The organism is Vibrio sp. S234-5, assembly GCF_000960595.1.
In the GTDB taxonomy this organism is placed as follows: domain Bacteria; phylum Pseudomonadota; class Gammaproteobacteria; order Enterobacterales; family Vibrionaceae; genus Vibrio.
In genome coordinates this window covers 1-53,984 of record NZ_JZAM01000142.1, presented here as the reverse complement: position 1 = coordinate 53,984, position 53,984 = coordinate 1, and the positions used below count along the sequence as shown (strand labels likewise).

General features: G+C 49.7%; 50 protein-coding genes, 2 pseudogenes and 1 CRISPR repeat array. Of the genes and pseudogenes, 17 read left to right on the top strand and 35 right to left on the bottom strand.

Features of this window, described 5'->3' with window-relative positions:
- The 8 genes and pseudogenes from UF06_RS23800 to UF06_RS06125 all read right to left on the bottom strand — a co-directional run.
- A pseudogene (locus UF06_RS23800) lies at positions 1 to 929 on the bottom strand (IS66-like element ISVch7 family transposase); the annotation flags it as partial.
- 107 nt (positions 930 to 1,036) lie between these two features.
- Positions 1,037 to 1,604: direct repeats of the CRISPR family, unit length 28 nt; unit sequence TTTCTAAGCTGCCTGTGCGGCAGTGAAC.
- Positions 1,605 to 1,759: 155 nt separating this feature from the next.
- The gene (gene cas6f / locus UF06_RS06155; protein WP_045569660.1) at positions 1,760 to 2,398 is read right to left on the bottom strand and encodes a type I-F CRISPR-associated endoribonuclease Cas6/Csy4; all 639 of its coding nucleotides are present in this window, start codon (positions 2,396 to 2,398) and stop codon (positions 1,760 to 1,762) included.
- Positions 2,399 to 2,407: 9 nt separating this feature from the next.
- Positions 2,408 to 3,451, bottom strand: a complete 1,044-nt coding sequence (csy3, locus tag UF06_RS06150) for a type I-F CRISPR-associated protein Csy3 (protein WP_045569659.1) — start codon at positions 3,449 to 3,451, stop codon at positions 2,408 to 2,410.
- Between the two features lie 11 nt (positions 3,452 to 3,462).
- Complete coding sequence (gene csy2 / locus UF06_RS06145) at positions 3,463 to 4,350, bottom strand: type I-F CRISPR-associated protein Csy2 (RefSeq protein ID WP_045569658.1); 888 nt, start codon at positions 4,348 to 4,350, stop codon at positions 3,463 to 3,465.
- Positions 4,347 to 5,897, bottom strand: a complete 1,551-nt coding sequence (locus tag UF06_RS06140; protein WP_242401992.1) for a type I-F CRISPR-associated protein Csy1 — start codon at positions 5,895 to 5,897, stop codon at positions 4,347 to 4,349. Before UF06_RS06140 ends, csy2 begins: the two co-directional genes overlap by 4 nt.
- Entirely contained in the window at positions 5,897 to 9,271 is a 3,375-nt protein-coding gene (cas3f, locus tag UF06_RS06135; protein WP_045569657.1) for a type I-F CRISPR-associated helicase Cas3f, read from the bottom strand. The genes UF06_RS06140 and cas3f overlap by 1 nt, the downstream gene beginning before the upstream one ends.
- Positions 9,268 to 10,257, bottom strand: a complete 990-nt coding sequence (gene cas1f, locus UF06_RS06130) for a type I-F CRISPR-associated endonuclease Cas1f (protein WP_045569666.1) — start codon at positions 10,255 to 10,257, stop codon at positions 9,268 to 9,270. The genes cas3f and cas1f overlap by 4 nt, the downstream gene beginning before the upstream one ends.
- A gap of 114 nt (positions 10,258 to 10,371) precedes the next feature.
- Positions 10,372 to 11,166: a WYL domain-containing protein gene (locus UF06_RS06125; RefSeq protein ID WP_045569656.1), complete on the bottom strand. Its 795-nt coding sequence runs from the start codon at positions 11,164 to 11,166 to the stop codon at positions 10,372 to 10,374.
- 290 nt (positions 11,167 to 11,456) lie between these two features.
- Between UF06_RS06125 and UF06_RS06120 the strand changes: the two genes are divergently transcribed.
- Positions 11,457 to 12,260: a MetQ/NlpA family ABC transporter substrate-binding protein gene (locus UF06_RS06120; protein WP_045569665.1), complete on the top strand. Its 804-nt coding sequence runs from the start codon at positions 11,457 to 11,459 to the stop codon at positions 12,258 to 12,260.
- Between the two features lie 89 nt (positions 12,261 to 12,349).
- Here UF06_RS06120 and UF06_RS06115 read toward each other — a convergent pair whose 3' ends face one another.
- The gene (locus UF06_RS06115; RefSeq protein ID WP_045569655.1) at positions 12,350 to 12,721 is read right to left on the bottom strand and encodes a YijD family membrane protein; all 372 of its coding nucleotides are present in this window, start codon (positions 12,719 to 12,721) and stop codon (positions 12,350 to 12,352) included.
- Entirely contained in the window at positions 12,721 to 13,362 is a 642-nt protein-coding gene (gene fabR / locus UF06_RS06110) for an HTH-type transcriptional repressor FabR (protein WP_045569654.1), read from the bottom strand. The genes UF06_RS06115 and fabR overlap by 1 nt, the downstream gene beginning before the upstream one ends.
- A gap of 254 nt (positions 13,363 to 13,616) precedes the next feature.
- Between fabR and sthA the strand changes: the two genes are divergently transcribed.
- Positions 13,617 to 15,047 carry a Si-specific NAD(P)(+) transhydrogenase gene (gene sthA, locus UF06_RS06105; RefSeq protein WP_082069589.1) on the top strand — a complete coding sequence of 477 codons (1,431 nt, stop codon included), beginning with the start codon at positions 13,617 to 13,619 and terminating at the stop codon, positions 15,045 to 15,047.
- A gap of 68 nt (positions 15,048 to 15,115) precedes the next feature.
- On the opposite strand, the gene UF06_RS06100 is transcribed toward sthA, so the two are convergent.
- Together UF06_RS06100 and lexA are read right to left on the bottom strand one after the other, a co-directional pair.
- On the bottom strand, positions 15,116 to 15,928 hold the full coding sequence (locus UF06_RS06100; RefSeq protein ID WP_045569652.1) for a class I SAM-dependent methyltransferase: 813 nt from the start codon (positions 15,926 to 15,928) through the stop codon (positions 15,116 to 15,118).
- A 190-nt stretch (positions 15,929 to 16,118) separates the two neighbouring features.
- A complete protein-coding gene (gene lexA, locus UF06_RS06095) occupies positions 16,119 to 16,742 on the bottom strand; it encodes a transcriptional repressor LexA (RefSeq protein ID WP_045569651.1) in 624 nt (207 codons plus the stop codon).
- Positions 16,743 to 17,080: 338 nt separating this feature from the next.
- On the opposite strand from lexA, the gene plsB reads away from it, so the two are divergent.
- Positions 17,081 to 19,510 carry a glycerol-3-phosphate 1-O-acyltransferase PlsB gene (gene plsB, locus UF06_RS06090; protein WP_045569650.1) on the top strand — a complete coding sequence of 810 codons (2,430 nt, stop codon included), beginning with the start codon at positions 17,081 to 17,083 and terminating at the stop codon, positions 19,508 to 19,510.
- A 57-nt stretch (positions 19,511 to 19,567) separates the two neighbouring features.
- Here plsB and ubiA read toward each other — a convergent pair whose 3' ends face one another.
- Both ubiA and UF06_RS06080 read right to left on the bottom strand, forming a co-directional pair.
- Entirely contained in the window at positions 19,568 to 20,422 is an 855-nt protein-coding gene (gene ubiA, locus UF06_RS06085; protein ID WP_045569649.1) for a 4-hydroxybenzoate octaprenyltransferase, read from the bottom strand.
- Complete coding sequence (locus UF06_RS06080; RefSeq protein ID WP_139046279.1) at positions 20,423 to 20,962, bottom strand: chorismate lyase; 540 nt, start codon at positions 20,960 to 20,962, stop codon at positions 20,423 to 20,425.
- Positions 20,963 to 21,123: 161 nt separating this feature from the next.
- Here UF06_RS06080 and UF06_RS06075 point away from each other — a divergent pair, with 161 nt between their 5' ends.
- On the top strand, positions 21,124 to 21,534 hold the full coding sequence (locus UF06_RS06075) for a flagellar basal body-associated protein FliL (RefSeq protein WP_045569647.1): 411 nt from the start codon (positions 21,124 to 21,126) through the stop codon (positions 21,532 to 21,534).
- A gap of 33 nt (positions 21,535 to 21,567) precedes the next feature.
- Here UF06_RS06075 and glpG read toward each other — a convergent pair whose 3' ends face one another.
- From glpG to ftsY, 6 genes are all read right to left on the bottom strand, one after another.
- Positions 21,568 to 22,410, bottom strand: a complete 843-nt coding sequence (gene glpG, locus UF06_RS06070) for a rhomboid family intramembrane serine protease GlpG (RefSeq protein ID WP_045569646.1) — start codon at positions 22,408 to 22,410, stop codon at positions 21,568 to 21,570.
- A gap of 32 nt (positions 22,411 to 22,442) precedes the next feature.
- On the bottom strand, positions 22,443 to 22,763 hold the full coding sequence (glpE, locus tag UF06_RS06065) for a thiosulfate sulfurtransferase GlpE (protein WP_039462054.1): 321 nt from the start codon (positions 22,761 to 22,763) through the stop codon (positions 22,443 to 22,445).
- 401 nt (positions 22,764 to 23,164) lie between these two features.
- Positions 23,165 to 24,022, bottom strand: coding sequence for an RNA polymerase sigma factor RpoH (gene rpoH / locus UF06_RS06060; RefSeq protein WP_039422105.1), 858 nt, complete (start codon positions 24,020 to 24,022; stop codon positions 23,165 to 23,167).
- A gap of 176 nt (positions 24,023 to 24,198) precedes the next feature.
- A complete protein-coding gene (gene ftsX, locus UF06_RS06055) occupies positions 24,199 to 25,167 on the bottom strand; it encodes a permease-like cell division protein FtsX (protein ID WP_045569645.1) in 969 nt (322 codons plus the stop codon).
- Positions 25,154 to 25,831 (bottom strand): cell division ATP-binding protein FtsE, encoded by a 678-nt coding sequence (gene ftsE, locus UF06_RS06050; protein WP_045569664.1) that lies wholly within the window; start codon positions 25,829 to 25,831, stop codon positions 25,154 to 25,156. The genes ftsX and ftsE overlap by 14 nt, the downstream gene beginning before the upstream one ends.
- Positions 25,832 to 25,851: 20 nt before the next feature.
- Positions 25,852 to 27,057, bottom strand: a complete 1,206-nt coding sequence (gene ftsY / locus UF06_RS06045; RefSeq protein WP_045569644.1) for a signal recognition particle-docking protein FtsY — start codon at positions 27,055 to 27,057, stop codon at positions 25,852 to 25,854.
- A 210-nt stretch (positions 27,058 to 27,267) separates the two neighbouring features.
- Between ftsY and rsmD the strand changes: the two genes are divergently transcribed.
- Both rsmD and UF06_RS06035 read left to right on the top strand, forming a co-directional pair.
- Positions 27,268 to 27,867: a 16S rRNA (guanine(966)-N(2))-methyltransferase RsmD gene (gene rsmD / locus UF06_RS06040; protein WP_039422112.1), complete on the top strand. Its 600-nt coding sequence runs from the start codon at positions 27,268 to 27,270 to the stop codon at positions 27,865 to 27,867.
- Between the two features lie 12 nt (positions 27,868 to 27,879).
- Positions 27,880 to 28,146 (top strand): DUF1145 domain-containing protein, encoded by a 267-nt coding sequence (locus tag UF06_RS06035; protein ID WP_039422115.1) that lies wholly within the window; start codon positions 27,880 to 27,882, stop codon positions 28,144 to 28,146.
- Between the two features lie 39 nt (positions 28,147 to 28,185).
- Here the strand turns inward: UF06_RS06035 and UF06_RS06030 are convergent, their stop codons facing one another.
- The 3 genes from UF06_RS06030 to UF06_RS06020 form a co-directional block, all read right to left on the bottom strand.
- Positions 28,186 to 28,773, bottom strand: coding sequence for a YhgN family NAAT transporter (locus tag UF06_RS06030; RefSeq protein ID WP_039422117.1), 588 nt, complete (start codon positions 28,771 to 28,773; stop codon positions 28,186 to 28,188).
- Between the two features lie 81 nt (positions 28,774 to 28,854).
- Positions 28,855 to 29,475, bottom strand: a complete 621-nt coding sequence (locus UF06_RS06025) for a lysoplasmalogenase (RefSeq protein WP_045569663.1) — start codon at positions 29,473 to 29,475, stop codon at positions 28,855 to 28,857.
- 938 nt (positions 29,476 to 30,413) lie between these two features.
- A complete protein-coding gene (locus UF06_RS06020; protein WP_045569643.1) occupies positions 30,414 to 30,782 on the bottom strand; it encodes a hypothetical protein in 369 nt (122 codons plus the stop codon).
- A gap of 232 nt (positions 30,783 to 31,014) precedes the next feature.
- Here UF06_RS06020 and UF06_RS06015 point away from each other — a divergent pair, with 232 nt between their 5' ends.
- Positions 31,015 to 31,353, top strand: coding sequence for a DUF2500 domain-containing protein (locus UF06_RS06015; RefSeq protein ID WP_045569642.1), 339 nt, complete (start codon positions 31,015 to 31,017; stop codon positions 31,351 to 31,353).
- Here the strand turns inward: UF06_RS06015 and UF06_RS06010 are convergent.
- The 3 genes from UF06_RS06010 to rhtB all read right to left on the bottom strand — a co-directional run bounded on the left by UF06_RS06010 (position 31,350) and on the right by rhtB (position 34,348).
- Positions 31,350 to 32,363, bottom strand: coding sequence for an acyltransferase family protein (locus tag UF06_RS06010; RefSeq protein ID WP_045569641.1), 1,014 nt, complete (start codon positions 32,361 to 32,363; stop codon positions 31,350 to 31,352). The genes UF06_RS06015 and UF06_RS06010 overlap by 4 nt on opposite strands.
- A 104-nt stretch (positions 32,364 to 32,467) precedes the next feature.
- Positions 32,468 to 33,691 carry an EAL and HDOD domain-containing protein gene (locus UF06_RS06005; protein ID WP_045569640.1) on the bottom strand — a complete coding sequence of 408 codons (1,224 nt, stop codon included), beginning with the start codon at positions 33,689 to 33,691 and terminating at the stop codon, positions 32,468 to 32,470.
- A 39-nt stretch (positions 33,692 to 33,730) separates the two neighbouring features.
- Complete coding sequence (rhtB, locus tag UF06_RS06000; RefSeq protein WP_045569639.1) at positions 33,731 to 34,348, bottom strand: homoserine/homoserine lactone efflux protein; 618 nt, start codon at positions 34,346 to 34,348, stop codon at positions 33,731 to 33,733.
- Positions 34,349 to 34,412: 64 nt separating this feature from the next.
- On the opposite strand from rhtB, the gene UF06_RS05995 reads away from it, so the two are divergent.
- Together UF06_RS05995 and UF06_RS05990 are read left to right on the top strand one after the other, a co-directional pair.
- On the top strand, positions 34,413 to 35,390 hold the full coding sequence (locus tag UF06_RS05995) for an alpha/beta fold hydrolase (RefSeq protein ID WP_045569638.1): 978 nt from the start codon (positions 34,413 to 34,415) through the stop codon (positions 35,388 to 35,390).
- 228 nt (positions 35,391 to 35,618) lie between these two features.
- The gene (locus tag UF06_RS05990; RefSeq protein WP_045569637.1) at positions 35,619 to 36,449 is read left to right on the top strand and encodes a Cof-type HAD-IIB family hydrolase; all 831 of its coding nucleotides are present in this window, start codon (positions 35,619 to 35,621) and stop codon (positions 36,447 to 36,449) included.
- 56 nt (positions 36,450 to 36,505) lie between these two features.
- Here the strand turns inward: UF06_RS05990 and UF06_RS23785 are convergent.
- Positions 36,506 to 36,613, bottom strand: a pseudogene (locus UF06_RS23785) (EVE domain-containing protein); the annotation flags it as partial.
- A 41-nt stretch (positions 36,614 to 36,654) separates the two neighbouring features.
- On the opposite strand from UF06_RS23785, the gene UF06_RS05985 reads away from it, so the two are divergent.
- Together UF06_RS05985 and UF06_RS05980 are read left to right on the top strand one after the other, a co-directional pair.
- A complete protein-coding gene (locus UF06_RS05985; protein WP_045569636.1) occupies positions 36,655 to 38,202 on the top strand; it encodes a membrane protein in 1,548 nt (515 codons plus the stop codon).
- Entirely contained in the window at positions 38,202 to 38,795 is a 594-nt protein-coding gene (locus tag UF06_RS05980; RefSeq protein ID WP_045569635.1) for a tRNA-uridine aminocarboxypropyltransferase, read from the top strand. The genes UF06_RS05985 and UF06_RS05980 overlap by 1 nt, the downstream gene beginning before the upstream one ends.
- A gap of 45 nt (positions 38,796 to 38,840) precedes the next feature.
- Here the strand turns inward: UF06_RS05980 and UF06_RS05975 are convergent, their stop codons facing one another.
- The 7 genes from UF06_RS05975 to UF06_RS23780 form a co-directional block, all read right to left on the bottom strand.
- Entirely contained in the window at positions 38,841 to 41,333 is a 2,493-nt protein-coding gene (locus tag UF06_RS05975) for an EAL domain-containing protein (RefSeq protein WP_045569634.1), read from the bottom strand.
- Between the two features lie 118 nt (positions 41,334 to 41,451).
- Positions 41,452 to 42,186: a 5-amino-6-(5-phospho-D-ribitylamino)uracil phosphatase YigB gene (gene yigB, locus UF06_RS05970; RefSeq protein ID WP_045569633.1), complete on the bottom strand. Its 735-nt coding sequence runs from the start codon at positions 42,184 to 42,186 to the stop codon at positions 41,452 to 41,454.
- The gene (xerC, locus tag UF06_RS05965) at positions 42,183 to 43,133 is read right to left on the bottom strand and encodes a tyrosine recombinase XerC (protein WP_045569632.1); all 951 of its coding nucleotides are present in this window, start codon (positions 43,131 to 43,133) and stop codon (positions 42,183 to 42,185) included. Before xerC ends, yigB begins: the two co-directional genes overlap by 4 nt.
- Positions 43,099 to 43,803: a DUF484 family protein gene (locus tag UF06_RS05960; protein WP_045569631.1), complete on the bottom strand. Its 705-nt coding sequence runs from the start codon at positions 43,801 to 43,803 to the stop codon at positions 43,099 to 43,101. Before UF06_RS05960 ends, xerC begins: the two co-directional genes overlap by 35 nt.
- A gap of 19 nt (positions 43,804 to 43,822) precedes the next feature.
- Positions 43,823 to 44,653 carry a diaminopimelate epimerase gene (gene dapF, locus UF06_RS05955; RefSeq protein ID WP_045569630.1) on the bottom strand — a complete coding sequence of 277 codons (831 nt, stop codon included), beginning with the start codon at positions 44,651 to 44,653 and terminating at the stop codon, positions 43,823 to 43,825.
- A 9-nt stretch (positions 44,654 to 44,662) separates the two neighbouring features.
- The gene (lysA, locus tag UF06_RS05950) at positions 44,663 to 45,916 is read right to left on the bottom strand and encodes a diaminopimelate decarboxylase (RefSeq protein WP_045569629.1); all 1,254 of its coding nucleotides are present in this window, start codon (positions 45,914 to 45,916) and stop codon (positions 44,663 to 44,665) included.
- Positions 45,917 to 45,963: 47 nt separating this feature from the next.
- Positions 45,964 to 46,176 (bottom strand): lipoprotein, encoded by a 213-nt coding sequence (locus tag UF06_RS23780; RefSeq protein ID WP_170320322.1) that lies wholly within the window; start codon positions 46,174 to 46,176, stop codon positions 45,964 to 45,966.
- Here UF06_RS23780 and cyaY point away from each other — a divergent pair.
- The gene (gene cyaY / locus UF06_RS05945) at positions 46,156 to 46,473 is read left to right on the top strand and encodes an iron donor protein CyaY (protein ID WP_039437826.1); all 318 of its coding nucleotides are present in this window, start codon (positions 46,156 to 46,158) and stop codon (positions 46,471 to 46,473) included. The genes UF06_RS23780 and cyaY overlap by 21 nt on opposite strands.
- A 74-nt stretch (positions 46,474 to 46,547) precedes the next feature.
- Here cyaY and UF06_RS05940 read toward each other — a convergent pair whose 3' ends face one another.
- Positions 46,548 to 49,082 carry a class I adenylate cyclase gene (locus UF06_RS05940; protein WP_045569628.1) on the bottom strand — a complete coding sequence of 845 codons (2,535 nt, stop codon included), beginning with the start codon at positions 49,080 to 49,082 and terminating at the stop codon, positions 46,548 to 46,550.
- A gap of 346 nt (positions 49,083 to 49,428) precedes the next feature.
- Here UF06_RS05940 and hemC point away from each other — a divergent pair, with 346 nt between their 5' ends.
- The 5 genes from hemC to UF06_RS05915 all read left to right on the top strand — a co-directional run.
- Positions 49,429 to 50,367, top strand: a complete 939-nt coding sequence (gene hemC, locus UF06_RS05935; protein ID WP_045569627.1) for a hydroxymethylbilane synthase — start codon at positions 49,429 to 49,431, stop codon at positions 50,365 to 50,367.
- A gap of 1 nt (position 50,368) precedes the next feature.
- Complete coding sequence (locus UF06_RS05930; protein ID WP_045569626.1) at positions 50,369 to 51,100, top strand: uroporphyrinogen-III synthase; 732 nt, start codon at positions 50,369 to 50,371, stop codon at positions 51,098 to 51,100.
- 14 nt (positions 51,101 to 51,114) lie between these two features.
- A complete protein-coding gene (locus UF06_RS05925) occupies positions 51,115 to 52,320 on the top strand; it encodes a uroporphyrinogen-III C-methyltransferase (protein WP_045569625.1) in 1,206 nt (401 codons plus the stop codon).
- Positions 52,317 to 53,498 carry a heme biosynthesis HemY N-terminal domain-containing protein gene (locus tag UF06_RS05920; RefSeq protein ID WP_045569624.1) on the top strand — a complete coding sequence of 394 codons (1,182 nt, stop codon included), beginning with the start codon at positions 52,317 to 52,319 and terminating at the stop codon, positions 53,496 to 53,498. Before UF06_RS05925 ends, UF06_RS05920 begins: the two co-directional genes overlap by 4 nt.
- Before the next feature lie 84 nt (positions 53,499 to 53,582).
- On the top strand, positions 53,583 to 53,984 hold a 402-nt coding region (locus UF06_RS05915; RefSeq protein ID WP_045569662.1), incomplete at its 3' end, for an IS630 family transposase.

The following is a 53,984-nucleotide window of genomic DNA, read 5'->3' as shown; positions in this document are numbered from 1 at the left end:
TAGATTGCGAATGACATGCGCCCAACAGAGTTGGTGTCTGTCCGGAGAAAGCCAGTTGTAACCGCTATATTGGTCACTGACCACAATGCCACAATAGTCTGAGTCCAATACCGTTTTTGCTGAATGCATTGAACGAGAGTAAAGGATTTTTTCATAGACTAAATCCTCGCTTGCCACTAGCCAGCACCAACGCAAACGCTTCTCATCATTTCTAGAGTGCGACGTTTCATCTACATGGACCAGTGGCGCAGATTGTATGTTGGTTTTGATAGCTTGATGCAGTGGCGTCAGCATAGAAGCAATGCGGCTTTGCGCTTCACTTATGGCACCCACTGAGAAAGTGGTACCAAACTGCTCTTGCAGTAGTGAGCGTATTTTTCGGACACTGAGATGATATTGACCAGCCAGTATGGCGATTTGGCTCATTAGGTTTGGCCCCATTATCCCTTGAGGGATATCGCTAGGTTTCTGGGCTTTCACGGCCTCCCCACATTGCACGCATTTACCTGAATAGAGCCGATATTCGGTAATGTCGATACGTGGCGCTGGGATTTCATGAACTTGGTGGCGATAAAATGGTTTGTCACTCATTTTGAGGTCAGCGTCACCGCAGCAAGGGCATGTGCTTTCGGGGTAACAATCAACAACCGTATCGGATCCTTTTAGTTCTGAGAGTTGTCGTTTATGCCCTTCGTGACCCTGTTTAGCTCCTCTCGGATGGCGACCACTAGAGCTTTGAGCTTTTTTCGTTCAGCCCGCTCTTTGGGTCCATCGGATGATGGTGATTTAGAGGAATTAGCGCTGCTGGTTTTTAGCCTATCTTCGTAATGGCGCAACTGTTCCCATAACTCGGATATCAACGCATTCGCTTCGTTAATGTCTGAGGCAATAGGTGGTGAGGATGAGAATTTTGATTTTTTCTTAGTCATGCAGTCAGCATGAACGCTAGGAATGATCACTCAATAGGCAAAATGGGATCCAGTGCTAATGATCACACTTTTTTTGCTGTCAATGCGGTGCTGGTGAAAGTTTACAATTTCTAAGCTGCCTGTGCGGCAGTGAACGACTTTCCTAGCCCGTTTGTCAGGATGTAGTTTTTCTAAGCTGCCTGTGCGGCAGTGAACCAAGCGAGGGGTTTGTTTTTTATTCTTCTGAATTTCTAAGCTGCCTGTGCGGCAGTGAACACGGCCACGCGCTGCTAGTGAGTCATCACAATTTTCTAAGCTGCCTGTGCGGCAGTGAACCTCATACTTGTCTGTTTCAGGGTTCATCAAAATTTCTAAGCTGCCTGTGCGGCAGTGAACGTTTGGCCTGAGTGCAAAGAGCTAATCCCAGATTTCTAAGCTGCCTGTGCGGCAGTGAACTGAACAAAGTCACAAATCTGGTATTTAGTATGTTTCTAAGCTGCCTGTGCGGCAGTGAACCAAGAATGGCTTCAAGCTGCTGAACTAACTCTTTTCTAAGCTGCCTGTGCGGCAGTGAACGTTAATTCGGTCGGGTATGTCTGCGGTAGTGATTTCTAAGCTGCCTGTGCGGCAGTGAACGCCAACGTAACTCTTGGCCCCTTATTTTAAAATTTCTAAGCTGCCTGTGCGGCAGTGAACAATAGAATAAACCGATAAAAATAAGCTGCAACAGAATGTTAGGATAAAAATCATCTTTTTACCTTGTTAAAACCCACCTATTGCAACTATTTGTATTTAAAGCACATTTTTAAAGAGCAAAAATAAAGGGTAAAAACTACCCTTTTTCGTTCAATTTAAAAGTGCGGTACGGTCGCCAATATTGACTGCCCATTCGCTTTGCTACTTAAACCATAGCAATCGAAGCTCCCATCTTGTGATGTGCTTTGCGGCTGCATCTGAATAAACAGCGGGAACTTGCTGTTTTTTTCTGGTGAACGTTGCTTGGTTTGCTGGCTATGCAAGTAAATAAACGGCAAGGTGCACAACGCTGTCGGCTTGCTTTGTTGCAAATCCACTAAACATTCCACCAGCGGTTTGCCAGATTTTGCTGCCCATAGTGCGGCTTTTTGCTGCATATCCCGCTCTATTCGCTCGGGCGATTTCACCTGCTTGCGTACAAAGCTTACGTAAGTTACATCGTTTGGTACGGGCTTGAACCCTTTGATATGCACATAGTCTTCTAGCCGAGTTAGCCAACGGTGGATATCCAAATTTTCCAGTGTCGCCTGATCTTTAGCAAATAGACGCAACTTACTGCCGAGCGGAAATTGCGCTTGGCGATAATCAGGAAAACCGACCGCAACCAAAGATTGGTTGCCTCCCACTTTGTGCTCCACCAAGGCAATGTGCACTTGTTGAAAGACGTTTTGCCAAAGAAAGCCCAAGGCAATGTCGGCATCTGGCAATAAAGTGATCTCTTGGTAGTAGTTCATCACTGCCACCTATTTGTCACTTTCGCCAAATACACCACCACGCACCAATACCGCCATGACGTAATGCTCATCTTCTTCGCGGGGCAAGCTTTCACCACGCGCCCATTTATCGAAGAAGGTGTAAAAATCTTGCTTGTCTTTAGGGGTACGAAACGCTTTACCTAAGTTTGTGACTGCGCCATAGGGTTCAATCGCAATGGCTCCTGCACTTTGCTCCTCAGATGCATAATCTGGGTACCAAGTATCAATTGAGCGCAGTGCGTTACCAATTTTTTGAGAGTGCATCGCAGCATGCTCATTAACTGCATACAGAATTTTACTTTTCTTGGTTTTGCTGTTGCCTTTATCGAGCACTAACTCTTCACTGGGGTAAACTTCTTGTGCTTTACCCACTTTAGCGTAGCAGTCAATTTGCAGCATCAAATGATCGGCGTCACTGGCCAGTACTTCGGCAATGCGTTGCGCTAAGCTATCAAGCTGAGAGTCATTATGATCAAAGTGCCGAGTGCTGAATTGTTTGGCAAGGAAGGTCCAAGTTTGCTCTGCGCCTTTTTTCAAGGCTTTGACGTGCACTTCAATCTCTTCTGCGCCAACGCGGTTACGCCATAGAAAGCGGGCATTGGCAAGGTTGGTGGCATAGCGTTTTGCCAATTCAACACAACCATGTTTGGCAATGTACTGCGCGACCGCAGCACTGTAACTTTGTTTGAACAGCGCATTGTTACACGCAGAAGGCTGGGCAAGCCCACCTAATACTTTGAGTGTGAAATGTAGCTTCAAAGTATCGTGATCCTGCCCCAACGCACACGCATCCACTCGCTGCAAGTTTGGACTTTCAACTTTTGCATCGAGTTTAGCTGGATCTTTTGTGAAATCACCTGCGTCTTTCTTATTGAAGCGATTAGAAATCGTGCCGCGTACCGATTTCTCTTGCAGGGCTAATGGCGTTGCTTGCGCTTTGGTTTCCCATTGGCATCCAAAGAGGTAACCATCAGATGGGACCAATTTTTTTTCAAATGCTAATACTGAAGCGGTGTCGTTATTTTTAGCCATGAGGTTGTTCCTTATTGATGTTCGTTGATAGCGTTAACTGGCTGACAAAGGTAAAGATCGTTTTCTAAATCGGGATGGTATTGCCAAAGGATGTCATCGAGATGTTTGATTTTGTGCACCATGACAAATTCACCCAGTGTGACCACACTTTCGGTAAAGCGATGCGGCACTGATGGATCGCGCTGATTTTTTGCTTCACCTAATGGTGAGATACCCTGAAAACCAGTGGCAATCGGCACAATCCAGCCACTCGTCTTGCGCTGGCTATGCCAACCAACACTTTGGTCTTCAAGCTGCTCACAATGGTGGTGTACGGTGAGGTAACCCAGCAGCGCATCTATTGCGTCGGCGCCTTGCTGCATGGCGTCAATCATTAAATCGCGGCGTTCGATCAGCACGTAGCCTGGCATTAATTGGCGCAGAACTCTGCCAGTATCATCCTCAGTGATCACCGATTTAACTGAGGGCTTGCCAACGGCAAGAACGTCGCCTCCTGCGACTTTCATCGTCGCGATCACTGCTTGCAACTGCTCGGTAAAGTCTGGCTGCTGAACTTGATCTTCATTGCCACTCCACTCAATGACAAGGGACACATCTAAATGACAGCGTGCTTCCTCGATAAATGCCGAGCGCGAACCATCCTTATCGAGTGGATTGCCAGTACCGATAATTGAATAAACAAAGTCACCTTCGCCTTTATGAGTTTGTACATCACAACGGTGGCTCACCACCGCAGCACTGTGCAGCATGAGTTCGGATAACCCAGCCTGGTTCAGCTTGAGCTCTAAGGCATGCACAAAGCCTAGCCATGCCGTCATGGCCGGAAAGCCAATAGTAAAGGGGCTTGAAAGTGCATTGGCGTTGTGAATTTTTAAATGCGGTAAAATCAATACGTTCATCGCAAGTTCTCCTTATTGCTGGCAACCACCTTTTCTATCGCCAGCAGCTCTTGGTCTGCCAATGTGACGGGACTGGCGATCACTTTGCTGCGGGTGTAGTGGTTGATTAAGCCACGGGCAATGTGGCGAGTGATTTTATCGAGCCACTCATCCTCTTGCTGACGCTGCTCTGCAAACTCTGGATAGAGCCAGATTTTTTGCTCCAACGGCAACGCACTCGATAATTCACCGGAATACTCTTCAAGAAACAGGCGTACTTGCCACATTTTTTCAATCACCAGATCAACGTATTGCTGAATGCGGTAGTCGCGCCCATCACGGATATTGATGTTGTTGTAGTCGGTGAGAAAGAGTCGATGCAGCGATTCAAGCACCTCTTTGGCTTGCCAAGCGTTAAAACTCTCTTTGAAAAAATCCGTTCTCGGCAGACGAATATCGCGAGGTGTTAACTCCGGTGGTTTGGAAGATAATAAATAATAAGTTTGGTGTTTATTGTTTAAGCCAGAAATATTCTTGGGATGATCACCGCCATGCTTTGTTACCGTAAGATCCGATAACGTTTTGTAACCCAGTTCATGATAATCATTGTTCTTTCTAGCTTTCTTCCCAGAGTAAGCTTGAGGTGAACGACTGGTAATCCAATCAATTTTGGCTTTCATATTGAAGACCAAACCAGCAGGTGTTAACAGAGAAAGTTGATGGTACTGCTCAAAACCAATAGGAAAATAAACTTGTTTTACAAACCTATCAGTGTCAACAGATTGCGAATAAATGCACTCAGTAAACATGTTCACAATATTCTCAAAAAACGCTCTACTAAGTCCGAATGTTTCGGCAAGCAATGCGACATTAGAATTTTTTAAGTGTTCTAAAATATAAACGTCGTTTATTTTCAAAGACAGGAATTTGTAGACCTTCAATTGAGTAGCATTGATATGTAAATCAAAAAATGTCTCCGCATTACCACTTCTAAGATAACCATCTTGAGATTTTTTAAAATCCGTAGAATACACTCGCGGATACTTACAAGCAGGATGACTCATTTTAGAAGGGTGACTAACCACAGTGCCATGCTTGCTGTCTTGTGCAACTTTTTCGATTAATCCTGCTACAGCTTCGCCTTCAAAATTAGTAATCTCATCATGCGCCATCCCATCTTTAAATAAGAAATATGCTTCTAATCTTTCAGCAAAAAAGCATTTTGAAAGTTCAATTAAAACTTCTGCTTCCTCACTAGAAATGTCAAGTAAACTCCACAGCTCATCCAATTTAGGATGACAAATTTCACACATAAATTTAAAAGCATTCTCAAATTTAAATGTTGTCGCTCCTTCAGTAATAGAGCTAATCATCAATAGACAGGCATCACACTCAGAAACTGATTTAGGCAAATAACTCTGCAGGCTATGTCTCAATACCCTATCTAAGACCTTAAAATAATCAGGTTTTGCTTTACCGTTCTTGTCATTTTTTTTAAATACTAGATCCGGCCTATTTTTTATCAGCCTGTCTAGATTTTGTTTTATTTCACACTTTTCATTTTCCATTATTTGACCTTAACCAACCCTAGTTGGTCGTTGTAGCTGTATTGCTGATTACCTTCACGGTAGACAAAACTGATTTCGCCATAGCGCACTGAGGTGGCGAACTCCTGTTCAGTGCTTGTGCTGTATAAACTGACTAACTCACTGTAATCACGCTGTAGCCAAAGCTTCTGTTGTTGCGTTGGTGCCAGCGGCAGATGTTCAATATTCAAGGTGCGTTCAATCGGGTGTAAACCGCCCTGCTCTTCACGCAAACAAAACTCGATGCTGCGCGCTTTTTTGACTAAGTAGATTTGCACTGTGGGTTCACTTTTACGAAAGCGTTTGAAGTATTGCGGCAGTGCGGTCAGCCACCAATAGCCGTGAATATGACCATGCAGATGCTCATGCCAACATGACTGCGGTGAACTGGTGCGTCGGTTACGGTTGTATCTATCCTGACGGCTGATATTGGCTTGCTGTTGTTTGCCAATTTGCTCAGTGCCAAGGGTTTTCGCGGTGGCAAAGTGCTCTAAATCCGCTAAGTTGTTGCGCGGTTCTAGCACTGCTCGCTTTTGAATACGGACAATGGCATTAACCGCTTGCAGCAGCGACTTTTCATCCACCAGCTCAGATAAATCATGAGTGGCGAGCTGGGTGGCGCTGTCTGTTTCATAACCGGGATGATTAAATACTCGTTCATCTCTCCCTTTAAAGCCTTTAACGTTGTATTGCAACAAGCCAATATTGGGCTCTTTAATCTCGCCATCGCGATGCCTGCGTACCCGACCTGCCATTTGAATAATCGAACGAAAAGATGAGGGTTCAATCACCGCCCAGTCAAAGTCATGATCGCGTCCCACTTCTTCAACTGGGGTTGCCACCAGAATAAAAATCAGGTTTTTTGCTTGGCAAGCCGCTAGGTGTTCGCGGATCACTGGATGAGCAAAAGCACTCGGCAGTTCACCCGCTTTCTCTTTGCGCTTGAGTACTTCATCCAAATGCTTTTCTTGCGCATGACGCAGCAACATCACTTGCTGGCTGTGATAAGCCATGCAACGCACTTCGGTATCGGCAGGCCAATCACAGCTGAGTAAATATTGGGTTAACTCGACGCAAGGTTGAATATTGGCCACCCGAACCACGCCAAACGACACCCTGGTTTGGCTTTCTGGTTCTAACGTGTTGTGGTGCTGGTGCTTGGCTAAAACCGCTTGCTTCACTGTCTCGAAGTACTGTTCCTCCAGCGGTTGCTCATTATGTTTAATGCATGGAATGATATTGGCTTTTCTCTTCGCGTCTTGCTGTTTTAGCTTATCAACGCGTTTAGACACAAAGCGTTGCTGGAAAGCATCATAGGCAGCTAAATCAGCATCATCGCTGCCCACCATCTGAACATCAGCGCTAAATTCATCGACATAAACACAATTAACAGTCCTAACTCGATCACGGCTGGCAGCAAAGACTTTCCATCCTTGACGATAGGCATTGTATAAACCCAATGCTAAATCCGGCGGTATGGTGGCAGAGGAAATCATCACTTTGCGCCCCAGCATGGCTGCCAGATGCACTAATCGGCCAATCGCAATCAGATCATCACCGGTAAAGTCGTCAATTTCATCAATCACCAAGTCGGATGACATTAAACGTAAACAGGGCAGAATATAGCGTCCACCACGCTTGGTTTCGGTCGCGGCCATGATGTGGTCGATGGTGCACACCAGTACTGGGGCATACAGAAGTTTTCGGTCTTTTTCTTTGGTTAAAACAGTCGTGAGTTCTTCTTCAGGTAGCACACCTTGCCAATCTAGGACATCGTTTTCATCTTGAAGACTCTCCAAAGACTCAGAACCAGCATCCGCTTGTTCAGGTTCAATGTCGTCTTTTTCAACCGCCTTACCCGATTTATGCAACTCAGAAATGGCTTTAGAGCCAATCAGCACTGCTAAATCGCTCTCTTGCAGTTTGAGTCTTTCTTTGTATTCGTCTCCGGTTTGCAAAGTGAGTGTGCGCAAACCAAGTGCGAGAATAAAACGCAGACTTTCACCATCCTCCGAGAGCGCCTGCATAATTTTGGCGTTGGCGATGGTTTTGCCACAGCCGGTACTGGCCATATTCACTACAAAATAACCTTGGCTTTTATCTTCCGTGTGTTCACGCCACTCATTGATTTTGCGTACCGCTTTGTCTTGCCAACGGAATGCTTTAGGCGTGTTGGCCTTAGGTACCAGCTCGCTGAGCTCGGTGGCTTTGAGCGGCTCGGTTTCAAAAAACGGCAGTAACTTCACTGTGTTCACTGCGACTTTAGCGACATTCACTAAGTGCTCATCCAGCTTTTGTTTACGTGCTTTGGTGCTGGGATCGGTGTTAGCGTACAGCTCTATCGAGGTTTTCCATTGATGATCATTAGGCTGTGAAGAGTAATAGTGGTCACCTAGCATCAAGCACAAACGAGCATGGTGTAGAATCCCTCGCCAACTACCATCATTGATTGCCTGATCGAGTAAAGGTAGATGATGCAATAGATCCTTGGCACGACGTTTAAGTTCGGCAAGCCAAATCGAGGAATTAGAGAGCAGACCTAACGGAAATTCAAAACATTTCGGCAGCAGCGCGTTGTACTCATCAAAGCGGTTTTCATAACCCCATGCTGGGGTAATTCTGGCAAGTAAATCCGCCAACGACGAGTTATCAGCTTCTCGTTGTCTATCACACAAGTCTTTCTCTTTGGGTAGAGGCAGGCGGTGATGAGAAACGATCAGCCAAGCGATCAAAGCCGCCGCTGTCGGCAATTCGGCAAGTGCTTTCTCTTTTTGTAACACCTTGGTGTTAAAGCAAGTTTCATCAATCCCTTGATTTATGAGTGCGTTTAACCAAACCTCATCAAGACGTTCATAATTTTGATTAGAGATCCATTGTTGAAACAGCAAGCAAGATATCCACTCATGACGTAGCGGGTCACCTTTATGCTTGGTTTTAATTTCTGGGTTTAACTTTTCCTGAAAAAGTAAAGAGGCTTTACCCCAATCGTGCAGCAAAGCGGCCATGCCAGTGATCGCATTAATCAGAGGTAAATATTTCCAATCGTTTTCAAATTCACTGTTCAACAGGTCTTTCTCTGTACTGTTTACTGGCACGTATCCCTCTGCATTAAATTTCTTTTTGTTACCCACCACCCACAAAAACTGGCTGCGCGAACGAGAGCGGATCCAGTGGCAACTAACAGCGGTGCTGCGGCTGGCGGTTTGGCGCAGCATTTTTTTCACCGTAAGTAACCCTTCTTCCGTGATGAGGGTTTGCCAGGTGTTATCGCCAATGCGGTTGGCGAAAGCATCCAGTACACGACGGGTTTTCTTGAGGGCATTTTTCTCGCATTGGCTAACAAAGGTGACCATCATAATTGGTGTGCCTCCCGCTCTTCTTCGTATTTACCTTGCAGTGCGACGTGTTTCACTGTGTCAAACATGAAGTCGAGCGCTTTGTGCTCGATGAAGGCTTGCAGAATTTGTTGGCGAAACTCTTGTTCGCTGGCGTTCTCTTTGGCGCAAACAAACGCCCACGGCAGCACAATGGCATCTTTGATTAAGTCCGCGACATCAAATACCAAGGCACCACGGCGGGTTTTGCCATGCATGACGGCAAAGCCGTGCGGAATGCCCAGCACCCACAGGCAGCTTGCCGCAAGCCCGTAGGCTAAATAGTTGCCGTGATTGAGAAAATCGTTGGCTTTGTCGGTGCATTTTTTATCCGGCTGATGCTGACGCGTAAAGCCTTCTTTGCCTGTGTTATTGGCGGCGTACTTGTACAGGGCTTTGGTGAGTTGCGCTTCGGTGAGGAGCAGATCGGATTGTTTACTCGCGGCTTCAGTACGTTGGTGAAAGGTATCAAGGGATTGCTTTATTACTTCATCTTGCAGATTAAATTTCTCATGGGTTAATTCTCGGTCTGATCGCCAAACACGCTGCAAGTAATCAATCCGTGCGTTTTGAAATTGTCTGGCGGCGGCCAAGCGCTTTTCATCATCAAACCAGAATGAGAGCCAGCCTTGTAAGTATTCTGTTGGGCGATATTCACTCTGTGGCGTGAACCATTCCACCTCGCAAGCCATGTGCAGTGGCGTGCCACCGCCACCACAAAATCCGACCAATACGCCAGCCTGTGAGAGCATGCGCATGGCGGCTTGAGTAATTGAAGTACCGTTGCCGAGCATCAACACTGTGGTATTGGCAATCGGAATATTGAAGTAGAGGTTTTCTTTGTCGGCTTCGGTCAAGTAGAGCACGCGGCCATCTTTTTGCATCACACGGCAATATTCCAAGTAATACATATTGGCGCGCTTTGAGTGCAGGATGACTTTAAGATCGGAGGGTGAGAGATCGTCCATAACTTGATCCATGCTTGACGGTTATGCATCTACTTTATGCATCTGTTTCCTAAGCTCAATCCTGCGCATTTATTCAGGTAAAGTGACTTTACCTACGCGTGGTTTGGCTGAGTATTAACGTTCAAATAACCAAGGTTTGACGTCGCGTGGGTTAACCAAAATCAGTTGTTGGGCTTCTGGCGTGCCTTCGAGATAGTGGGTTTTGACTTGCATCTCTTTGAGTAGGTAATCGACCAATGCTGCGCGCGTGGTTATGCGCAGTTGTCCGTTTTCCATTTGGTAATCGTGGGCGATGACTTCTTTTTGCTCGTCATTTAAGCGTGGATCAGGGGCAAAAATTAAATCCACCTGCGTATTCCAAACCCGATCATCCTCTTTGGTGCGCTGTGAAGCATCGAGTAACTCAGCATCACCGCGGCAGCGGCTTAAGACCAAATCGCGATAGCCCTGCGATTTTTCACAGTAACCACGAACATGCCAACGCAAACCCGTTTTAACCAAGGTATGGGGGTGGAAAATTCGCCCTTCCCATTCGGGATTGGACAGTGACACATAGCCAAGCTCAAGGCGTTTTTGCTGACGAATCGCTGCCGTTAGCGCGGCAATAACCTGCGGCGCGACATAACGCTGTGGAACGGAGCAGTGCTCACCCAGCGCGGCATTGAATGATGACTGAGGCGCATAAAACTGACCCGTACTGAACCACTGCAAATAATGCTCGAGCGAGTGTTTGGGGGCATCAAAGAGATATTGCGCGCTAAATTGATAAGGGCCAGACGCCATCTTCTTTAACCGTTCAGGATGTTGCTCTTGGTAGGCTCGGATATCCTGATAGGCCTGCTGGCGGGTAATCGAAAACTGATCGACCAAATCTTTGTTGCGAACATAGCCTTGCCACAAGGCAAGCATTTCTAAAAACCGATGCCGTTCTTGAAGAGTGTGTATGGTCACGCTGAATATGCCTATCGTCTAACAATGCGCATAAGGTAGCATAATCAATCAGATGTGTTCGTGATAATTTCGACATTACACGAGGAACATTGGTCACAGGCCGCTAAAGCGCTATCGCTGTCAAATCAAAGCAGCGCAACAGAGATGCATTAATTAGAACAAAAACAACTAAATAAAGCGCTTGATAAATGTAACGCTCACAGCAAAAATAGAGCTCCAGACGGCCAGATGCCCAGCAATAAATGGAGATGAAGGTGAAAAAGAGAGCATTACAAACATTGGTCATCGCAGCGACGATGCTAGGCTTAACCGCGTGCGGCCAAGAGGAAGCGAGAGTCATCAAAGTGGGGGCAACGGTCGGCCCGCACGCACAAGTCGTTGAAGCCGTTGCCAAAGAAGCAAAAGCGCATGGCTTGAATGTTCAAGTTGTCGAGTTTTCCGATTTTATTACACCCAACGCGGCACTCGCTGACGGAAGTATTGATATAAACAGCTATCAACATTTGCCTTTTCTCACTAACTTCAATCAAAGCCGCAACGCAGACTTAGTGTCCATCGGGCAATCGATTTTGATGCGTATGGGGATTTACTCGGACAGTGTAAAATCCTTGTCCGATTTGCCTCAAAATGCACGCATTGCGATTCCTAACGACCCAACCAACGGAGGACGTGGTTTATTGCTGCTTCAAGAAGCTAAGCTGATTACTCTAAAGGAGAATGTGGGGCATAAAGCCAGTATCAATGACATTGTGGACAACCCCAAAAATTTCAAAATTATCGAAGTGGATGCGGCACAATTGCCCAGAACGTTGAGCGATGTGGATGCCGCTGCGATTACCATGAACTACGTGATGTCTTCAGGGCTAAATCCCAAAGAGAAGGCCATTTATCTAGAACCTAAAGATGCAGCATTGGCAGTCATGGTTATCGCAACCAAAGCGGAAAACAAAGATAACCCTGACTATAAAAAGTTTGTCGAAATCTACCAGTCACAAACGATTCGAGATTACTTAGCCACAACCTTTAATGGCACCATCGAGCCCGCGTTTTAAACGGGGTGGTGAGCGTAAGCGTCCAACTTCTACCTACAATAAAAAACGAGCCGCTTGGCTCGTTTTTTATTCACTGATTTCACCGAATCTTATGCGGCGCGGCGCAGGTAGCCGAGCTTTTTGCCAATCCAAGCCAGTAGCACTAGCGCTACCATGATGGCAAAGAAGTTTGAGCCCGCCTCTGGATATTGCGCTTTAACAAACGCCGAGTGACCAAAGGCGCCAACAAAGAAGCACGCTAGGCCCACTAGCGGAATGTCTTCCGACACTGGATGGTTGAGATACTCTTGGTAAAGCGCTTGAACGGCCAGCACCAAGGCGATCAGCGGAAAAATCGAGAAAGTGACTTCACTCATGGTCAACCAAGAAAGAATGGCGTTGCCACACACTCCCGTTATCAGTGCCAATACGAGGGTTTTATTTTCAGATCTGCGCGAAAGCGCTTTGTTTTCATTCGACATTATTCTATTTCACCTTTTAATCGGTTACGTTCACGTTCTTTGCGATACCAGTACGCCCCTTTGGCGACCATTCGCAGTTGCATGATCAGACGCTCGGCGAGTTCGTCGCGTTCACGTCGATCTAAATCCAAAGCTTCAGCCCCTGAGCTAAACACTAAGATGACTGACGCTTCTGCCTGAGCAAGCGCTTCATCACGTCTCATCCCGGTGCTGGTGAGGTATTCGGTCAACTCAGCGGCAAAATGTTGTATTTCGCGGGCAACCGCGGCGCGAAACTCCGCGGAAGTGCCTGAGCGCTCTCGCAGTAACAAGCGAAACACGTTCGGGCTGCTCTCAATAAATTCCATAAACGTCTCGACCGACGTTCTGATCACACTGCCCTCTTTCGCGATCCGTTGGCGCGCTTGGCGCATCAGCTGGCGCAGCAGCAATCCGCCTTCATCCACCATGGTCAGGCCAAGCTCGTCCATGTCTTTAAAGTGGCGGTAAAACGAAGTGGGTGCGATGCCCGCCTCTCTGGCCACTTCACGCAAGCTGAGGTTGGAGAAACTGCGATCAGCGCTCAGTTGGCTGAAGGCCGCGTCGATAAGGGAGCGACGAGTTTTCTCTTTTTGCTGCGCGCGGATACCCATTGACTTCATGATGACGTTTGCTCTTGTTCTGTTTTAGTCTCTGGCCGCTAATATAACGCGAATCGCGCGTGCCGATAAGTCATAGACTCTGCACGGCATGCACGTTACTACCGGCAGAGCCGGTTATGCAATCCCTTGTCTTCATTTTGGAGACCTGCAACATGGCATTCGCCCCTTTTGCGGTAATGTGCGTGATCACATCCACTCTCTACCGAGCGCGCTGTTTACCTGCTGGTATAATCAGTTAAAATCTCGCTAAAGCAATGTTACGTAAATATAACAAGGAACAGATCATGGCGCACGCGAATCACTTTGATGTGATAGTTATCGGCAGCGGCCCGGGAGGCGAAGGGGCGGCTATGGGGCTCACCAAAGCAGGGCTGAATGTCGCGGTGGTAGAAAAAGAGAGCAGCGTCGGTGGCGGCTGCACTCACTGGGGCACCATTCCTTCGAAAGCGCTGCGCCATGCGGTAAGCCGAATTATTGAGTTCAACAGCAACCCGCTGTTTTGTGACAACAACACCAGCTTACACGCGACTTTCTCGACCATTCTTGGTCATGCCAAATCGGTGATTGATAAGCAAACACGCCTGCGCCAAGGCTTTTACGACCGCAACCAGTGCCAATTGATCTTCGGCAGCGCAGCGTTTAGCGACAGCCACTCGATGACGGTGACCCAAGCCGATGGCACCCAAGAGATTTATACTGCCGACAAATTTGTCATCGCCACCGGTTCACGCCCTTATCAACCAGTGGATGTCGATTTCAATCACGAACGTATTTATGACAGCGACTCGATCCTGAGCTTAAAGCATGACCCGCGCCACATCATCATTTATGGAGCAGGAGTGATTGGCTGCGAATACGCATCTATCTTTCGTGGGCTTGGGGTGAAAACCGACCTCATCAATACACGCGATCGCTTACTGGCTTTCTTGGACAATGAAGTGTCTGACGCGCTCTCTTACCATTTTTGGAACAGTGGCGTAGTGATTCGCAATGACGAAACCTACGAGCGCATTGAAGGCACGGAAGATGGCGTGATCGTGCATCTGCAATCGGGCAAGAAGATGAAAGCCGATTGCCTGCTGTACGCCAATGGACGTACAGGCAACACCGACAAACTCAACCTTGCGGCGGTTGGGTTGCAAGGTGACTCACGCGGCCAGCTCAAAGTGGACAGTAACTATCAAACGGAAGTGCCGCATGTTTATGCCGTCGGCGATGTGATCGGTTACCCGAGCCTGGCCAGTGCCGCTTACGATCAAGGCCGCTTTGTGGCTCAAGCGATTACCAAAGGCAAAGCCGACAGTATTTTGATTGAAGATATTCCGACCGGCATTTACACCATTCCGGAAATCAGCTCCGTCGGCCGCACCGAGCAAGAGCTGACGGCAGCGAAAGTGCCCTATGAAGTCGGGCGATCTTCGTTTAAACATCTGGCGCGCGCGCAAATTGCGGGCAAAGATATCGGCAGTTTGAAGATTCTTTTCCACCGCGAGACCAAAGAAATTCTCGGCATTCACTGTTTTGGCGAGCGAGCGGCGGAAATTATCCACATCGGCCAAGCGATCATGGAACAGAAAGGTGCCGCGAACACGATCGAATATTTCGTCAACACAACCTTTAACTACCCCACCATGGCCGAAGCCTACCGGGTGGCGGCATTGAACGGTCTCAACCGATTGTTTTAAATTATATTTTTATAAAAAACAGCAGGAACACCCTGCTGTTTTTATATTGGCGGCGCATGTTGCGATCACTACCACTGCAAGTGCACCAACACGGGCGTCAAACGATGTTTGAGTTGCGGAATCTTACTCAACCAACGCTGCCACATTTTCCAGCGCGAGCAAAAACGGTCAAATGGAGAAAAGACGCGGACCCATTGCGCCCAAGGGAGCCACTGTAAAACTTGCTCTGCTGGAGCCGCCAAGCCATGCGCATAAGGCTCGGCGCCCAACGTTTGTCCTAGACGACTCTCGCTCAAATCTCCAGCCAACACGACACACGCCTGCGCCGAGACAAAGTAGCGCCCAAGCGCTTGAATAAAGGTCGCCACTTGCGTCAATGACGCTTCCAACAGCGCCATTTCACACACTACCAGCACCGGGGTTTTATCCGAGAGAGGCAAGCCATCCAGACAGGAGAGATCGTCAACGCTGCCGCACTGCTGCTGATAGCGTTCATTCTTATGGAACAGCCTCTGGCGCCAAAGTAAATGCTCGGTGATATCGAGTTCAACCCAATGACAGCGACCGTTATCCAATCGGTAGAAGCGGGTATCAAGCCCCGCCCCAACATTAATCACCCAACCATCGGGGTGCTGTTGAAGAAACTGGGCGACTTGTTGATCACACAACTGCGCTAAGGTAACGTGTAGCAATTGCTTTTGTGCCACATCACCTGAAAGGCATTCCGGAGCCAACTTACAGCTTAAGCAAGCTTTGGCCGCAATCGGGTCGTAAACGAGGCCATTGTCAATCAGGCTTTCCCGGCTACGCAACCACAGGGGTTGCAACAATCTTGCTGGTACCTGATATCCTTTTTCTACGGGCACTTGAGGGGAAGACATGCCAGAAACCTTCTATTCGATGCACATTCGCGTTGATGATAATCAATCTCAATAACCCTTTCAAGTAATGAGAATAAATCTCATCTAATCTCATGTCATCTAATTTAACGCTATGCGTTTCCGCTGCCGCGAATCATACAAACGCAAGAGCCCGGCGTGTGCCGGGCTCCTCAGTCAATGCAGTCTGGAATTACATCCAATCGGTGTTACGAATAATGCCGACGGCGATCCCTTCGATGGTTAATTGCTGACAACTTAAATCGACTTCGATGGGGGAAAACGACTCATTTTCCGCATGCAGCAAGACTGTCGTGCCTTTGCGCTCCAAGCGTTTCACCGTCACGTCATCGTCGACTCGCGCCACCACCACTTGGCCGTTACGCACGTCTTGGGTTTTATGCACCGCCAGTAGATCGCCATCCATAATGCCGATGTCTTTCATACTTTCGCCATGCACCCGCAGCAGAAAATCGGCCTGAGGTTTAAACATCGCCGGATCGACCTGATAGTGCGCTTCAACGTGTTCTTGCGCTAAAATCGGCTCACCCGCCGCCACTCGGCCAATCAATGGCAAGCCTTGATCTTCATTCGCCGCCTGCTCTGCGAGCAAAATACGAATGCCTCGGGAGGCGCCCGGGACAATTTCTATCACTTGCTTACGCGCAAGCGCTTTGAGATGCTCCTCTGCCGCATTGGCAGAGCGAAAGCCCAGCTCTCGGGCAATTTCAGCACGAGTGGGGGGCATTCCGGTGTCATCAATTTTACTCTTAATCAAGTCGAACACTTGTTGTTGGCGTGGCGTCAACGGCTTCATAGGTCACCTGTCTTTTTATACAGTTCACTGTGAGTATATCCAGTAACGCGGCAAAGTAAAACCCAATTGGTTGTTTTTTAATTTAATGGCAAGCTGAGTTCATGTACAAAGGCGTTAGGTCATTGCTGACATCAACGAAATGACTGGTGAATAATTCAGCGATATTATTCATTGCGCTTTCGCAGTTAGGCTGGTCAATTAAGTTAAAAGGTTTGACCAGTTTCTGGTATTCTTGCTGCGCTTAAAATTATCGCTCAGGCTTATTTCTCCTACCAGACCCATTAGGTAATAGAAATACGTTTGGGTACGTTTGAATTCTATTGAGGCTGTGAACCTATATGTCTTCTGGGCAATCATTTTCACATTCGTTATTAAAGTTGCCGTTATCGGTACTGGTTAAAGGGACGGCCATTCCGTCCAACCCAATCGAAGATCATCAGATTGATATCAACAAGCCGATTGTTTACGCCCTGCCTTTTCGCTCCAGCGTTGATCTGCTCACGTTACAAAAACACGCTATGGAACTCGGTTTGCCCGATCCGCTCACGCCGTTGGAGATTCACGGCAAGTCATTTCAGCGCTATGTGTTTATCTCTTCTCGCCCTACGCTGATGGGCGATGATAACCAAGTGCCGAGCGATTCTATCCAGCTCTTTTCCGATTTGCTGTCGCTGCACAGTGACGACGACGAACTGGACGTGCAAGTGATCCCAACCACAGTGTTGTGGGGGCGAAAGCCGGGTAAAGAAGGCACGAGCAAACCCTACTTACAAGCGATGAACGGACCGCAAAAAGCCATCGCCGTTGCAACCGCAGGGCGGGATTGCTTGGTGCGTTTTAGCCCCGTGGTTTCTTTGCGTTATATGGCGCAATCGCACGGCACCGATAACGCGATCGCTCACAAGCTGGCGCGCGTGGCACGCATCCACTTCTCTCGCCAAAAACTCGCCGCTTCTGGCCCAGATCTTCCGCAACGTCAGGTGTTGTTTGCCCGTTTGATGAAATCGCCTGCCATCAAGCGAGTGATCGAAGATGAAGCGAAGAGCAAAAACATCTCGATTGAAAAAGCACGTAAAGAAGCGCAAGAGATCATGGATGAGATCGCCGCCGATTTCTCCTACTCGCTGGTGAAAAAGGGCGACCGCTTACTCGGCTGGCTGTGGAATAAACTCTACCAAGGGTTGAACATCAATAACGCTGCTACGGTGCGCCGCCTAGCGCAAGACGGGCACGAAATCGTCTACGTACCGTGTCACCGCAGCCACATGGATTACCTGCTGCTCTCTTACGTGCTGTACCACGAAGGCATGGTGCCGCCTCATATTGCCGCGGGCATCAATCTCAACTTTTTCCCAGCAGGCCCACTGTTTCGCCGTGGTGGCGCTTTCTTTATTCGCCGCAGCTTTAAAGGCAACAGGCTCTACTCGACGATTTTCCGCGAATATTTGGCCGAGCTGTTTGCCAAGGGGTACTCAGTCGAGTACTTCTCTGAGGGAGGCCGTTCGCGCACTGGTCGTCTGCTACCAGCCAAAACTGGCATGCTGGCGATGACCATTCAAGCCATGCTGCGTGGCCTGAACCGTCCGGTGACTCTGGTGCCCGTTTACATTGGCTATGAGCATGTGATGGAAGTGGCGACGTACGCCAAGGAGTTGCGCGGTAAACAGAAAGAGAAAGAAAACGCCAGCTTGGTGCTGCGCACGCTCAGAAAGCTGCGTAATTTTGGCCAAGGTTATGTCAACTTCGGCGAGCCGATCCCACTGAACCAGTATCTCAACGAACACGCGCCTGAGTGGACCAAAGATATTGACCCGATGGGTGGCAGCAAACCGCAATGGATCAATCCGGTGGTGAACAAGTTGGCCAATAAGATGATGACGCATATCAACGATGCCGCCGCCGCGAACGCATTGACCTTGTGCGCGACCGCACTGCTGGCGTCTCGCCAGCGCGCTTTATCGAAAGATTCGCTTATCAACCAAATTGAAAGCTACCAGCAACTGCTGAAAAACGTGCCGTATTCCAGCAACTGCACCATTCCAAGTGATAGCGCGGAAGCGCTGGTTGAACACGCACTCACCTTGGATAAGTTTGTGATTGAAACGGACAGTATGGGCGACATCATTTCACTGGATCGCAATCAGTCGATTTTGATGACCTACTATCGCAACAACATCATTCACTTGCTGGCTTTGCCTTCGCTGATTGCGCAAATGATCATCCGTCAAGAGAAGCTCAGCGTGGCGCAGATCCAGCATCAAGTCGCGCAGATCTATCCATTCTTAAAAGCGGAGCTGTTCTTAAGTCACGACGAACAGCAGCTCGATGAGTTGGTGCTCAAAATACTCGATGAGCTGATGAATCAGCAGATGATATCGCTGACTGGCGATCGAGTTACGAAAAACCAAGCCAATACTCAAACCTTGGTGCTCCTTGGCCGAACCATCACGGAAACGCTGCAACGCTACTCGATCGCCCTCAATTTGCTGGTTGCTTATCCGGAACTGGGCAAAGCCGACTTGGAGAAGAAGAGCCAAGACATCGCCCAGCGCTTAGGTCGCCTTCATGGCATCAACGCGCCCGAGTTTTTCGACAAAGGGGTGTTTGCTTCTCTGTTTTGCACCTTAAAACAACAGAACTATCTTGACGCCGACGGCAACTGTGAGCAAACCCAGACAGAGCAGTTCGCCTCACTACTCTATGCCCTGCTCTACCCAGAAGTGAAGCTGACCATTGAAGAGAGTATCTTCCAGCTCACCAATCAATAATCGCGTAATAAAAAAGGCATCCCACTCGGATGCCTTTCTTTTTCTCTCATTGTTCATTTACCAGAAGGCGACAAGCAGCCCAAACGCCAATACCATGCCGACGTAGTTGTTATTCAGGAACGCTTTAAAGCACAGATCTCGTTGACGGTGGCGAATCAAATGTTGCTGATAAACAAACAAGGCTCCCGCGGCCAGTATGCTCCAATAGAAACTTTGCCCTAACTGGTAATATTGACCCAGCCACAGCAACATCGCTAAGGTCGCCAGTTGCAACAATCCGATGATCAGTTTGTCAAAACGACCAAATAAAATCGCGGTCGATTTCACCCCAATCAGCAGGTCATCATCGCGATCCACCATCGCATATTGGGTATCGTAAGCGATGGTCCACAGCGCATTAATGGTAAAGAGGAACCACACCATCCAAGGCAATTCGTTGGTTTGCGCCGCCCACGCCATTGGAATCGCCCAGCTAAACGCCAACCCCAGCACCAATTGCGGGAGATGGGTGTAGCGCTTCATAAAGGGATAAACAAACGCCAAAGCAATGCCAACAAAGGAGAGCTGAATGGTCAGCGAGTTCATGGTAAGGACCAACAGAAACGACGTTATCCCTAAGGCCAGAAACAGCAATACCGCCTCTTTTGAGGTCACCTTACCTGCGGGTAATGGGCGCTGTTGGGTGCGCTTGACATGACCATCGACATGGCGGTCAGCAAAATCGTTGATGACACACCCGGCGCTGCGCATCAAGAAAACGCCCGCAGTAAATACCAGTAAAACATCCCAATCTGGTATCCCTTTTGCGGCGAGGAGCAAAGACCACAACATCGGCCAGAACAGTAAAAAAGAGCCAATCGGCCGATCCATTCTCATCAGTTGCCAATACGCTTTGGCTTTTTCTGCCGACATTTACACGCTCTCCTTGGAGTAAATTGGTGCATGGGGTAAAAACAATTCTGCCACCAGCATCGGTTTGTGGTTCATCCATAACCGTGAGCGGCGCGCGAGTAAGCGCCCAGATGGGGTTTCAACCCAAGCCACTTGTAGCGCATCGCGCTCAACATTATCCGCGCTGAAGACGGTCAGCCCAAGTGGCAGCTCGCCCAGCGTCGCCAAATCATATGGCTGGTCGCAAAGCGTCGATTGCGGGATCAAAGTACGCCCGAGCACCCAGCGAGCACCGTCACCGGAGAGGATCACTTCTCTCAGTAAACAAGGCTCCTGACTAAGCAACGTTTTTTCTTCTCCCAGCAAGAGCAGCTCATCCATCGCCTGATTGCGCAGCAGTTCAACCGTCAAGCTCTGGCAATGCTGGTTCAAGCGACGCGATAACGAGCCCTGCTCATGCAGCCAATGTTTGGCTTGCTCATTTGGGTAGGCAAAATGTTCGGTAGTTTGCCATCTCGCTTGTGATAATAAAGCAAGATAGGGCGATATCGGCTGATTCATACTAGTATTCAATTGATCGCTTTATGCGTACAATAAAGCAACACATTACGGCAACAACTCACCGTAACGATTGTTATAACTTATGTGACATTTGGACCGCCTATTGTAACAAGACAAAAGCGTTTCGAGTATCGTGATCAGAAGAAAGAAAAGATAGAAATATGTACAAACGTTATATAGTCCAAATAATTCTCGCCCTCAGTGTGCTGGTTTCGCTTCCAGTATTCGCCGAGGAAGAAAAAGCAGGGCCGAAACTGGCTTATTTCACCTTGGAACCGGATCTCACCACCAACTTTTATACCAAAGGGAAAAAGCTCGGTTACGTGCAAGTGCGCATTGATGTCATGGTCATGAGCAGTGAAGACCTCGCTTTGGTCGAGCGTCATCAGCCTCTGATCCGCGATGCTGTGGTGGAAATGCTCGGCCAGCAAACCGAAGAGACGGTCAAATCACTGGCTGGACGAGAAGATCTGCGCAAAAACTTAGTCGCATACTTAAATGAGATTTTGCTGCCAGAAACCGGCAAAACCGTGATTGCCGACCTGCTGTTTACCAAGTATCTCTATCAGTAATCAGCAAAACGGATCACCACGTAAAAAAGCGGCTCAGGCCGCTTTTTGATTTTTTGCTTTAATGGAATCGAGATACGCCAGCGCCATCCCCGCGAGTAAACCAACCAAATGCGCGGTATTGCCAATCGCCATAAAAGGCTGCACGTAACCGAGCACCAACCACACCAACATAAATGCCACGATAGGTTTAGGTAAGGAAAGGCCCTTATGGGGGCAGCGATAGCCGAAAATCCACACATAGCCGACAAGCGCATATACCACGCCAGACAAGCCGCCAAAATTGGCACCATGGACCATAAACTGACCAACACCAGACAGCGCAGCAGAGATGACAAACAGTTGCAATAGCTTGCGCGTGCCAAGTCGCTGCTCAAGATCGCCGCCCAACTGCCACCACCACAAAAGGTTAAAGGCAATATGCAGTACAGAAAAATGCAGCACAGCGTGGCTGACCCAGCGCCATAGCTGCCATTGCTGTTCGGCCACCGCTGGAAAATGCAGCAGAGCAAACACCGCATCCGCTAAGCCGAAGGTTTGCAAAAGATAAATCACACTGCACAGCAGCATAATGGCCAGCGTAAGCGGCCCCGCTTTGGCTTTGACCATCGCACCGAGACTGGGCGAACGGTAGCGAAAACGTGCTTTGCGCGTTTCCGCTACCTGCCACGACGCAGCACTGTATTTACTGTCCAATGGGTTGGCTAAGAAGCGATCGAGCTCCGCTTCAACCTCAAGCAGATACTGCTCATCCATCAACCAGAGGGCAAACATTCCCTCTCCTTCCGGCATCATCTGCAATTCAATTTGCTGCGATGCCATGTAATCGATAAACGCTTGAATCATCCTTGGGTTGTTTAGCGCAACTAATCGCCTCATTGCCAAACCTCTCTGCTTTTACTTTTACGCCACTAGCTGCGCTCTACTGGTAAGTTCGCGCGGTGCCAGGCTTCAAAACCACCATCAACGCTGTAAACCTCTTCAAAACCCTGATTCACGAGATACTGAGCGGCCCCTTGGCTGCTGATACCGTGATAACACATCACCAAAATAGGTTGATCCAGCTCGACCTCATTCATAAAGGAAACCATGCTGTCATTGGTGAGATGGAAAGCGGAATTGGCATGCGCAACGGCAAAAGATTGCGGATCGCGAATATCCACCAAACGGGCTTCTCCGCTCTCCAGCAGAGCTTGCGCACTTTGTACATCAATGTGTTTGAACTGCTCCATTTAATTTCTCTCTGTTCTTGTTGTTCGCTGACGGGATTGTAACCTATCCAGAGGCAAACTTAGACACATAGTTCATCAGGGCTTTTGTTGGAGTGCAAAAATCACTCAACTGTGGATAAAGCTGTGGATTGCGTTGATAAGGTATTTTTTGATCCGAAGATCCACAAGATATAGTAATGATCCTGATCTTCTTGTGCGTAGGATTATAACTATCCCCAAGCTCTAAGCCCGTTTAAACCCTTATTTTGTCCGGCTTGCGAACAGAAGATGAATAATTACCTCACAGAGTTATTCACAGGCCTCGTGACCTTCGTGCGCTACTTTTTGTGCTTTTTTTGATCAAAATAAAAAAGCCGAGATCTCACGATCCCGGCTTTCTCAGAATAAATTTTCCGTTGGTTTTAGATTTCACCAACCGCCATTTTCAGTTTCTTCATGGCATTTTTCTCTAGCTGACGAATACGCTCGGCAGAAACACCATAACGTTCAGCCAGATCTTGTAACGTAGCTTTGTCGTCGTCCAACCAACGAGAACGCACAATATGCTGACTGCGTTCATCCAAACTCGCTAGCGCCAAAGAGAGGCGATTGTTGGTGTGCTCTTCCCAGTTTTGCGCTTCAAGGTTATCCGCAATATCAGAGGATTTATCTTCTAAATAAAGCACTGGCGCTGTCGATACACTGCCGGAATCTTCATCATCAACCGTGAGATCGAATGTCGAATCGACCGCAGCAAGACGAGATTCCATTTCACGCACTTCAGAGGGCTCCACACCCAATTCGCGGGCAACGGTTTCCACTTCACCGTTGTTGAACCAGCCTAAGCGTTTTTTGGATTTGCGCAGATTAAAAAACAGCTTACGTTGTGCTTTGGTGGTGGCAATCTTGACGATCCGCCAGTTACGCAGTACGTACTCGTGGATCTCCGCTTTGATCCAGTGCACCGCAAACGACACCAGTCTCACACCGACTTCTGGGTTGAAGCGTTTAACCGCTTTCATCAAGCCGATGTTGCCCTCTTGTACTAAGTCGGCCATCGGCAAACCGTAACCGGAATACCCACGCGCCACGTGAACAACGAATCTCAGATGAGACAGAATCAGCCCTTTTGCTGCTTCAATCTCGCCTTTGTAATGCAAACGCTCTGCGAGTTCACGCTCTTCGTCCGCACTCAGCATGGGATAGCTGTTTACGGAACGAATATAGCCATCAAGGCTATCTTGCGTTACTAGAGCCATCGGATACGCTTGATTTGTCATTCGATTCCTCATCAATCTCTGATCTGGAGTAAAACATTGCCAGTCGGCGCTGCTATCTTGAACTGATCGTGCCTCAGTTTCAAGCTGGGTTGACCATTATCCATAAACAATCCATCGATACAAGTCAATCAATTTTTTCTTGTCAGGATGAGCGCCGAATATAAGACCAGCATCACTTAAACTGGTTCAATTTCTTTTAAATGTCGCTGTGCGGAAAATCTCGCCGCGACACAGCCAAGAAAGGTTCCGGTCATCAGCAGCAGCAAGGATTCATCCCAACTGAGACCGATCAAACGAAACTGGCTGTCGTACAAGGCGGCCAAATCTTCCACCGCGCCGTTAAGCAGAATAGTAATCAACGCGGTTAAAATCCAGGCAATCACACTGCCTAATAAACCAAACCACATACCGGAATACAGATACGGACGGAGGATAAATCCATCGGTCGCACCAATCAGTTTCATGGTTTGGATCTCTTCTTTGTTGGCAAGCACATTAAAACGCAGCGTGTTGCCGACAATCAAAAATACCGCACCGAGCATCAGAAGTGTCAGGGTAATGACAATGATGCTCGCCAGTGTTTTGATCGCATCGAGACGGGTGAGCCAATCTTCATCTAAACGCACATCGGTCACATCGTCGCTGGCAGCGACAATTTGCGCTAAGCGTTTGACCGCCACCTGCTCTTCGCTACTGGGCGTGATCACTAATACCCCAGGCAAAGCATAGTTATCGAGCAAGCTGAGTGCCTGCTCAAAACCGGAGTACTGGCTTAAATCGGCCAATCCTTGCTGCGGCGAAATGTATTCCACTTTGCCGACATCCTCTTGCGCTTCCAACTCATCTTTGAGGATCATCACTCTCGCTTCTGGTACACCTTGACGCAAGTAAGCACTAACTTGAGCAGGAGATGTCACATGCGATGTCGCCCCTGCGATGTTTTTACCGAGCAGATAAAGACACGCGGGCATGGAAAGCGCTACGGAGATCACCGCTAACGTCAGCAGATTGCCCAAAGGGCGCTGCCAAATTGCGCTCAGCGACACTTTCGCCTGTTTCAGATGGATGGCGAAGAAGCTGTCGGTTTTCGGCCGATGACTTTTGGCTTTGGGGGAAGACTTTTGTATGCGTTTATTCGCGGCCATAATCGTCTACCTCGCTAAGAAAGCCTTGATTGAGCTCAAAGTGACGATATTGAGGACGCGAGTTAACCAAGCTGATGTCGTGAGTGGCGAGCAAAATGGTGACGCCAGCGCGATTAAACTCTTCAAACAGACGCACGACGCGGTTGGACAACTCCGGATCTAAGTTACCCGTCGGTTCGTCGGCCAGCAGCAAGGTTGGCCGATTCACCACCGCGCGGGCGATACCGACACGCTGCTGCTCACCACCGGAAAGCTGGCTCGGCAAACAACGCGCTTTGTCCAATAAATCGGTTTTGTCTAACGCCGCCGAGACACGCCGTTTGATCTCTAGCTCAGAAATGGATTCAATGCGCATCGGCAATGCCACGTTGTCATAGACGCTGCGGTCCATCAATAAACGGTGATCTTGAAAGACAATGCCGATGTTACGGCGCAAAAACGGAATATCGCGATTCGGGATGCGTGTGATGTCGTGGCCATTGAAACTGATACGCCCATCGGTTGGCCTTTCAATGGCACAAATCAGCTTAAGCAAGGTACTTTTACCCGCGCCGGAATGCCCGCCCAGAAAAGCCATTTCTCCACGACGTAAATGAAAATCGACCTTTTGCAGTGCCTGGCGGCCACCACGGTACGCTTTGCTCACCTGCTGAAATCGGATCACCACTTATCCCTCTGTTAGTTTTACTCTTCGCGGCTAAACAGGGCGTCGATGAATTCTTGCGTCTGGAATGGTCGCAAGTCTTCAATGCCTTCACCTACCCCGATATAACGAATAGGGATGCTAAACTGGTCGGCAATGGCAAAAATTACCCCACCTTTGGCTGTGCCGTCGAGTTTGGTTAATGTAATGCCCGTAATGGGCGCCACATCGCTGAACAGCTTGGCCTGACTGATCGCATTTTGACCAGTGCCTGCGTCTAGTGTCAGCATGATCTCATGCGGCGCGGACTCATCAATTTTCTTCATCACGCGAACAATTTTACGTAGCTCTTCCATCAAATTGCTCTTGTTCTGTAAACGGCCTGCGGTATCGGCGATCACGACATCGACCCCACGCGCTTTTGCCGCTTCGATCGCATCGTAAATCACTGAGGCGCTGTCGGCTCCGGTGTGCTGGGCAATCACGGGCACATTGTTTCGCTCGCCCCACACTTGCAACTGTTCTACCGCCGCGGCGCGGAAAGTGTCGCCAGCGGCCAACATCACCTTTTTACCTTGGCTTTGGAACTGTTTCGCGAGCTTACCAATCGTGGTGGTTTTACCTACGCCGTTGACGCCGACCATCAGGATCACGTAAGGGGTTTTGCTGCTGTCGATGTGCAATGGCTGTTCCACCTTGGCAAGGATCTCGGCCATCTCTTCTTTGAGTAAACCGTACAGCGCTTCACCGTCACGCAAGTCACTGCGCGATGCTTTCTCTGTCAGGTTTTCAATGATTTTGAGCGTGGTATCCATACCCACATCAGCAATCAAGAGTTGTTCTTCGAGCTCTTCAAACAGCTCATCATCGATTTTTTTGCCTTTGAACAGGCCAAAGAAACCCGCGCCGATATTGGCTTTGGTGCGGCTCAGGCTGCGCTTTAAACGGGCAAAAAAGCTCTCACTGGGTTTTTCCTGCTCTTGCACGCGCTCCACAACGGGTTCAGGGTCAGCGCTAGAAAGCGCTTCGCTCTCTTCTTGCGGCATCTCAAGTGTACTTTCTGCTCTTTCTGCGCTCTCCGCGACACGCTCGGCTGGCTGCGAATCGCTTAAACTTTCTTCAACTAACTGCGGTTCTTGTTCTTCACCGGATTGAGATGGAGTGGCTTGGTGTTGCGTTGCTTTGGTTTGCTCTTCTTCACCAAAACCAAGCCATGATAATAATCCGCGCTTTTTCTTTTCCGTCATCGGGAGATATCCTGATTTTTACTGAATCTCTGCTTTTCTCCAGCACAAGGCACAAAGAAAAGTGAACTCTTCAACCAGTGCACTCTGGGCTATTCCGTTTTTCTCAGCGGAATAGTGGTACACTCTGTCACAATGAAACTCTGGGCTCTATCCAGGCGCTGCGCCTGGAGGATTGGCTATAGTAACACTTAATTAGCGGTCAAAAAATCTATGGTAAGACGTCACCAGCAAAACACATCACAAAATAAGCCATCCGTTGGCTGTGTGCGCATCATCAGTGGCTTATGGCGAGGCCGGAAACTGCCGGTACACGACGCAGAGGGCCTGCGGCCAACCACCGATCGGGTCAAAGAGACGCTGTTCAACTGGCTAGCGCAAGAGATCCCACACGCGCATTGTTTAGATCTGTTTGCTGGCTCCGGTGGGCTCGGGTTTGAAGCAGCCTCACGCCAAGCAAAGCTTGTGACCATGGTGGAACTCAACCCCAAAGCGTTTGCCCAATTGCAACAAAATGTCACGGCGGTCAAAGCCAATAATATCCAGTTGGTCAGTGGTGATGCGTTGCAATTCCTTAAGCAGCAAGGCACACCGCAGCACGTGGTGTTTATTGACCCACCGTTTCGCCAAGGATTACTGCAAGAGACAGTGACACTTTTGGAGCAAAATGGCTGGCTGGCCGAGGACGCGATGATCTATATTGAGGCGGAAAAAGAGTGGCAGGTAGAAAACTTGCCCGCGACCTGGCACTTGCATCGTGAAAAGACCGCTGGTCAGGTCAGTTACCGTCTCTACCAACGACAACCATCGTAAAAGGATTCTGTCATGAAAGCGTTGCTCCTGCTGGCCAAAGCCGCGATTGCCTTTGTCTGGTTTATTTTGATTTTCAACATCTTCGCGCCCTTTCCGGGCAATGCGGCGATTGTTCTGTACATCATGGCCGCCTTTCTGTTCATTATGCACGGCTTACAAATGGCGATTTTCATCGGCGCATTCGGCGATAAAATCGCCATGACTCGTTGGGACAAATATTCAATTTTGCTGTTTGGCATCTTCGCCCTGCTCGATATTCGCCGTAAATACATGATGTAAAAAAATGCCGCTGAATGTCAGCGGCATTTTTTATTCCATTTACATTCCCATGTAACTTTTGACCCCGTTGAGAAACATCTGGGTGGAAATCATCACCAGCAGCAGCCCCATCAAACGCTCCACCGCTTTGAGGCCGCGTTCACCGAGAATGCGGTGGAAGAAGCCGTAGAACATCAAAATGATAAAGGTGGCAAACCACGCCAAGGCGACCGCCGCCGACAGCTCCGCCAAATTGTTCGGATGCTGGGTAGACAACAGCAAGAGCGCAGCAATCACCGACGGGCCGGCGATCATCGGGATGGCCATCGGCACAATGAAGGGCTCTTCACCTGCCGCAAGTCCGGTGATACTGCCTGCGCTGGGAAAAATCATTTTAATCGCGATAATGAATAAGATGATTCCGCCCGAAATGCTCAGCGTTTCCGGTTCGACATGGAGAAAATTGAGAATACTCTGCCCGGCAAAAAGGAACAACATCAGGATCATCAGAGCGAAAAGAAGCTCTCGAATCAGTACCTTACGGCGTCTTTTAGGATCGATATGTTTTAAAATGGACAAAACAATCGGCAAATTGCCCAAAGGGTCCATAATCAGAAACAGCATGGTGGCTGCGGCAAGAATGTCCATCAGAGATCTCTAAGTACAACAATGGCGTCAGTATAGCAGTACAATACTGGCTTGACGATGCACTCAACGAGCAGAGAAGCGCTAGTAGATGATAGAAGCGACGATCAGTGCGTGGGCAAGAAAGTAGCTGCCCGACACCCAAACATAGGCGCGTTTCATCGGCTTGCGATAGCCGTGAATGGCATAAGCCAGCGCCGAGTAGATCATCACCAACGCGCCACCAAAACCCACCGCATTGGCCAGCGAAGCACTTTGCAGCCATACTTCCCCAGCCGCCCAAGCCATTTGCACCAACATAATCCCCATGATGACCACGGGAAAGACCAGTGAATCGAGTTGAGGTAGCAGCAGAAAGAAGGCGACGATACTGGCCGCGAGCAACAGGGCAAGCAACCACCAAACAATATCGCCATTGAGTTGCACCCAAAACGATTTGCTGTAGCAAAATTGCGCCAGTAGAAAACCAGTAAAGTAAAAGGTTTTCCTTGCACGTAGGGTATGTAACACATCGGCAACAATAGAGATCATAAGACCAGCAGCAACCCAGTAGGAGTATCCCTGCTTCGGCCCTTGGGTGACAACTAAAACGCAGAGCAGTGCCAACGTTAGCACTTTAAACACCAAGGTCTGAGTCTGGCTCGATTGACGCGCACCCAATACGGATGTCACTCCCGATAAGCCTATTGCCAGCCAACTCCACATCTGCATTACCCTTTCATTTTCAACGCGGCTAGTCTAGGTAGCAGAAACTGTATGTAAAGCAGTAAACCACGAAAGTTGGATCTTGATAGCGAATAACGACCTACTGGCAAAACAGAAGAGCAAGTGAATCCGTTTATTCCGCCTGACAGAGAAAAGCGTTTTGTTTTGCCATCCCCAACGAGAACGCCAAAACATCCGTAGGAAAAACTAGAAAAGCAAACGTTACTTACCCTTAGACAGGCCATCAACTCTAATAGAGAACGAAAAAAGGAATAAAAATCACATTTTTCACTTAATAAAATAGTAATCCAATAAAAATATTATCAATACTTTCAATAAGTTATCAATACAAAACCTATCAAATATAAATCAAACCCATCATAAAATATCTTAGAGTCCATTATTAACAACAAAATTCTCAAATTGTGGTAAAACCCACCAGCAAAAGTGGTTGACTTTTAAGAACCTCGAAATCGAAAGAAAAAAACATAGCAACAACCCCACAAAAACCCAGATACCAAGCCAAAGCCAATAAATACGGAAAAATGAAAATTGACCAACATCAGCAAAATTATTACCTATTAAATTACAATGACTTAATAAACAAAAAGCATGTCAATGGCGAACAAGAACAACAATGAATCAATCAAAAAACAATGTTTTATTAAGGAAAATCACCAAATAAACGCAACTAAAGTTATTTTTTTGCAAGAGTAACGTCAGATACTTGATCAACGAAAGAAAAGGATGCTATATTGATTACATAAAGTTCATCAACAAATGTCTGGAGGTAGTGTTGTGATGTCTTCTTCTCAAAAACAAGGACTGGTAATGATCGCAGTTATCGTTGGGCTAATGACGCTACCAATGATGTACTAAGATTGATTTCCAAAAAAACGGGATGCCTCAGCATCCCGTTTTTTTATTCTATTTACTTCTTATTTCAGGTGCTGACTGAGCACATCCCAATTGGCGTAGTAAAAAGCCATCGCACCAGCCGTTATCAGCAACATTAATAGGATAGCAACGCGCCAAATAAACCGACCACTACGCGGTGTCAGTTCACGCTCACACTCATCACATGCGGTGAAAAAGCCTTGCTTATCATACAATTGGCACTGATCCTCATGCACCACTTTATTCCTGATTGTGGCAATAAAGCGCAGTTTGGCGATCACATCATGCGGCAATCGCTCTTCACAGCTGGTGATCAACTGATGCAACCCCTTCCCTTGCGCATGGTATTGGTTACGCAGCAATGTTTCCAATCTTCGGGTACGAGTAACTACGTTTTCAATGTCTGACATCGTGCCCTCCTTATTGAGGTGTTTGCTTTAAAAAGATTCTGCTAGAAAACCATCCACTTTTCGAGCCAGCTTTGACCATTTTTCCTCGGTTGGTGACTCCATCGAGCACAAAACGTGAAGTCCGCCGAGTTTTTGTTATGCCTTTTTCATCAGATCACGAATCGGCCACACTCAAACGCTGATAATTCAGGGAGTTCGGTAGAATAAGGCTCCCATTATTCTGGAGGTTACCATGCCTATTTCTCTGTTTCTGGCGCTCATCGCGCTTATTGCTCTTGGCGCTTGGCTGTTTATCCATTTTTTCCATAAACACATTCAAGGCAGAGATGCGCCCGAACAGAGTGTGCAAGTCACCGTGCTGGATAAACAGGTGATTCCCATCACTGACGCCGAGCCCGGAGAAGAGGACCAAGAGTATTGGATCTACGTGCAACGGGGCGCTTTCGGGCCAAAACGGGAATTTCAAGTGGGTATTCACTACTACCACGCCCTCAATCCCGGAGACAAAGGGACGCTGACCTATCAAGGCGACAAATTTCTTCACTTTGCCCTGCAACGCAAAAAAGACTAAGGCAACAGCCAGCGCGTTTTCGCGGAAAGAGAAAAGAGATAACTGAGCGTCAACGCGCCCGCCCCGCTCAATACGATCCACAACGGGATCACCCACGCAGGATTTCCTTGATGCCAACCGAATGCTTTCATCGGCCAGAGGAAAATCGGATGTAGCAGGTAGATCCCCAAACTGTGACGGCTAACCAAACCAATCGCGCGCCACCAGCCGCTGGGTAACTTGGCCGCAACATAGCGACACAAAGCGAAAACCATCGCTGCCGCCAACACCACATTGAGCGTCTTATACGACAGCCAACGCCCGACGCTGTACTGACCCGCTTCAAGGCTATTGGAAATCAACATCGTCGCAGTCAGCACGAGGGCGGTCAAGCCAAGTAAGCTGAGCCACAGCACCGTTTTTCCCGAGTTCGGCAAACGATGAAACAGCAGATAACCCAGAGGCAAATAGCCGGAATAGAGCCAAAGTTCATGGCTCCAAATTCCATCGATGCCAAGCAAATAGAGTGCGGTCGTGAGCAGCCACACACTGGTATAAGCATACAATACGCGCTCTTGTCCCTGCATGACCAACCACTGGAAAATAGGGATGAGAAAATAGAGGGGAATAAAGTAGTAGAAAAAGCCAAGGTGGTAGTAGGTCGCATGCTGGGGACTGTGCGCCAATACGTCCTGAACCTGCTGCGCGTCAAAACCGCTGGCACTCCAACCGCTGAGATAGGCATAAAACAGTGACCAAACCACGAAGGGCAACAGCACTTTTCCCAAACGACGTTTGATGTAGTAAGACGCATCAAAAGGGCGAGTATCACTGAGCATCAAGGCACCGGTAATCAAAATAAACACCGGCACCGCCCAGCGGGTAACACTGTTGATGCTGACCGCCGTCGCCCAGTGTGAAAATGGAATGGCCCCCAACAGCTCGCGGTAAGGTGCCAGTACATGGATGGCAATCACCGCCACGGCCGCAACACAGCGGAGTAGATCAAAAAATAGCACTCTTTCGCGCATCACTTTTTCCTTGATTGTTTTCACAGCGAAAATATAGCAACAAAAAAGCTGACAAGTTCAGCGAACGAGTCAGCTTTTGGTCAGAACTCCGCTAAGGTTGGCGGCTATATCTGTGATAGTTCCTGCGACCAGCGCTGCGCTTCAATCAATTCGTATTTAACCTCGTCCATCGACAACCCCAACTTATCGGAGATCTGTTCAATGCCACTCCAGTCGGCTTGCTCGAAACACTCTTCCAATGCGATGAGGTCTCCATAAGCGCCTTCGCGGTGCAGTAGCGCTTGTTTCACCACATCACTGAGCGGCAGGCTCCCCACCAGCGTGTCGACCGAGAGATCCATCATCGCATCCAAAATCGACAGCAAACCGATCATGAATCCTTGTTCGTGATGACGACTGAACGGGTGACGACGCGACATCAACTCACAAAACTGGGCACGCTGCAGCGAAAGATTAAACAGTTCACGCGGCTTGCGGGCCGAAATGTACGAAGCGACCACTAAAGAGACAAATATTTTCAGCTTATCCTGACCAAGATAAATCAATGCCTGGCGAAATGAGGCAATCTTCACTTCCAAGCGGGTCGATTGGGTATTGACGAATTTCAACAGCTTGTAGGAGAGCGTGACATCTTGGCTGATGATTTTCTCGATCCGATCGAAATCTGGCTCCGACTGACACACCTCGCGAAACAGATCCAACGCCACCGCATGCTCTGGGCTGACGTACTTGGTTTCGATCATCTCAGGTTTACTGAAAAAATAACCCTGAAAGAACTTAAAACCCGCCTCTTTGGCTTGCTCAAACTCCTGCGCGCTTTCGACTTTTTCCGCTAAGAAATGGTACTTCACCCGACGCGCTTGATGCTCACGCACCAACTCGCAGGCATTATCGAGCCCCAGCGCAATCACATCCAGTTTAACAATGTGTACAAAAGGCAGAAAACGGCGCCATTCCGGCATCAAAGTGAAATCATCAAGCGCGATCACGTAACCTTCACGGTGCAATTCACGAATCGCGTCAAGCAGTTCGTCGGTCGGCTGGCAGGTTTCCAACACTTCCACCACCACTTTGTTTTTGGGCAAACTCAGTGGCAAACGACGGATCAAGCTTTGGTAAGGGAAATTGATAAAACAGCGTGAGGATTGGATCACCGGATTGATACCGATGGAGAGAAAGTTCTCCACAATCAGACGATAGGTCGCGCGGTTCGAAGCAATATGGGTGGGATAGGCGTTGTTTTCGCCATCACGAAACAGCAGTTCATACCCCAAAGTATGCTTTTTGCGATTAAAAATAGGTTGCCGCGCGACGTAAGTGGATTTCATCTGCTTATAAATTCTTATGCTAGCACTGATTGATTTTAGTTATGTTTTTGCTGCCGCTAATAATGCACCACAACCCATAAACATTGAACCAAATAGTTTGTTTATTTTGCCCATCACCCGCTCAGAGCGAATAAAACGCCCCATTTGCGCCGCTAGCGAGGTATAACCGAGCATCACCAGTGAGTCGATCAGCACCGTTGTCAGACCTAGTACGGCGAGCTGCGTCACTTGATCGCGACTCGGATCGATAAACTGGGGAAACAGTGCGACCAAAAAGACGATCGATTTCGGATTGGTCAAATTAACCAACACCGCTTTATGCAGCAATGACCAAGCCGAGATCGCCCCTTGCTGCTGCACGGTTGCGAGCCCAGAGGTATCGCGCCATTTTTGAATGCCAAGCCAGACCAGATAAACGGCGCCTACCCATTTAATCACGGTAAACGCGGTGGCCGACTGCGCAACCAGCGCACCAATCCCCGCTCCAACGAGAACAATATGGATCGACAAGCCAATTTGCAGACCCGCAATGGAAGCGAGAGATTTGCGCGTGCCGTAGCTAAGCCCGTTGCTGATCGAGTTCACCGTACCGGAACCTGGGGCGAGGCTGAACACGATAGCCGTAAGCACATAGGCGAGCCAGACATGTGTATCCATTGCAATTCTCCGTTAATTCTCTGATCATACTCGGCTAGAAACGTAGCATTCAGGTAGTTTGTTAATGGCTAATAACCCTTCTCTTCCCTCTTATACTCAAGAGAACTTGTTTGAGCAAGCAATAGCTGGTCCGATTGCTGCCCTGTGGCAGCAGCGCCAAGAGGGGTATTTCAAGAGCAGCGACAAAACCAAATTGTACTGGTGCAAACTGACCGACCCAAAGCACAGCAAAGCGGTGCTGCTGGTGAATGGTCGAATTGAGTCATCGTGGAAATATCAGGAGTTGCTGTTCGATTTCTATCGCCAAGGCTATGACGTCTACAGTTACGATCATCGCGGCCAAGGGCTGTCGGATCGCCTAGTGCAAGATTCGGATATCGGCCACGTGTATGAGTTCGATGATTATGTGCGCGATCTCGCCAGCGTTGTGCAACATTTTGCGCTAGAAGGCTATCGGCAACGCCATATGATCTCGCACTCGATGGGCGGCGCTATCGCCACTCGCTACCTACAAACCTACCCACACCATCCGTTTGATAAATTGGTGCTCAGCGCGCCGATGTTTGGCATCAACCTGCCGTGGTATCTCAGCCCTATTGCCATCGCCGTCAGCCAGATCCTTACCGCGGTGTATCCCACGCCCACTTACGCGCCTGGCCACCAGCCTTATTACGCCAAACCATTTGAAGACAACCCGCTCAGCCAAAGTAAAGCGCGTTACCACTGGTTTCGCCAACTCTATACTGACAAACCTGAGCTGCAAGTGGGCGGACCGAGCACGCGCTGGGTTTGGCAGGGATTAATGGCAACCAAACAGTGTCTACAAATGACTCGCCAGCTCAAGATCCCGGTGTTACTGCTGCAAGCGGGTAACGACCGTATTGTCAGTAATCAGGCGCAAAATCAGTTCTATAAAAAGCTGTGCAAAACCAATAAGAACAGCCAAATGATCACCATTGACGGCGCGCAACATGAACTGCTGTTTGAACAAGATCTGTATCGTAATCAGGCGTTAGATGCGCTGTTTCGCTTTCTGCAATAGAGCAAGCGGATGTATGCGGCGCAAGACATAAAGAGGAAAGGAACAAAACAGGATTTACCCTCTTTTTCTTCCACATTTTCCCCTACACTGTGGCCATTCCCCCTTGTTGCACGGGCCAGTTGACCGTTTGGTTGACCACGCCCAGTGCAACACCCAATCCTGTATCGCACGCTCTGCGCTGGTGGATTGGCCCAGTTTCCTTCGCCTTTGCTGATATAAGAGAGTTTCATGACTACGCGCTTACCTTGTAGAGAGATCACCCAAATTGTCGCTTCTGATTTAGACGGCACCTTACTGGCACCCAACCACCAGTTGAGCGAGTTTGCCAAACAGACGCTGAAAGCCCTGCATGACCAAGGCTACACGTTCGTTTTTGCCACCGGTCGCCACCACGTGGATGTGGCGGGCATCCGCGCCCCGACGGGCATTCCTGCGTACATGATCACCTCAAACGGCGCGCGCGTGCACGATCAACAAGACCAATTGATGTACAGCAACAACGTGCCAGCCGAACTGGTGCAACCGATCATCGATATCGTCAAAAACGATCCGACGCTGTTTGTGCACATCTATCAAGATGACCACTGGTTGATGGACCGAGACGATGAAACGCTGCGTCACTTCCACGAAGATTCGGGCTTTACCTATCAGTTGTTCGACATCGACCAAGCGCCCACCGATGGCATTGCCAAGATTTTTTTCACTCACCCAGCGCAAGACCACGAGCATTTGGTGATGTTTGAAAACGAACTGCGCGCCGCCTTTGGTGAGAAGCTCAACATCGCCTTTTCCACCCCTTGGTGTTTGGAAGTGATGGCGAAAGAGGTCTCGAAAGGGGATGCATTACAAGTGGTGGCACAGTCGCTGGGTCTTGGTTTGCAAAACTGCATTGCGTTTGGCGACGGGATGAATGATGTTGAAATGCTGTCGATGGCGGGCAAAGGCTTGGTGATGGCAACCTCACACGAGAAAGTAAAACGGGCACTGCCAGACAATGAAGTGATCGGCAGCAATGCAGACGATGCCGTCGCCCACTACTTACAGCAACACTTGCTCTAAATCGCACATTGGGGCAGGTCTATCCTGCCCGTTTCTTTCAGCGCCGCGATGGCCGGGTTTCTTGCTTGATAATTGCGTACTCCTTCCCAACATGAGATGTTTTGTACGCGCAAGGTGTCGATGGAAAAGGTGTCCGGTTCAGTTTTACACAACCAATATGCCATAATGGGGTCCAAGCAGATTTCGATACGCAAAAAGGTATACCATGAAGGCGCTGAAAAACCCAGCCACACTCTCGCTGCTGATGCTACTGCAAGCTTGTTCCAGCTCTGATAACGTCGCTATAGAATCTGCCCCGCCCCCTGAGGCCAGTTTAAACCAGCCCGACAGCGTGGTGGCGCAGCCTTTTCTCTTATCTGGCACTGCGGTGGTGGGCCACGAGACGCAATACCTCACGCCCTGTGGCGGCAACCAGCAATATTGGCTACAGCTCTCGGCGCAGCAGCGCCAGCAAGTGATGTCTCTCAATCAGACGCCTTATCAAACCCTTTACGGTGAGTTCATCGGCCATTTGGAAAGCACTACCGCTGAAGGCTTTGCCGCCGAATACGATGCTCGTTTTGTGGTGGAACAAATCAACTACGTCGATGCCACTCGCCAGCAGCAATGCGACCACGCCAAGCGTCCTACCCGAGCGTTTGGCAACCAGCCCGATTGGTCGCTGAGTTTTAACCGCGACAACCTGACGTTCACGCAAGCGGGCACGCCGACTCGGGTGCTCGACATTGAACGCAGCCAGTTGAGCCCACGTAAACGCGACTATCAACTGAGTTCAGGCCGCCTATTACTGACCGAAAACCTGTGCCGCGATGCAAAAAACAACGCCTTGTATGGCTGGAAAGCCACCCTCACACAAGACAAAACCACCTTCAATGGCTGCGCGACCACTTCCAATGTCGATGCTACGGCCAGTTGGAGCGGCCTATACACGGCGACCTCAACCCAATCGGCCGGGTTTTCTGTCCATCTGGAATTAAAGGCCGACCATAGCGCGCAAACCCGCTATCTCTACGCCGACCAAGAGCGCCCGCTCCTAGAACATGGCTACTGGCAGCAGTTGAATCCCAATCAAATTCAAGTGGTGATGACCCGTCACCAAGGGCAAAAACTGATCACCGAACGCATTTTTACTCGCACAGGATCACAGCTCAAAGCGGAACAAGAAAAGGTCGGCAGCGTGGTTTACCCTATTGCTCAAGGTGGGCTGGTACTTTACCCCGCGAAAGCGTCCTCAAACGCCTCTGTCGAACCTGACACTGAGCAACAAGTGGCGTTACCAAGCAGTGGCGACATCAACGCCAGCGCCGACTACAACGCTAAAGTGGACAGTGCCGTGCGCGAGTACTTTCGCTTGCACAAAACCGACCCGAAAAATAACCAATATCGCTGGCTCACCTACGATCTGAACGGCGATGGTCAGCCTGAGCTGCTTACTCAGCTCGACTGGTGCGGCTCTGGCGGTTGTACCTTACTGATTTTTGAAAATCACGCCAACCAGTGGCGCTTTAACAGCCGTATCACGTTAGTGCGCAGCCCTATCTATCTTGGCACGCAGCGCACCGCAGGCTGGCAAGATCTTATTTTTGAGATAAACGGCGGCGGCGCAGCATCAGGCAAACACCGGATGCAATACAACGGCCTTAGTTACCCACTCAACCCAAGTTTGGCACCAGAGGCGAGTGCGGCGCAGATAAGCGGCGTCAAACTGTTTGCCGATGGCATCAGCCCGGTGCGAGATGGGGTGCGCTTGTGATGGCGCAACCTTGCCCGCATTGCGGCTTTCTCCACCAGTGCGTGTGCGGAGATATTCCACAGATAGAGAGCTCGCTGCGTTTCGTTTTGCTCCAGCACCCAAATGAGCCAGCGCGTTTGAGCAACAGCGGCAAACTGTTGCACTGGTTTGGACTTAAGGTCGAACGCATGATTTGGCAACGCCAAACGCCACCACCACAGTGGCAGGCGCTGATGGAAGACCCGGACCTCTACCCCGTGTTGCTCTACCCGCATCCACAAGCGCAAACCTTGCCTCAGGTACAACAAAGCAGCGCGGATCAGCAGCGTCAAAGCGTGTTTGTGATTTTGGATGGCACTTGGCAGGAGGCGAGGAAAATGCTCAATAAGAGCGAATGGCTGGCGCAACTGCTCTGTTTGAGCATCAGCAGCCGGGCGGAATCGGCTTACCAATTGCGCCGCAACCAGCAACCGGGCAATTTGTGCACCATGGAGATCGCCGCCGAGCTTTTAGCGCAAAGTGGCGAGGTAACACAGGCGCAGCAGATGCAGCAGTTTTTGCAGCACTATTTGCAGGTTTTCCACGCGGACCGAAGTGGCCACTCATTCAAGTGAGGAAAGCACAACAGCCAGGCCAGCCTTGCTGTCGCCGTCAAGTACTTAAAACAGCCGTTGCGGCTCACCTAAGAAATAGCCCTGCAAGTAATCCACCCCCATGTCCTGCACTATCTGGCAAACCTGCTGGTTGTGAACAAATTCCGCCACGGTTTTTGCATTCAACACTTGGCACAATCGCACCAGTTGGTTGGCAATTTTGCGCTGCTTCTCATCTTGATCAATATTGCGGATCAAGCTGCCATCGAGCTTAATGATTTCCGGTTCCAACTTGATGATTTCGTCAATATTAGAGTAACCAGAGCCAAAATCATCGACGATGATGCGCGCCCCCAAGCGACGAAAGTGACTACACACTTCGATCATCCGCCCGTAATCTTTAATTTGCTCCGACTCCAACACTTCCAGACCAATGCGGCTGGGATCGTTGAGCTGGCTAATCGAAGCTTCAAGCAGCAAGAGGGTTTTGTCGCTGAGCAAATCTTGTGGCGACAAGTTGATCGAAAACGCCTCCTGCTTATCTTGCATGTAGTCGAGAGTGCTTTGGATCATATGTCGGCTTAAACGAGTGTAGAGATGGGTGCCCGTGATAATGGGGAGAAACTGCCCCGGCAACACAATACGCCCGTCGTTTTCCACAATGCGCACCAAACACTCTTTGGCTGAAGGCGTTTTGCCATCGGCGTGAAAAATCGGCTGCGCATAGGTCACGATGTTTTGCTGCAAGATGGCACGGCTGACACAACCCAGCCAGCCCAACTGTTCGCGGCGCGCCTCTTCACTGACTTGCACTTCTTTAGCGTCACAAATGTGGGTGTTGTTACGCACCCCAACCCGACGTGCTTCAATTGCTTTGAGCAAGAGTTCATCACCGCTGGCATTGGGGAAATCACGCCGGCTCGCCAAACCGCCACAGAGTGAAATGGAGAGATAGTCGACGTGTTCAAGCCCGGAGGGTTCAAAATTGGTTTGTTCAATCAGATCAGCGAATCGGGTGAAGAGCTGTTTGATGGTTTCACCGCACAGCCCGGCGCGAAAGACAAACGCCCACTCGCCCACCCCTATGCTGTAGATATGCAGATTCGCCCCTTTGCCAAGGCGCTTGCGCAGCCGCGTGGTAAAGTGAGCCGACAACATCTGCAACAACTCATCACCGACTTGATAACCGTATTTCTCATTGATGTGGTTAAAATTGAGCAACTTGAGGGTCAGGAGATGCTCGTCCGCTTGAATATCATTGAGATACTCTTTAAGTGCAATACGATTGGGTAGACCCGTGCGGCTGTCGCGGCGATAGCTCTCTTGCAAACGCATCGCCTGACGCTCAAGCTGGTACTCCATATGCGCATTCATGTTATCCAGATCAGCGATGGCACTGCGGATCAAACAGAACAGCGGTGAAATGCTGCTGCTGATCTCATTGGAGGGCAAGTGAAAACGCGTCACTTCGTCGCTTTCACGCAGCGCCAAATAGGTCAGGCTATGATGCAAAATCTCCAGCGAGGCGCCTTCACTGTACACCTCTCCCATGCAATAACTGCCATTGGTGGTGGCCAGTTCATTGAAGGCACTCACCTCCTCGGCACCATCAATAAAATCGAGCCGCGAAGCGCAGTTGTAGATAAACACCGATTCTGGCTGATGCATCGCCAACTCCATAACGCCATGCTTTAACTGTTCCAGCGTCAAAGAGGGGTGGTTGTAACAAAAGCGAACCTCATCGCCTACTTGCCAGTCACGGTCAAACGTCATGCTGCCATCGGCATGGATATCGCACACCGAACACACTTCTTTCTTGTTGTTCACTTCGCGATAAAGCGGGAAATTGATGAGCTGATTCAAAGAGATGTCACGATTGTCTGCCAGATAGTGCTTGTACACATCATAGGCCGACTGGTTACCCAGCGCGATTAATCGTCGCCCTTGCGCCGCTGTCACCTTGTGATACATCCCGACCGGGTTCCACTCCGAATAGGCGCGCGTCCATACTTTCAGCGCGTCACCGTGCAGCGCGACCGCCACCGCCGCGTTGTGATACACCTTCTCTTGATGCAGCACCCAGCAGCCATCTTCGGTTGCTTGAGCCAAACCACCAGCCACCGGAGGGCAAGCTTCTTCACAGCGAAATGCGCTATAGATCGGATAGTCGACCCGCTGCACTTGCACGGCAAAACTGACCACTGCGCAACTGGCAGGAGTGAGATTGAGCGCATGACGGAAATCGTAACTGTCGAGATCGGGCGCACCGCTATAGGGTTGCACGGCGGAGGTAAGTTGCGTATGCGTAAACTGACTAATGACGATCAAACAGCCGTGATGAAGAATTTCACCAGCATTGATCATGTGGCGAGTGCTGTGTCCGATGATTTCAGCACGCGGCAACTTCATGCGAAGAGAGCGGGCATAAGCTTCGGTCACCGACGCTGACTGAGCAGAAAAAAGCTGAATCAAATAGGGGCTATCGACTTGCCAATCATAGCCTTGTATCTGTTCTTGTAACTGCTCGAGATCATCCGCCCAGAGAGAGAAAGTCTGCATACGCGAGTGAGTCCTGACGTTGTGGCTTAGTAAAGAAACTAAGATTATGTTCTATTTATGAGAAATCTAATCTACGTATCTTTATTGGGCTTTGCCAGCTTTGCTCGTTATCAGCTTGTTAAGATTGAGAGTGTGCTTGCAAAAGCGGCAGCAATTGACGCAATTCTCGGATCTCAAGATGGGGCAGGCTTCGCGCTTTCGCATTGCGGTACAAGCTTCTATGGGTGGTGTTGATCCAACACGACATAAATCCGTGCTGATTGGCGGCAGCGACGTCTTTGATCAGATGATCGCCCACATGCAGAATGTGCGCTGGGGAACATGGCAACATCGACTGCGCGAGCAGAAACAGATCCGCTGCGGGTTTCGCTGCGCCATCTGGCCCCGCTTGCAATACCGCCTTAAAGTAAACATCAAGGCCAAGCACTTTGGTATCGACGTTGCCATTGGTGATAGCCACCAGCGGAAACTCACCAGCCAAGGCACTCAGTACCTGATGCGTTTGTGGCGGCACGGTTAAACGGCTGCGCCAACTGAGCGCCACTGCCACCCCTTCTTTGGCCGCCTGTCGCGCTTCTGCGGGCGCGTAACCCAATTGCAAGAACGCCGTTTGCAACTGTTTTTCTCGCCATAATGTCACATCGTGGCATACCGCTGGGTGCTTGCGGCTGACCGCGGCTTTGATCTCTTGCCATTGCTCCGCACGAAAACGCTGTGTTTGCGGGTGTTCACGGTGCAACCAGCTCAACACTTCCGCTTCCATGCGCGCCACCACTGGACGGTTGTCGTACAAGGTGTCGTCCAAATCGAACGTCAGTGCTTTTATCGGTGCCAGTGAGCGATAGAATTTCATTGTTCTTCCTCTTTGCGTTGCGCTGATTTTTTCCGCGCTCTGGGGTGAGCTTGGTCATACACATCCGCTAAATGCTGAAAGTCCAAGTGGGTATAGATCTGCGTGGTGGAGATGTTTTCGTGCCCCAGCAGCTCTTGCACCGCGCGCAAGTTATTGCTCGATTCCAACATGTGCGTGGCAAAAGAGTGGCGCAGTTTATGCGGAGTAATGTGGCTTGCCACCGCCTGCTTTTGTCCCCATTGTGCCATGCGCTTTTGCACACTGCGATGGGAAATGCGCGCGCCCAACTTAGAGACAAACAGCGCATTTTCACCCGGCGCGGCTAAGCCACTGCGAATTCTTAGCCACTTGCCGACCCATTGCACCGCCATGCCCGCAAACGGCACTTTACGCTCTTTGTCACCTTTACCGATCACGCGAATTTCGCCGCTGCGCAAATGCACATCTCGCACATTGATACTCACCAGTTCCGCCAAACGCAATCCCGCGCCATACATGAGCTCCATCATGGCGCGATCGCGAATCGACAGCGGATCATCTTCATTCACTTCGAGCAGTTGATTGACTTCATCGACATCGAGATTTTTCGGTAGCGGGCGTTTTTTCCTCGGTGCAGAGACCCCTTTGGCGGGGTTGGCGACGATTTCCCCGCGCAAAATGAGAAAATCAAAAAAACTGCGTAACGAAGAGAGACGCGTGGCCAAGCTGCTGGCTTTCATGCCTTCACGCATCCCTTTGCCCGCTAACTGGCGAACCCAACTGGCATCGACGTCATGCCACGCCTTGACGTTCATCTCCGCCAGATGCTGCGCCATGGTTTGCAACTGCTGTTTGTAGTTGCGCTGCGTGTGCAAACTCAGCCCTTTCTCGCTGCGCAGAAATTCGTAGAAGCGATCCAGTGGCTTTTGCAGGCTACTTGGCAGAGGAGTGCTGGGCGTTGTCGTCATCGTAGCTTTGCCATAGCAGGGTTTGTGCAAGGTGGGCAACCACCAAAGAGAGATGGCGCAAGAACAAGGTATCCATATCGGGTTGGAAATGGCCGCCATCTTCACTAGAGAAAGCCAGCACGCCGAGTGTCTGCTTTTTCACCAAAGGCAAAATCACGTAGGAACCCATTTCTGGCACGTGCATATCACCAAACAGCGCCTCGCGATCCACTTTACGCAAACGACCCAAGTAGGCCTCTTTGCCATTGAGATGTGTGGTGGCAAAGCGCTGATAGTGCTCTTTGCTCAGTTGCGCGCTGGCATCACATTGGCTAAACAGGCGCACATAAGCGCACAAGCCAAGTTGTTGCGCTTTCTGCTCAATGGCACTGATCACTTGCTTGAAATCGGTGCACTTTAGGATTGTGCCTTGCAGATCCATAAACTGATAAAAAGTCCGATCGTTGCTGGCCGCCAATGACATCAGGCCAGTGATCTCTTCTTCCAGCTCTTCAATGCGCTGACGTTGACGATTCAGTTGCAGATGCACTAACGGCACGGCGCCCAAATCCGGATGCGGCAGCGACAAGCGATCCACCAGCTCAGGACGTTGCATAAAAAAATCTGGGTGATCTTTCAGATACTCGGCCACCACTTCTGCGCTCAGTGTATCTGCTTCTATATACGACAAAAAATTTCCCCTCGTTCCATCAGCAAGAGAGCTGTCCGTCAAAGACGTGCGTTGCAGGCCCGGTCATGTACAACGGCTTGCCAGGGCCTTGCCATTGAATGTGCAGCTCGCCGCCGGGCAACTTGACCGTCACACTTTCATCGAGTAAGCCCTGCACAATGCCCACTGCGACCGCACCGCACGCGCCGCTGCCGCAGGCTTGGGTTTCCCCTGCGCCGCGTTCATACACACGTAGGCGGATCTGGTTGCGATTGACCACCTGCATAAAGCCAGCGTTAACGCGCTCTGGAAAACGTTCATGCGATTCCAAAAGCGGACCTAAGGTTTCCACTTCAGCGGTATCGACATCATCCACCACGGTCACGACGTGCGGATTGCCCATGCTCACGGCACCGCAAAACAGCGTTTTCTCGCCAACACGCATGATGTAGGTTTTCTCTTTCTGCTGGGCGCGAAATGGAATTTTGCTCGGTTCAAATTCCGGCACGCCCATATTGACGGTGATCTGGTCATCGTCTTCCACGTCGAGAATCATTTTGCCTTTCTTGGTGCTGACGCTGATGCTGTATTTGTTGGTCAGCCCTTTCATGCGCACAAAACGGGCGAAACAGCGCGCGCCATTGCCACACTGCTCGACCTCACTGCCATCGGCATTAAAAATACGATAGTGGAAATCCGTTTCGGGATCATAGGGCGCCTCGACCACCAGCAGTTGATCGAAACCAACGCCCGTGTGACGATCCGCCAAGCGGCGGATTAGTTCTTGCGAGAAGTAAACGTTTTGGGTAATGCAATCGACCACCATAAAGTCGTTACCCAAACCGTGCATTTTGGAAAAGTGGAAATGCATAAAAGCTGGTTACTCCGGAAGAATGTGTTCAAGTTCCCACAAGCTGCGCAGCTCTTCACGCTGACGCACAAGGAAACTTTGCGTGCCATCAACCATGATTTCTGCGGCGCGAGCACGAGTATTGTAGTTCGAGGACATCACAAAGCCGTAAGCACCGGCGCTGCGCACCGCCAGCAGGTCATTTTCGGCCAGCACTAGTGAGCGGTCTTTACCGAGGAAATCACCGGTTTCACAAATCGGCCCCACCAGATCATACGTCACCGCTTCGCCGCTGCGTGGCTTCACCGGCACGATATCCTGCCACGCTTGGTAAAGCGCCGGGCGCATCAAATCGTTCATCGCAGCATCAATGATGGCGAAGTTTTTGTGCTCGGTATGTTTGAGAAATTCCACTTTGGTCAGCAGTACACCCGCATTCGCCGCAATGGCTCGGCCGGGCTCGAAAATCAGCTCCAGATCTTGATGGTTTTCCAGACGGCCCAGCAGCGCTTTCGCATACTCTGACGGCTGCGGCGGTAGCTCATTACGATAAACCACACCCAGACCGCCACCGACATCCAGATGGCGGATGGTGATGCCTTGCTCTTTAAGGGAGTCGATCAGCGCCAACAGACGGTCCGTGGCATCGATGAACGGCGCGAGTGCCGTCAACTGAGAGCCAATGTGGCAATCAATCCCCTGCACATTGAGGTTCTCCAGGCTTTGCGCAAACTGATAAACCGCCGGTGCGCGGTCAAACGCGATACCAAATTTGTTGTCGCGTAGGCCAGTCGAAATATAAGGATGGGTTTGAGCATCAACATCGGGGTTAATGCGCAGTGAAATCGGTGCTTTCACGCCCAGCTCACCGGCTACCTTGTTCAAGCGCTCCAGCTCAGGCTCGGACTCCACATTGAAACATTTGATGTTCAGTTCCAGCGCGCGACGCATCTCAGCTTCGGTTTTACCCACGCCAGAAAACACCACTTTACGCGGATCGCCGCCAGCGGCAATCACACGCTCCAGCTCACCGCCAGAGACAATATCAAAGCCGGAACCAAGACGCGCCAATACATTGAGTACACCAAGATTGGAGTTGGCTTTTACCGCGTAGCAAACCAGATGAGGATGGTTTTCAACAGACTGATCAAAGGCTTTCCAGTGGCGCTCTAATGTGGCACGTGAATAGACGTACAGTGGCGTACCATATTGCTGCGCCAGTTGAGACAGCGGAACGCCTTCGGCCCACAGTTGGCCATCATCCTGATAATTGAAATAGTCCAAAATTCGCTTCCCTTTTTAATGGTCGACTGCTTTATCTGCTTTCATGCCTACTGCGACTGTTCACTCGGCGGAGTGTCGTCAGGGATATAGAGGGAGCCCGACTGCCCACACCCAGCCAGCAAGGCCACACTGAGGGTAAGCAACACAGTAAGTAATTTTTTCATTTTGCATATCGTGATTATTGATTCAATGCCCCCTATAATCGCACCACACTCAGGAAAAGCAATAGGATAGATAAGATGAACAATACTGAATTTCATCAACTGGTGGATGCCGAGTTGCAACTTATTGAAGAAGCGATTGATGATTCAGGCGCGGACATCGATTTCGAAACCACCGGCAATGTGATGACGTTGGAGTTTGATGACCGCAGCCAGATCATCATTAACCGCCAAGAGCCGATGCAGGAAATTTGGCTGGCGTCAAAATCTGGCGGCTTCCACTTTAAATATCAGCAAGATAAGTGGATTTGCTCTAAAACTGGCATGGAGTTCTCGCAGATGGTCAAACAAGAATGCGAGAAGCACGCAGGCGAAACGATCGACTGGGTACAATAAAAAGTCAAAGAGCACCACGTGGGTGCTCTTTCTATATTGGCCGCTAACTCTATTAGCCGCTGAATCGCCTCGGCTTAAATATTGACGACTTTCGACATCTTGGATGGAGTACAGGCGTCGTTGCGATAAGGCACGATGTAAGATTGTGCCCCCTCTTCTTGTGGGTGCACAATCTGATAGTACTGGGGCAAGTTAAAGTTGATGAACTTGGACGCGACCTGTTGGTCGTCTTTGACCGAGGTGTAGAAGCTGTTGACGCTGGCGATCATCTCATCTTTTGAGCCGCTAAACTGGTGATACACTTCCACCTGATTCGACTCATCCAACACATAAATATTGAAGCCTTTGTCGGTATCTTCAAAGAAGAACTGGATCAAGCCTTCGCTGGCAAATCCATCGACGATTTCTGGCAACTGGTAGTCCGCTTCGCGATCCAGCATCAGCAGAGGTGAGCCTTTCAGCTTGTTGGTCGAGATGCTGCGGTAAAAATCAACCGAGTTTTCCAATTTTTGTACCGACACACCACGACGCTCAAAGAACAACCCGTAGGTTTGCGCGCCTAAACGAATCGCTTTGAAGCGGCGGCGTTTTTCCTGCTCAACCGGTTTTAAGCGTAAATCAATACACTCAGCCAGAAGCTGGTACACCATGTTGCGCATCACGCCACGCATGTTTTTGCTGTAGCAGAAAACATCCACCGACTCGGGCGGAATCGCGTCTTGGTGCATTTTCCCCAGCACGGTTTTCAGCGCATCCAACATTGCGGTTTCGCCTTTGAAGTGCAAAGTACGCACTTCGTGCCAAGAGTTGCGGTAAACCAGATCGACACTGCCAACCAAACTGCGCTGCTGCGTACCGAAACTGAAAATATCGGCGTTTTTCAGATCCACTTTTAGGGAGCGCCCCGACAGCTCGGCAGTGGGGTCACTTTCAAAGTTGATGAACATCGCCAGTTGGCTGATCTCGCATGGGCTGGCCAACGCTTGCATGGTCGGGCGACGTTTGCGCAGCGAGAAGGTGTTGCGCAAGTCGCTGACCATTTGATAGAACTTGTCGATGTCGATCTGCGCATCTCGCACCACCGCATGTAAACGAGTCGATTCGGTGATCAGGCCATTAAAAAACGCCCACGCAACCAATTTACTCAAGTACTCGTGGTGCTCCAAATACGGCTGACCGAGAATGCGGTGCGCCACCAGCGGCTGCTTGTACAAATACCAGCCGGCTTTATTGGTCCGCCCTTCGCGCACTTCAATAAAACTGAGGTCCGCTTCATGTAAGTCCGGCGAAATCTGCGGATTGAGCAGGGTCACTTTGCCCGGCAACACTTCAAAGGCGGCGTACAGCTTACGCGCTAAAATGCTGATATCTTGTGGGCTGATGGCCGAGGTAATGTCGTTACGCCGCGCGAACTGGATCAAATTACGGTAACTTTGCATCAAGGCATCCAGCAGCGCGTGGTGCACCACTTTCACCTGTTCCACTTTCCAGTTTCGGCGATTATCGAGCTCGGCGATCACCTCAGGTGACCACTGCCACTGGGTCGTCAGTTGACGCAGCGCTTCGCGTCGCCAAGCGACCGAACCAACGCCGGGATCACGAGAAAGCTTTTCATGAGTTTTCAGATAGAAACAGCGCCGAACCAGATCCAAACGGGTGGCATCTTTGATGCGCTCCAAATAACGCGTCACCTTCTCCAGCATCAAGTAATACGCATCCATACCGTAGAGATCCGGCTCATGGGCAAAAAAGCGTCGTTTGGTATCAATGCTGAGTAGCTGGGTGTGTGGGTATTCCCACGAGTAAGCTTCCAGCAAGATCGCTTTCAACACCGATTTGTATGGCGAGTCGATACTCTTGTACAACTGCCACAAATTGGAGCCGAAATACTCCTCTGCCGGAATACAGCTCAACTGACCAAAATCGATCCACTGGTTGCAGTTGATGTAGCCACCACGGCAAAGCTGATCGACGTACTCGTCATAACACTCTTCCATTTCCGGCGGCACTATTTGCCACAACAAGCGTCGTCCGGCGATACGCACTGCAGAGCGATAAAATTCGTCGAGCAATAACATGTGCTGAGACGAGCCGCAGTTGTCGCCTGTCATCTGCTCCGAGCGGTTGGAGCGAAAACGCTGCTCATCCATCAAGAAAAAGTTCGCCTCAACCCCGTGCATCTGCGCCCAATCGGTGATGAGTAGGCACTTGTTGGTGAGACTTTCCCTTTCTTCATGGCTCATGAGGCTTGAGACACACACCCAGATGTCGAGATCGCTGGAGGTGCTTTGCCCAATCGACGAGGTGCTTCCCATGGTATACAAGCCGAGAATTTTGGCTTTTTTCGCCACTGGCAAAGGGCAACCTAAGGTGAGTTCGGTATCGTCAATAAACTGCTGTTGTACATCGTTGAACTCCTGACCGTCGATGCCATAAGGCACATCGGCGTCAAAATAGCCCGGAATCGCTGGATGATTGAAATGAAGTAAAGCGGGAATGAGATGAAAGACTCGCTGGCTTTGCAAATCCATAAGCGCCAGCGCACGCTCAACACGTTGCTGGTTAAGTGTATCTAATCGCTGGATTAATTTTTCGGTATAAGCCTGCAAGGGAGTTCCTTGGTTTCAGTATCAAGACACGTCTGTATAACTTTTATGCCATCCTGGCAGAAAAACGTGATCAATTTAACACTTCTAAGCGTATTGGTAAAGATGTAACCCGTCAATCCCAAACCAATACGAACCTTTGTCGCACGCCCTTTTCAAGGCGCCTAAGTGTCGCTTGTAACGCTGACTACGAATACTGGCGGCGCAGTCAAATGAGAATTGAGTCACACTATTTCAGTACGCTTGTGCAATTAGTTAACCATACCAACAGTTACACTAACTAACAGTAATACTTTAGCAGTGAGGATGATAGGATTGGGGCAAAATTGACAATGAAACTGGGAAGATCATGACACACTCAACTCCGATTCGCATCGCAACCCGAAAAAGTCCTCTTGCGCTTTGGCAGGCTCACTATGTCAAAGAAGCGCTGCAACAGGCTCATCCCGGCCTTGAAGTGGAACTGGTGACCATGGTCACCAAAGGTGATGTGATTCTCGATACGCCTTTGGCAAAAGTCGGTGGTAAGGGGTTGTTCGTCAAAGAATTGGAAGTGGCGATGCTGGAAGGGCGCGCGGATCTGGCGGTACATTCGATGAAGGACGTGCCCGTCGATTTTCCACCAGGGCTCGGACTGGTCACCATTTGTGAGCGCGAAGATCCACGCGATGCGTTTGTCTCTAACCATTATGAAAACATTGAACAACTGCCACAAGGCGCGGTTGTCGGTACCTGCAGCCTACGCCGTCAGTGCCAACTCAAAGCGTATCGTCCAGATTTAGTCATCAAAGAGCTACGCGGCAACGTCGGCACACGCTTAAGTAAACTTGACGCGGGCGAGTATGACGCAATTATCCTCGCCGCGGCAGGTCTTAAACGCCTCGAACTGCAAGAGCGCATTCGTAGCTTTATCGAGCCAGAACAATCTCTCCCTGCGGTTGGCCAAGGCGCCGTTGGCATTGAGTGCCGCACCGATGACGAGAGAATGCTCGAACTGCTAGCGCCGCTGAATCACGTCGAAACGGCGGATCGCGTCAAGTGCGAGCGAGCAATGAATCTGACCCTACAAGGCGGCTGCCAAGTGCCGATTGGCAGCTACGCGCTGCTTGAGGGCGATCAGATTTGGCTGCGTGCTCTTGTCGGTGAACCCGATGGCTCCCACATTGTACGCGGCGAAATTCGCGGCCCACGCACCGACGCAGAAGCACTAGGCGTGCAACTTGCGCAGCAACTTCTCAGCCAAGGCGCCGACGACATTCTTGCTCGCCTTTATCAAGATCACGAATAACATGACGGTTCTGGTCACGCGGCCAGCCGAACAAGGGCTGGCTCTCTGCTCCTTGCTCAATGATGGTGGAGTCTCCACACTCCATCATCCTCTCATTCGTATCGTCGCCAACCCCAGCGTCGACACACTCCTTTCTCAACTGCGCGACAGCGACATTGTTATCGCCGTCAGCCAACACGCGGTGCAGTTCGCCCAGCAATGGCTTGCCGAACATCAAGCAAACTGGCCGCAGAACACGCGATATCTTGCCGTTGGTCAAAAAACCGCACACTATTTAAGCAAAGTCACGGGGCAAGACGTAAACTACCCGACGGTCAGTGATAGTGAGCACTTAATCCAACTTCCGGAGCTCAACCGGATCGCAGGGAAGCGTGTGTTGATTTTGCGCGGCAACGGGGGCAGAGAGCTCATCCGAGAGTCTCTTGCCTCGCTTGGCGCCGATGTTGATTATTGTGAGACGTACCAGAGAGAATTTATCCCCTTTGATCCGCTAAGCTGTGTGGCATCTTGGCAAACGCAAAAAGTCGATACTCTCATCGTCACCAGTTCTGAACAGTTGGAATACCTCAACCGCATGATGAACAGCCAAGCACAGCACTGGCTGCATCAACAACACCTGTTGGTACCCAGCGAACGCATTGCTACCATTGCACACTCTTTAGGCTTCGCCAGAGTGACCAACGTTGGAAGTGCTGCAAACATGGAATTACTGGCTGCTCTCCAGCCTAAGTAACACAGGATAACCTCATGACAAGTAAAAAAAATAACGAGCAAACCACGCCTGAAGAAATGACGTCTACCCCAACCACCAACGACATTTCGCCCAATAACGATACGTCTGCTTCGGCCGAGATCGTCAACGACGTCAGCCCAGTATCCTCTGACACAGAGAAAACACCACACAGTAACACTCAGCCAGAGCAAAAGCGCGGCAGCAAACTGAGCATCATCGCGATTGTGATTGCCCTGCTTGGTACTGGCGGGCTCGCTTATCAAATGCAGCAGCAGAGTAGCCACTACCAAGCGCAGATCGCCGCACTGCAAAATCAGCTGCAACAAACTCAGTCATCCTTGACTCAGCAGATGAGTCAAGTCAAAACGGACACCGCGCAGCAGGCCAGCAGCACACTCCACAAAGCAGAAGTGGAGCTTGCGCAACAGCAAAAAAGCATTGAGAGCCTTCAGCTGGCCATGGCGGATGTGAAAGGGCGCCGTCCAAACGACTGGCTGCTGGCGGAAGCGGATTACTTGGTCAAACTGGCCGGACGCAAGCTGTTTCTTGAGCGTGACGCAACGAGCGCCACTCATCTGATGGAAAGCGCTGATCAACGTATCGCCACGCTAAACGACCCGAGCTTGGTCCCACTGCGTAAAGCAATGGCAAGCGACATTACCAAACTAAAAACCATCCCAATCATTGATCGTGATGGCTTAGTACTGCGTCTAACCGCTTTGCAGCAACAAGTCGATCAGCTGCCACTGGCCAATGCCATTCTCCCAGAAGCCAAAGCGGTAGAAAAAACCGAGGTCTCCGAGGACATCAGTAACTGGCAAGACAACTTGCTCACCTCGTTGAAAGACTTCTCAGAAAACTTCATTACCTTTCGTACCCGCGACGGCAATGTGATTCCTCTGCTCTCACCTGAGCAGCATTTTTATCTCAAAGAGAACATAAAAGCCAAGCTGGAAACGGCGATCAAAGCCGTCTATCTCGAGCAAGGTGAGCTTTACACCATCGCATTGACGACCGCAGAAAGCTGGTCTGAATCTTTCTTTAACCCTGACGACAATGCCGTAAAAGAGTTTAACCGCAGTCTAAAACAACTCAGCCAGCAGAATGTTCAGGTGACGTATCCCGTGAAACTGGAGACACAAACTCAACTCGCGGATGTGATTCGTGAACGCCTTCGCCGAGATGTCACTACACTAACCAGCACGGAGGAAAAACAATGATTCGTATGATTTTTCTTTTCGTCGTGCTCGGCGCAGGATTGTTTGCTGGTACACAATTTTCCGGCCAACAAGGTTATGTGTTGATCTCGGTAGCCAACAGCACCATAGAGATGAGTGTAACGACGTTGGTTATCTTTATCGTCGCGACTCTGGCAGGATTGTTCGCTTTGGAGTACCTCGCCAAAAAAGTGATTTATACCAGCTTCACCACTTGGAACTGGTTTAGTGTACGCAAAATGCGCCGCTCACGTCGTTACACCAATGAAGGCATCATTAAGCTGCTGGAAGGGGATTGGAAAGGGGCTGAGAAAAAAGTGACACGCTGGGCTAATCATCACGATATGCCGCTGTTGTGCTACTTGGTTGCATCCGAAGCGGCTGACGGCCAAGGAGACAAAGTCAAACGTGATCAATACCTTGCTCTTGCCGCCCAACAAGAAAACGCCCATTTGGCGGTGGAACTGACCAGAGCAAAACAATGGGTTCGTGAGGGCGAGTTTACCCAGGCGTTTGACACACTGCAATCGCTCAAAAGCAGCCACCCTAACAATCCGATTGTCATGGATTTGCTGAAAACCACTTATCTAGAACTGAAACGGTGGCAACCCCTACTCGATTTGCTGCCAAGCTTGCATAAGTCCGGTCATATCAGCCAAGAAGAGATGGAACGGGTCAGTTTACAAGCTCATTGCGGCCAGCTTATTGATATTGCAACACAGGAAGGCAGTGAAGGGCTCATCGCGCATTGGAATGGGCTGAGCAAGAAACTTAAGCAGGAGGAGACGCTCATCGCCTGTTTTGTACAACAGCTGATCGCTCGTAAAGCCGATCACGAAGCGTTGACCGTGCTTAAAGAAGCACTGAAGAAAGCAGCCTCTAGCAAGCTGTATGCGCTATTGCCTGAACTTAATCTCTCCGATAGCCACCCAGTGATTGTACTGCTTGAGGAAGCGACAAAACGCGACAATAGCAACGCAGAAGCACACAGCGCTTTGGCCCAACTCTACTTACGTGAAAAGAAATGGGCATTGGCACAGACACACTTTGAACAAGCGCTTAACGTTCGTTCCAGTGTCTCTGACTACGCTTACTTAGCAGAAGCCCTAGAAAAGCAAGACCTCAATAAAGCAGCTCATGAGGTTTCACGCAAAGCACTCACCCTTGTGCAGAATGGTTGAACTGCAGAGACAAAGACGAAACCGGCTTTATCGCCGGTTTTTTTATGTCATTTGCAACCACAACTCTTATACCAATCCATTCAAATGAAAATGAGATTACTGGCTCTTGCTCATTTCAAAGAGGGGCATTCTCGCACCCAAATCGCCAAGTTTCTTATGGTAAGCCGTACCAGTGTCAACAAGTGGGTTCAAACCTTCCTTCAAGAAGGGCTAGAGGGACTTAAGGAAAAGCCAAGAACAGGAAGACCTCCCTTCTTAACCCCTGAGCAAAAAGAGCGACTAAGCCAATACATAAAAGACAAGGCTGATAATATACAGGGCGGACGACTGACTGGGGCCGACATCCACGCTTATATCGCGAAAGAATTTGGCCAGCACTACCACCCTGACTCTATCTATTACCTGCTCGACCACATGGGCTTGTCATGGATAACTTCCCGCTCAAAACACCCCAAGCAATCTCAAGAAGTCCAAGACGATTTTAAA

Excerpts from the sequence above, each read along its gene's own strand:
- cas6f (WP_045569660.1), bottom strand. The coding sequence starts at position 2,398 with ATGAACTACTACCAAGAGATCACTTTATTGCCAGATGCCGACATTGCC.
- csy3 (WP_045569659.1), bottom strand. The coding sequence starts at position 3,451 with ATGGCTAAAAATAACGACACCGCTTCAGTATTAGCATTTGAAAAAAAA.
- csy2 (WP_045569658.1), bottom strand. The coding sequence starts at position 4,350 with ATGAACGTATTGATTTTACCGCATTTAAAAATTCACAACGCCAATGCA.
- UF06_RS06140 (WP_242401992.1), bottom strand. The coding sequence starts at position 5,897 with ATGGAAAATGAAAAGTGTGAAATAAAACAAAATCTAGACAGGCTGATA.
- cas3f (WP_045569657.1), bottom strand. The coding sequence starts at position 9,271 with ATGATGGTCACCTTTGTTAGCCAATGCGAGAAAAATGCCCTCAAGAAA.
- cas1f (WP_045569666.1), bottom strand. The coding sequence starts at position 10,257 with ATGGACGATCTCTCACCCTCCGATCTTAAAGTCATCCTGCACTCAAAG.
- UF06_RS06125 (WP_045569656.1), bottom strand. The coding sequence starts at position 11,166 with ATGCTTGCCTTGTGGCAAGGCTATGTTCGCAACAAAGATTTGGTCGAT.
- UF06_RS06120 (WP_045569665.1), top strand. The coding sequence starts at position 11,457 with ATGAAGGTGAAAAAGAGAGCATTACAAACATTGGTCATCGCAGCGACG.
- UF06_RS06115 (WP_045569655.1), bottom strand. The coding sequence starts at position 12,721 with ATGTCGAATGAAAACAAAGCGCTTTCGCGCAGATCTGAAAATAAAACC.
- fabR (WP_045569654.1), bottom strand. The coding sequence starts at position 13,362 with ATGAAGTCAATGGGTATCCGCGCGCAGCAAAAAGAGAAAACTCGTCGC.
- sthA (WP_082069589.1), top strand. The coding sequence starts at position 13,617 with ATGTTACGTAAATATAACAAGGAACAGATCATGGCGCACGCGAATCAC.
- UF06_RS06100 (WP_045569652.1), bottom strand. The coding sequence starts at position 15,928 with ATGTCTTCCCCTCAAGTGCCCGTAGAAAAAGGATATCAGGTACCAGCA.
- lexA (WP_045569651.1), bottom strand. The coding sequence starts at position 16,742 with ATGAAGCCGTTGACGCCACGCCAACAACAAGTGTTCGACTTGATTAAG.
- plsB (WP_045569650.1), top strand. The coding sequence starts at position 17,081 with ATGTCTTCTGGGCAATCATTTTCACATTCGTTATTAAAGTTGCCGTTA.
- ubiA (WP_045569649.1), bottom strand. The coding sequence starts at position 20,422 with ATGTCGGCAGAAAAAGCCAAAGCGTATTGGCAACTGATGAGAATGGAT.
- UF06_RS06080 (WP_139046279.1), bottom strand. The coding sequence starts at position 20,962 with ATGAATCAGCCGATATCGCCCTATCTTGCTTTATTATCACAAGCGAGA.
- UF06_RS06075 (WP_045569647.1), top strand. The coding sequence starts at position 21,124 with ATGTACAAACGTTATATAGTCCAAATAATTCTCGCCCTCAGTGTGCTG.
- glpG (WP_045569646.1), bottom strand. The coding sequence starts at position 22,410 with ATGAGGCGATTAGTTGCGCTAAACAACCCAAGGATGATTCAAGCGTTT.
- glpE (WP_039462054.1), bottom strand. The coding sequence starts at position 22,763 with ATGGAGCAGTTCAAACACATTGATGTACAAAGTGCGCAAGCTCTGCTG.
- rpoH (WP_039422105.1), bottom strand. The coding sequence starts at position 24,022 with ATGACAAATCAAGCGTATCCGATGGCTCTAGTAACGCAAGATAGCCTT.
- ftsX (WP_045569645.1), bottom strand. The coding sequence starts at position 25,167 with ATGGCCGCGAATAAACGCATACAAAAGTCTTCCCCCAAAGCCAAAAGT.
- ftsY (WP_045569644.1), bottom strand. The coding sequence starts at position 27,057 with ATGACGGAAAAGAAAAAGCGCGGATTATTATCATGGCTTGGTTTTGGT.
- rsmD (WP_039422112.1), top strand. The coding sequence starts at position 27,268 with ATGGTAAGACGTCACCAGCAAAACACATCACAAAATAAGCCATCCGTT.
- UF06_RS06035 (WP_039422115.1), top strand. The coding sequence starts at position 27,880 with ATGAAAGCGTTGCTCCTGCTGGCCAAAGCCGCGATTGCCTTTGTCTGG.
- UF06_RS06030 (WP_039422117.1), bottom strand. The coding sequence starts at position 28,773 with ATGGACATTCTTGCCGCAGCCACCATGCTGTTTCTGATTATGGACCCT.
- UF06_RS06025 (WP_045569663.1), bottom strand. The coding sequence starts at position 29,475 with ATGTGGAGTTGGCTGGCAATAGGCTTATCGGGAGTGACATCCGTATTG.
- UF06_RS06020 (WP_045569643.1), bottom strand. The coding sequence starts at position 30,782 with ATGTCAGACATTGAAAACGTAGTTACTCGTACCCGAAGATTGGAAACA.
- UF06_RS06015 (WP_045569642.1), top strand. The coding sequence starts at position 31,015 with ATGCCTATTTCTCTGTTTCTGGCGCTCATCGCGCTTATTGCTCTTGGC.
- UF06_RS06010 (WP_045569641.1), bottom strand. The coding sequence starts at position 32,363 with ATGCGCGAAAGAGTGCTATTTTTTGATCTACTCCGCTGTGTTGCGGCC.
- UF06_RS06005 (WP_045569640.1), bottom strand. The coding sequence starts at position 33,691 with ATGAAATCCACTTACGTCGCGCGGCAACCTATTTTTAATCGCAAAAAG.
- rhtB (WP_045569639.1), bottom strand. The coding sequence starts at position 34,348 with ATGGATACACATGTCTGGCTCGCCTATGTGCTTACGGCTATCGTGTTC.
- UF06_RS05995 (WP_045569638.1), top strand. The coding sequence starts at position 34,413 with ATGGCTAATAACCCTTCTCTTCCCTCTTATACTCAAGAGAACTTGTTT.
- UF06_RS05990 (WP_045569637.1), top strand. The coding sequence starts at position 35,619 with ATGACTACGCGCTTACCTTGTAGAGAGATCACCCAAATTGTCGCTTCT.
- UF06_RS05985 (WP_045569636.1), top strand. The coding sequence starts at position 36,655 with ATGAAGGCGCTGAAAAACCCAGCCACACTCTCGCTGCTGATGCTACTG.
- UF06_RS05980 (WP_045569635.1), top strand. The coding sequence starts at position 38,202 with ATGGCGCAACCTTGCCCGCATTGCGGCTTTCTCCACCAGTGCGTGTGC.
- UF06_RS05975 (WP_045569634.1), bottom strand. The coding sequence starts at position 41,333 with ATGCAGACTTTCTCTCTCTGGGCGGATGATCTCGAGCAGTTACAAGAA.
- yigB (WP_045569633.1), bottom strand. The coding sequence starts at position 42,186 with ATGAAATTCTATCGCTCACTGGCACCGATAAAAGCACTGACGTTCGAT.
- xerC (WP_045569632.1), bottom strand. The coding sequence starts at position 43,133 with ATGACGACAACGCCCAGCACTCCTCTGCCAAGTAGCCTGCAAAAGCCA.
- dapF (WP_045569630.1), bottom strand. The coding sequence starts at position 44,653 with ATGCATTTCCACTTTTCCAAAATGCACGGTTTGGGTAACGACTTTATG.
- cyaY (WP_039437826.1), top strand. The coding sequence starts at position 46,156 with ATGAACAATACTGAATTTCATCAACTGGTGGATGCCGAGTTGCAACTT.
- UF06_RS23780 (WP_170320322.1), bottom strand. The coding sequence starts at position 46,176 with ATGAAATTCAGTATTGTTCATCTTATCTATCCTATTGCTTTTCCTGAG.
- hemC (WP_045569627.1), top strand. The coding sequence starts at position 49,429 with ATGACACACTCAACTCCGATTCGCATCGCAACCCGAAAAAGTCCTCTT.
- UF06_RS05930 (WP_045569626.1), top strand. The coding sequence starts at position 50,369 with ATGACGGTTCTGGTCACGCGGCCAGCCGAACAAGGGCTGGCTCTCTGC.
- UF06_RS05925 (WP_045569625.1), top strand. The coding sequence starts at position 51,115 with ATGACAAGTAAAAAAAATAACGAGCAAACCACGCCTGAAGAAATGACG.
- UF06_RS05920 (WP_045569624.1), top strand. The coding sequence starts at position 52,317 with ATGATTCGTATGATTTTTCTTTTCGTCGTGCTCGGCGCAGGATTGTTT.